Annotated in this window: 58 protein-coding genes (1 of these 58 only partly in view); 8 read left to right on the top strand and 50 right to left on the bottom strand. The window is 55.0% G+C overall.

Going from position 1 to position 56,508, the window contains the following annotated elements:
* The 27 genes from Q9451_RS31830 to Q9451_RS31700 form a co-directional block, all read right to left on the bottom strand.
* Positions 1–126 carry the beginning of a DUF87 domain-containing protein gene (locus Q9451_RS31830; RefSeq protein WP_010794192.1) on the bottom strand. It extends 1,272 nt beyond the left edge of the window, so 126 of the gene's 1,398 nt are visible here — the first part of the coding sequence; the start codon lies at positions 124–126; its stop codon lies beyond the left edge, outside the window.
* Positions 90–779, bottom strand: coding sequence for a hypothetical protein (locus Q9451_RS31825; protein ID WP_010794193.1), 690 nt, complete (start codon positions 777–779; stop codon positions 90–92). Before Q9451_RS31825 ends, Q9451_RS31830 begins: the two co-directional genes overlap by 37 nt.
* Positions 780–826: 47 nt before the next feature.
* The gene (locus Q9451_RS31820) at positions 827–1,732 is read right to left on the bottom strand and encodes a hypothetical protein (RefSeq protein WP_010794194.1); all 906 of its coding nucleotides are present in this window, start codon (positions 1,730–1,732) and stop codon (positions 827–829) included.
* Positions 1,726–2,526: a hypothetical protein gene (locus tag Q9451_RS31815; RefSeq protein WP_057382989.1), complete on the bottom strand. Its 801-nt coding sequence runs from the start codon at positions 2,524–2,526 to the stop codon at positions 1,726–1,728. The genes Q9451_RS31820 and Q9451_RS31815 overlap by 7 nt, the downstream gene beginning before the upstream one ends.
* Before the next feature lie 155 nt (positions 2,527–2,681).
* Positions 2,682–3,062, bottom strand: a complete 381-nt coding sequence (locus Q9451_RS31810) for a hypothetical protein (protein WP_057382988.1) — start codon at positions 3,060–3,062, stop codon at positions 2,682–2,684.
* A gap of 113 nt (positions 3,063–3,175) precedes the next feature.
* Complete coding sequence (locus Q9451_RS31805) at positions 3,176–3,769, bottom strand: hypothetical protein (protein WP_010792577.1); 594 nt, start codon at positions 3,767–3,769, stop codon at positions 3,176–3,178.
* Positions 3,770–3,867: 98 nt separating this feature from the next.
* Positions 3,868–4,638 (bottom strand): hypothetical protein, encoded by a 771-nt coding sequence (locus Q9451_RS31800; RefSeq protein ID WP_010794197.1) that lies wholly within the window; start codon positions 4,636–4,638, stop codon positions 3,868–3,870.
* 73 nt (positions 4,639–4,711) lie between these two features.
* Positions 4,712–5,977 (bottom strand): DUF3150 domain-containing protein, encoded by a 1,266-nt coding sequence (locus tag Q9451_RS31795; protein WP_057391477.1) that lies wholly within the window; start codon positions 5,975–5,977, stop codon positions 4,712–4,714.
* A gap of 158 nt (positions 5,978–6,135) precedes the next feature.
* Positions 6,136–6,414 carry a hypothetical protein gene (locus Q9451_RS31790; RefSeq protein WP_172688480.1) on the bottom strand — a complete coding sequence of 93 codons (279 nt, stop codon included), beginning with the start codon at positions 6,412–6,414 and terminating at the stop codon, positions 6,136–6,138.
* 116 nt (positions 6,415–6,530) lie between these two features.
* A complete protein-coding gene (locus tag Q9451_RS31785) occupies positions 6,531–8,585 on the bottom strand; it encodes a hypothetical protein (RefSeq protein ID WP_057391476.1) in 2,055 nt (684 codons plus the stop codon).
* A gap of 2 nt (positions 8,586–8,587) precedes the next feature.
* Entirely contained in the window at positions 8,588–8,803 is a 216-nt protein-coding gene (locus Q9451_RS31780) for a hypothetical protein (RefSeq protein ID WP_023111010.1), read from the bottom strand.
* A 167-nt stretch (positions 8,804–8,970) separates the two neighbouring features.
* A complete protein-coding gene (locus tag Q9451_RS31775) occupies positions 8,971–9,228 on the bottom strand; it encodes a hypothetical protein (RefSeq protein ID WP_010792583.1) in 258 nt (85 codons plus the stop codon).
* 131 nt (positions 9,229–9,359) lie between these two features.
* A complete protein-coding gene (locus tag Q9451_RS31770; RefSeq protein ID WP_057391475.1) occupies positions 9,360–10,181 on the bottom strand; it encodes a hypothetical protein in 822 nt (273 codons plus the stop codon).
* 11 nt (positions 10,182–10,192) lie between these two features.
* Positions 10,193–11,314: an AAA family ATPase gene (locus Q9451_RS31765; RefSeq protein ID WP_010792585.1), complete on the bottom strand. Its 1,122-nt coding sequence runs from the start codon at positions 11,312–11,314 to the stop codon at positions 10,193–10,195.
* 159 nt (positions 11,315–11,473) lie between these two features.
* A complete protein-coding gene (locus Q9451_RS31760) occupies positions 11,474–11,911 on the bottom strand; it encodes a hypothetical protein (protein ID WP_010792586.1) in 438 nt (145 codons plus the stop codon).
* Positions 11,912–11,991: 80 nt separating this feature from the next.
* The gene (locus Q9451_RS31755; RefSeq protein ID WP_010792587.1) at positions 11,992–12,165 is read right to left on the bottom strand and encodes a hypothetical protein; all 174 of its coding nucleotides are present in this window, start codon (positions 12,163–12,165) and stop codon (positions 11,992–11,994) included.
* A 46-nt stretch (positions 12,166–12,211) separates the two neighbouring features.
* On the bottom strand, positions 12,212–12,508 hold the full coding sequence (locus tag Q9451_RS31750; protein WP_010792588.1) for a hypothetical protein: 297 nt from the start codon (positions 12,506–12,508) through the stop codon (positions 12,212–12,214).
* A 618-nt stretch (positions 12,509–13,126) separates the two neighbouring features.
* Complete coding sequence (locus Q9451_RS31745; RefSeq protein ID WP_057391474.1) at positions 13,127–13,624, bottom strand: hypothetical protein; 498 nt, start codon at positions 13,622–13,624, stop codon at positions 13,127–13,129.
* A 62-nt stretch (positions 13,625–13,686) separates the two neighbouring features.
* Positions 13,687–14,637, bottom strand: a complete 951-nt coding sequence (locus Q9451_RS31740) for a PD-(D/E)XK nuclease family protein (protein WP_057391473.1) — start codon at positions 14,635–14,637, stop codon at positions 13,687–13,689.
* A gap of 71 nt (positions 14,638–14,708) precedes the next feature.
* Positions 14,709–14,849 (bottom strand): hypothetical protein, encoded by a 141-nt coding sequence (locus tag Q9451_RS31735; RefSeq protein WP_019439024.1) that lies wholly within the window; start codon positions 14,847–14,849, stop codon positions 14,709–14,711.
* Positions 14,850–15,318: 469 nt separating this feature from the next.
* Positions 15,319–16,557 carry a toprim domain-containing protein gene (locus Q9451_RS31730; RefSeq protein WP_020191317.1) on the bottom strand — a complete coding sequence of 413 codons (1,239 nt, stop codon included), beginning with the start codon at positions 16,555–16,557 and terminating at the stop codon, positions 15,319–15,321.
* A 343-nt stretch (positions 16,558–16,900) separates the two neighbouring features.
* On the bottom strand, positions 16,901–17,038 hold the full coding sequence (locus Q9451_RS31725; RefSeq protein ID WP_172688476.1) for a hypothetical protein: 138 nt from the start codon (positions 17,036–17,038) through the stop codon (positions 16,901–16,903).
* Between the two features lie 611 nt (positions 17,039–17,649).
* Positions 17,650–18,849 (bottom strand): ParB/RepB/Spo0J family partition protein, encoded by a 1,200-nt coding sequence (locus Q9451_RS31720; RefSeq protein ID WP_057391471.1) that lies wholly within the window; start codon positions 18,847–18,849, stop codon positions 17,650–17,652.
* Complete coding sequence (locus tag Q9451_RS31715) at positions 18,849–19,748, bottom strand: ParA family protein (protein WP_010792594.1); 900 nt, start codon at positions 19,746–19,748, stop codon at positions 18,849–18,851. Before Q9451_RS31715 ends, Q9451_RS31720 begins: the two co-directional genes overlap by 1 nt.
* 174 nt (positions 19,749–19,922) lie before the next feature.
* Positions 19,923–21,344, bottom strand: coding sequence for a hypothetical protein (locus tag Q9451_RS31710; RefSeq protein WP_223198330.1), 1,422 nt, complete (start codon positions 21,342–21,344; stop codon positions 19,923–19,925).
* Between the two features lie 140 nt (positions 21,345–21,484).
* The gene (locus Q9451_RS31705) at positions 21,485–22,345 is read right to left on the bottom strand and encodes a ParB/RepB/Spo0J family partition protein (protein WP_057391470.1); all 861 of its coding nucleotides are present in this window, start codon (positions 22,343–22,345) and stop codon (positions 21,485–21,487) included.
* Positions 22,346–22,406: 61 nt separating this feature from the next.
* Positions 22,407–23,048, bottom strand: a complete 642-nt coding sequence (locus tag Q9451_RS31700) for a hypothetical protein (protein WP_172688475.1) — start codon at positions 23,046–23,048, stop codon at positions 22,407–22,409.
* 141 nt (positions 23,049–23,189) lie between these two features.
* On the opposite strand from Q9451_RS31700, the gene Q9451_RS31695 reads away from it, so the two are divergent.
* Genes Q9451_RS31695 through Q9451_RS31670 form a run of 6 tightly spaced genes read left to right on the top strand, consistent with a single transcriptional unit; the run spans position 23,190 to position 33,560 of the window.
* The gene (locus Q9451_RS31695; RefSeq protein ID WP_010792598.1) at positions 23,190–23,576 is read left to right on the top strand and encodes a response regulator; all 387 of its coding nucleotides are present in this window, start codon (positions 23,190–23,192) and stop codon (positions 23,574–23,576) included.
* A complete protein-coding gene (locus Q9451_RS31690; protein WP_019439027.1) occupies positions 23,566–24,054 on the top strand; it encodes a chemotaxis protein CheW in 489 nt (162 codons plus the stop codon). Before Q9451_RS31695 ends, Q9451_RS31690 begins: the two co-directional genes overlap by 11 nt.
* Positions 24,055–24,065: 11 nt before the next feature.
* Positions 24,066–26,075 (top strand): methyl-accepting chemotaxis protein, encoded by a 2,010-nt coding sequence (locus Q9451_RS31685; protein WP_010794211.1) that lies wholly within the window; start codon positions 24,066–24,068, stop codon positions 26,073–26,075.
* Positions 26,072–26,863 (top strand): CheR family methyltransferase, encoded by a 792-nt coding sequence (locus Q9451_RS31680; RefSeq protein ID WP_019439029.1) that lies wholly within the window; start codon positions 26,072–26,074, stop codon positions 26,861–26,863. The genes Q9451_RS31685 and Q9451_RS31680 overlap by 4 nt, the downstream gene beginning before the upstream one ends.
* Before the next feature lie 2 nt (positions 26,864–26,865).
* Positions 26,866–32,631 carry a response regulator gene (locus Q9451_RS31675; protein WP_172688474.1) on the top strand — a complete coding sequence of 1,922 codons (5,766 nt, stop codon included), beginning with the start codon at positions 26,866–26,868 and terminating at the stop codon, positions 32,629–32,631.
* Entirely contained in the window at positions 32,628–33,560 is a 933-nt protein-coding gene (locus tag Q9451_RS31670) for a chemotaxis protein CheB (RefSeq protein ID WP_172688473.1), read from the top strand. Before Q9451_RS31675 ends, Q9451_RS31670 begins: the two co-directional genes overlap by 4 nt.
* A 45-nt stretch (positions 33,561–33,605) precedes the next feature.
* Here the strand turns inward: Q9451_RS31670 and recA are convergent, their stop codons facing one another.
* From recA to Q9451_RS31650, 4 genes are all read right to left on the bottom strand, one after another.
* Positions 33,606–34,643 (bottom strand): recombinase RecA, encoded by a 1,038-nt coding sequence (gene recA, locus Q9451_RS31665; RefSeq protein ID WP_172688472.1) that lies wholly within the window; start codon positions 34,641–34,643, stop codon positions 33,606–33,608.
* A 38-nt stretch (positions 34,644–34,681) separates the two neighbouring features.
* A complete protein-coding gene (locus Q9451_RS31660; protein WP_012805990.1) occupies positions 34,682–34,984 on the bottom strand; it encodes a hypothetical protein in 303 nt (100 codons plus the stop codon).
* Between the two features lie 62 nt (positions 34,985–35,046).
* Positions 35,047–36,039 carry a twin-arginine translocation signal domain-containing protein gene (locus Q9451_RS31655; protein WP_223290564.1) on the bottom strand — a complete coding sequence of 331 codons (993 nt, stop codon included), beginning with the start codon at positions 36,037–36,039 and terminating at the stop codon, positions 35,047–35,049.
* A gap of 53 nt (positions 36,040–36,092) precedes the next feature.
* A complete protein-coding gene (locus Q9451_RS31650; RefSeq protein ID WP_010794215.1) occupies positions 36,093–36,638 on the bottom strand; it encodes a hypothetical protein in 546 nt (181 codons plus the stop codon).
* A gap of 118 nt (positions 36,639–36,756) precedes the next feature.
* Here Q9451_RS31650 and Q9451_RS31645 point away from each other — a divergent pair, with 118 nt between their 5' ends.
* Complete coding sequence (locus Q9451_RS31645; protein ID WP_123085496.1) at positions 36,757–37,218, top strand: hypothetical protein; 462 nt, start codon at positions 36,757–36,759, stop codon at positions 37,216–37,218.
* Here Q9451_RS31645 and Q9451_RS31640 read toward each other — a convergent pair.
* The 6 genes from Q9451_RS31640 to Q9451_RS31615 all read right to left on the bottom strand — a co-directional run bounded on the left by Q9451_RS31640 (position 37,185) and on the right by Q9451_RS31615 (position 43,542).
* Positions 37,185–37,538 (bottom strand): hypothetical protein, encoded by a 354-nt coding sequence (locus Q9451_RS31640; protein WP_079743069.1) that lies wholly within the window; start codon positions 37,536–37,538, stop codon positions 37,185–37,187. The genes Q9451_RS31645 and Q9451_RS31640 overlap by 34 nt on opposite strands.
* Entirely contained in the window at positions 37,535–39,103 is a 1,569-nt protein-coding gene (locus tag Q9451_RS31635) for a sigma factor-like helix-turn-helix DNA-binding protein (RefSeq protein ID WP_057382974.1), read from the bottom strand. The genes Q9451_RS31640 and Q9451_RS31635 overlap by 4 nt, the downstream gene beginning before the upstream one ends.
* Positions 39,104–39,127: 24 nt before the next feature.
* A complete protein-coding gene (dnaN, locus tag Q9451_RS31630; protein ID WP_172688471.1) occupies positions 39,128–40,234 on the bottom strand; it encodes a DNA polymerase III subunit beta in 1,107 nt (368 codons plus the stop codon).
* A gap of 170 nt (positions 40,235–40,404) precedes the next feature.
* Entirely contained in the window at positions 40,405–41,205 is an 801-nt protein-coding gene (locus Q9451_RS31625) for a hypothetical protein (protein ID WP_057382972.1), read from the bottom strand.
* Positions 41,206–41,390: 185 nt separating this feature from the next.
* Positions 41,391–42,143: a hypothetical protein gene (locus tag Q9451_RS31620; RefSeq protein ID WP_057382971.1), complete on the bottom strand. Its 753-nt coding sequence runs from the start codon at positions 42,141–42,143 to the stop codon at positions 41,391–41,393.
* Positions 42,130–43,542, bottom strand: coding sequence for a hypothetical protein (locus Q9451_RS31615; RefSeq protein WP_172688470.1), 1,413 nt, complete (start codon positions 43,540–43,542; stop codon positions 42,130–42,132). The genes Q9451_RS31620 and Q9451_RS31615 overlap by 14 nt, the downstream gene beginning before the upstream one ends.
* A gap of 155 nt (positions 43,543–43,697) precedes the next feature.
* Here Q9451_RS31615 and Q9451_RS31610 point away from each other — a divergent pair, with 155 nt between their 5' ends.
* Positions 43,698–44,024, top strand: a complete 327-nt coding sequence (locus tag Q9451_RS31610) for a hypothetical protein (RefSeq protein ID WP_123085493.1) — start codon at positions 43,698–43,700, stop codon at positions 44,022–44,024.
* Here Q9451_RS31610 and Q9451_RS31605 read toward each other — a convergent pair.
* The 13 genes from Q9451_RS31605 to Q9451_RS31545 all read right to left on the bottom strand — a co-directional run bounded on the left by Q9451_RS31605 (position 44,011) and on the right by Q9451_RS31545 (position 56,508).
* Positions 44,011–44,832 (bottom strand): PRTRC system ThiF family protein, encoded by an 822-nt coding sequence (locus Q9451_RS31605; protein ID WP_123085492.1) that lies wholly within the window; start codon positions 44,830–44,832, stop codon positions 44,011–44,013. The genes Q9451_RS31610 and Q9451_RS31605 overlap by 14 nt on opposite strands.
* 3 nt (positions 44,833–44,835) lie before the next feature.
* Positions 44,836–45,528 (bottom strand): hypothetical protein, encoded by a 693-nt coding sequence (locus Q9451_RS31600; protein WP_172688469.1) that lies wholly within the window; start codon positions 45,526–45,528, stop codon positions 44,836–44,838.
* Between the two features lie 9 nt (positions 45,529–45,537).
* A complete protein-coding gene (locus Q9451_RS31595) occupies positions 45,538–46,914 on the bottom strand; it encodes a hypothetical protein (protein ID WP_172688468.1) in 1,377 nt (458 codons plus the stop codon).
* A gap of 105 nt (positions 46,915–47,019) precedes the next feature.
* A complete protein-coding gene (locus tag Q9451_RS31590) occupies positions 47,020–47,232 on the bottom strand; it encodes a PRTRC system protein C (RefSeq protein ID WP_010792614.1) in 213 nt (70 codons plus the stop codon).
* An 11-nt stretch (positions 47,233–47,243) separates the two neighbouring features.
* Positions 47,244–47,738: a PRTRC system protein E gene (locus Q9451_RS31585; RefSeq protein ID WP_172688467.1), complete on the bottom strand. Its 495-nt coding sequence runs from the start codon at positions 47,736–47,738 to the stop codon at positions 47,244–47,246.
* Between the two features lie 31 nt (positions 47,739–47,769).
* Positions 47,770–49,599 (bottom strand): PRTRC system ParB family protein, encoded by a 1,830-nt coding sequence (locus Q9451_RS31580; protein WP_172688466.1) that lies wholly within the window; start codon positions 49,597–49,599, stop codon positions 47,770–47,772.
* Between the two features lie 147 nt (positions 49,600–49,746).
* Complete coding sequence (locus Q9451_RS31575; protein ID WP_235375667.1) at positions 49,747–50,160, bottom strand: hypothetical protein; 414 nt, start codon at positions 50,158–50,160, stop codon at positions 49,747–49,749.
* Between the two features lie 384 nt (positions 50,161–50,544).
* Positions 50,545–51,009 (bottom strand): hypothetical protein, encoded by a 465-nt coding sequence (locus Q9451_RS31570; RefSeq protein WP_172688464.1) that lies wholly within the window; start codon positions 51,007–51,009, stop codon positions 50,545–50,547.
* 8 nt (positions 51,010–51,017) lie between these two features.
* On the bottom strand, positions 51,018–51,380 hold the full coding sequence (locus Q9451_RS31565) for a hypothetical protein (RefSeq protein ID WP_172688463.1): 363 nt from the start codon (positions 51,378–51,380) through the stop codon (positions 51,018–51,020).
* Entirely contained in the window at positions 51,377–52,012 is a 636-nt protein-coding gene (locus Q9451_RS31560) for a hypothetical protein (protein ID WP_123085160.1), read from the bottom strand. The genes Q9451_RS31565 and Q9451_RS31560 overlap by 4 nt, the downstream gene beginning before the upstream one ends.
* A 463-nt stretch (positions 52,013–52,475) precedes the next feature.
* On the bottom strand, positions 52,476–52,808 hold the full coding sequence (locus Q9451_RS31555; RefSeq protein WP_172688462.1) for a hypothetical protein: 333 nt from the start codon (positions 52,806–52,808) through the stop codon (positions 52,476–52,478).
* On the bottom strand, positions 52,805–53,203 hold the full coding sequence (locus Q9451_RS31550; RefSeq protein WP_123085157.1) for a hypothetical protein: 399 nt from the start codon (positions 53,201–53,203) through the stop codon (positions 52,805–52,807). Before Q9451_RS31550 ends, Q9451_RS31555 begins: the two co-directional genes overlap by 4 nt.
* 2,117 nt (positions 53,204–55,320) lie before the next feature.
* Positions 55,321–56,508, bottom strand: a complete 1,188-nt coding sequence (locus tag Q9451_RS31545; protein ID WP_123085154.1) for a replication protein — start codon at positions 56,506–56,508, stop codon at positions 55,321–55,323.

Below are 56,508 nucleotides of genomic sequence, written 5' to 3'. Positions count from 1 at the left end.
CTTTGCCAGCACCCAGTCCACGGTTTGGCCGCGGCTGTCGCTCCCGATCCTGATGGGATCATAGTGAGTGAGTCCTGCAATGGCCTGACTCAGCGCTGTAGGTTGGGATGGTGCAGCTTGATACATTTGATTCCCTCGAGGAATTTCAGGTCCGAGGCGATGCCCTCAGGCAGGGCAGAGTCTTGGGAAAGCCGGTGGTATGGAAACTTGCATGAGGAGCACTCGAGCTCTTCTTCCTGAAGCTTCACGGAATTGCCAGTGGTGTCGGCGATAACAGCGATGGCCTCATCTCCACCACACTCGCACTCGACGGCAAGCCCTCCTTTACTGAGCTTTACGGGACGATCGTCGAACGTACCCTTTACCTTTGCGGCAGGCGTAGCGTTCGGTGCCAGAGTGAATAGCCACTCCTGCCAGTCTTCGTCATGCAACTTCCCGATCTCTTCGCCCTTCTGCTTGACGTCTATTGCGTGCAGGATGTGTGCGAGCTCGTGAGGGATTGCTTCGTCCACCATCGTCTGCATGTCCTGCTGCAGATACAGGGGCTGAATGCGGAGTACAGCTATGCCGTGCGCCTCCCCACTGATCATCATCACATCCAAAGTGGATGAAGTTGGGTCAGTCATTGAGGGGTCGAAACGAAGGTCCAGCCAGATCCTTTCAGCTGGGAAGTCGACGTTGGTCAGCAGCCGGTTAATTTCCTTCGCAGCGAAGAGCTCGCGTGGGTATTCGGCGTTGTGCTGTTTGATGCGGGCGAAAATGGGGATTTGGGCATTCATACCCCAATAGTGGGAGTTGAGTGCCCTATTCCGCCTCTAGGACCGAGTTAGGAGTTTTTGAACATGTCAGCGATGCGGTTCCACTCCGTAAATTCCCCGGCGTTCCCGTCCTTGATCAACCGGTCCATCTGAGCGATAGGAGCAGAGTCCTGGATGAACTCGATGACATCTCTCGAGCCCTTCCAGCGTTGCATGCCAACGGCGTAGATTGCCTTTCTGCAACGCTCCAGTCTCACTGGATCAGGTTCATCCTCAGCCATACCACGATCATCGTCTTGCGTTCGCTGGGGGGCAGCTACGTTGTCCGATTTCGCATGCGAAACTGGGAAGGGATTGCTCGCCAGGTTGGTAGAGCTTGCAGGCGCTTTCAGCAGCTGGAGGATGGCCACATCAGTGAATGTTGGATAGATCAGCTTGGCGTATCCAAGGCAGTAAAATTGCAGATGGATCACATCGTCATCCGATAGCCCAACCTGGATGGTCAGCGTACCTACTGCTTCTGAGTCGAACTCTGTTGCAGTAAGCATCCGGGCGAACTGGCCGTCCTGAAGAGTGAAGCCCTGGAGTCGTTTTGGAGATGCGCTCGCACGAACTATTTCGTATTCCAACCGCGGCTGCTGGTCAGAGAGCCAACGGTATAACTCACGTACCGCGCCGAGCCCAAGGTTGAGACTGAGCTTGTCCGGGTCGTCATTTAGTAGGTACCTGCCCTTCGCTTTATGGGAGAACGTGAGACGGAGTGCTGTGTGCACACTAATCGCCTCGCCGGCGGCATTCACGTCGTTTCGGATGTAGATCGCAGCGTTGAGAGCGTTATTGCTAAACACCTGGTGCGCAGCCAGGTACTTCCCCTTGGCCGGCATCTTCGGGTTGGCGGGGGTATACACCCAGCCAGAATCTGACGGCCGCCCTTTAAGATACTGTGTGTGCTCGGCCTTGAAGTCGATCAGCATGAAGCCCCCTTTTTCATGAAACGCCGGCGGTGGAACGCGATGAGGAACAGCGCACCAGCAATCCAGACCGAATGGGCGACTCCGCAAAGCATGTAGAACAGTTCTCGAACCAAATGATGGACCCGGGTGGCGCCCGCGCTATCAATCACGATTCGTGCCTCTCCCTTGTCCAGGTAGTAGAGCACAGCTGCGACGCCATCATCCGATAGGTCGTTGAACACACCGAAACCATGTCCTTGCGGGAATGGCTTGGGGTGAGCCCTGAAAAAGGAATCAACCCCCTTCAATTGCTCCCTAAGTTCGGGTTTGAAGGCCCCATCCTCGAATGCGGTGCCCCGCCAGCAGGTCACTTTTGCTTGCTCACATTTGGGGGCGAAAGACTCTGCAGAGGCTTCAACCAGGTTGTAGTTCGTCCAAGCGAGATCCTTTGCCCAGAGAGGAAGAACACGGTTCACGAGGACGAGGTGGAAAATGGCAGTGGTGAGACAAACACTGATCAGAGCTACCAAGATCAGGGTACGGTCCATTGTTCTCCACCGAGAGCGGGAAACCCTGATCGCCAGGCCGAAGATACCCAATGCCGCGACTCCTGCGGTGATGAACTGAGGATTTGTACCTTCATTCAGCAGTAGGTCGGCCAGGTCGAATGTCAATTCCAGTTTTACGAATGTCCAGGCGAGCAAAAGCGCTCCGCAAGTGCCGGCGGCACGCAGAGTTGGTCTGATGGATAGGAAGGCTGCGAGGAATGAAACGAAGTAGATTAGGGTGTGATCGAGGTCAGCAAGATCGAGCATGGTAGGGCTTCCAAATGGGATGCCCTAGAGGTTACCGGCAAGGCCTTGGCCTTCCAGTGAAAACGGGGGGCTGAGCGCCAGGGGGCGGATTCTCAGCCCCCTTCAGCGTGACCAGGTCCACGCGCGCCCTTGGCCGCTCCGATCTGCCGCGGAAATTACCGCAACAGCCGAACGCAGGCATCGAAGTCCCACAGCGAAGTGAGTACGTCGACTTTCTGGACGCCGCCCATAAAAGCTTTGAAGAAGGAATCATCGGCAAAGAGAACCAGCACGTGGTTCCCCGGATTCGCCATCTCGTCCGCAGGACTGAAAGCGTAATAACCCATGCCAGGAAACAGCCCCTGCAGCTTCCGGTTCCAGCGCTCGATGTGATCGCGAACGAGTTCAAGCGGCATTGAGTCTGGAAACATCAACTTGGGTGCTGTGTGGCGGGCTACGTTGCCTTCCACCCCTTTGGGGAAATGGCTCTCGAGTGTGAGCCCAGAATTCCCGAAGGATTTCAGCAGGTCGTAGGCTCTGTTCGATACACCGTTCATGATTCACCTCTCGATTTCGGTAAAGGGCGGACGCCACCTCCAAACGCCCTCGTCGAGGATGCTTGGAGGTGACGTCCGCCCTCCCCTAAGGGAGAGGCGGTGTCACTTCAGGCTTAGAACATCCGCAGCACTGCGGTAACCAATCCTTCGACGGTTACTCCCACGGACCAGCCGATACCTGCCATGAACAGATACCAGCCGAGAGCGCGAGCGCTACGACTGGATGCGTCATGGTCGGTGTACATATGGAAGAATTCGCGGTCACCGAGGTTGGCTTCGCCAACAATCAGTTCCGCTTCCTCTTCCTTCTTGGAGATCCCCAGAGCCAACTTAGCGTCGTAATCGATCGCCATGGCATCCCGGGGCAAAGGACGACCTTCGTTTGCTCCCATTGCCCACAGAACCACGAAGTGGCCGTTTGCAGGGTTGAAGATCTTCACCAGCTTTTTACGGCTGACGATCCCTGTTTTCTTGTTCTCCGATTTGATGTGCTGCCAGCCCAACCGAACAATCGACTGGCCTGCATCCTCCCGAGGGAGGCTGAAGACTTTGCCGAATGTCACGCCGTTTACAGGTGGTCGTGCGGCGAAGTGCTCCTGGACCGGCCTCGGGTCAAAGACCTTCACCAGTTTCCAGACAGCACCAGCCAGTTTCAGAACAACCACATCGGCAACAGCAGTCAGCTTTGCTTTCAGAACATGAGTCATGATGTTTCTCCTCTGGGAGCCGGAGCCCAGTTCGCACACTCGAAGGTGGCTGAATGAATTTTCAGGCCCCGCCGGCGCAGGGGTCTGTTCGCAGTGAGTTACTCGTCGCAATCAAAGTCATCGTTTTCCATGTCTCGCATGAGCGAGTTGGAAACCGGTTTCTCTTCTTTTGCTTTCCGTGCCGCTGCACGCTTGTCCCGCATCTGGTCCCGTTTGGTCAGCCTGCGGATCGTTTCCCCCTTTCGGGAGTTATCGATGAAGTCGTGCTGTGTCATGACCTGCAGGAAGGCCTGCAGGCATGCATACGGATCTTCATCCTCATCCATCATGCGCAGCCGGATGGCGAGCACATGGACGGAGTTGATGATGAGCCAGCAGCAGGGGTCAGTGAACACCGGTTCAAGAGCATCCCTCGCAGAGGTCAGCACGAACTGGCGATTGAGTTCCCAGATCATCGAGCCTCGTTTTCCGAAAACTCGACTCCCCTTGAACGGCTTGCCTACTCGGCGGTACTGGTATCCGAGCTCGTCGGTTTGCCACTTGCCATCTTTGATGACCGGTGCCATTCCAAGAGCCTTCTCCAGGCGCTCGATCGTGGAATTGTCTGAACGGGTATCCGACGTCGAGAGTGCATCCGACAAATCATCATCCTCATCCAGCTCTTTCACGCCAGGCAAATAACCGGAGGAGGACCAGAGGGCCTTCCTGTCGATTACCAGCCTAGTTGGGGCCTTTCGAACTGCTTTGGGTTTCTCAACTGCGGTTGGTTGATTGATGGCTACTCCAAACAAATCCACCGGTGCATCCGCCTCCGAGGAGGGTTGAATGGGGTTGGACAGGATGGGTTCGCCAAAGAGATCGACTTGCATAGTGCGCTCCATAGGGCGCACCACTCCCCTGACGGGGTGTGGTGGCCCGTCAGGGGTGGGAGGGAGGTATTGCTTAGAGGAACAGCGCGAAGTTCTGCGACAGAGCCGGCTTGGGCTCTTCTTGCACAACAGGCGTGGACTCAACCGCGTCCGGGACCGTGGTGTCGTCCTCTTCGTCGGTAGCTTGTGCCACTACAACCGGAGTTGCCGTGGTTTGAGCTACAGCTGCTGCAGGTGCAGCAGCGCCAGCCTGAACAGTGCTCACAACCAAAGTTGCAGGCATTGACGCCGTGGCCGCCGGAGCGGTTGAAGCAGGCTGGTTCGAAGTTGCTTGCTGAGCTTGCCCAAGGTTGGCTTGAGCAGTCGCAAGAGCTTGCTGTGCGGTGTTGCTCGCAGCAGCTGTGGTTGCTACCTGGATCAGGGGTTGGCCGTTCTTCAAGCGGTCCCAAACGATGGTCTGGTCGCGCAGAGACTTCAGGCATTCCCGCAGATTTTGGAATTCACCACCAGTGAGAAAACCGTTAGCCGGCACCTTGTCCATTTCGCTTTTCAGGGCGTCATGGAGGGGACGGATAAGCGGGTGAATGAAAGCCAGGGAGTTCAGCTTCACACACATCGCTTGAGCACGACGGACAGTTCGGGGGTTAACCTTCACTTCGCCCGATTGGCTCCCGGTTGTCTTCTTGTCGAGGGTTTCCAGGATCTCCATGGACTCTTTGCAGACGTGTTGAATGACTGCTCCGAGGACACCCTCCCGCAAAGCAACAACGCTGTCGCGTTGCGCTTCATACAGGTCCGCATCGAACTCGCCATCCTCCATTGTTACCGGAGTGACGACAAACTCGAATTTGAACCGTGCGGCTACCTCTTCCCAAGTTGGTTGGCGCTTACGAAGGTGTTCGGCCAGCAGCATTACCTGGGCAGAGTCGGCACCTTTTGCAATTGCCTTCTGGCTCATCTCCAGCAGGTGCTTGTCGCACATTGCCTGATAGCCAGGTTCATCTTTAGCGAGTTGCTGAGCCCACTCCTCCTTGATCTTGTTCAGCTCACGGATCTTGATGACCGCTTCGCTGCGGCTCATCACTGCCCCAATGGAGCACATGATGGAACCGTCTTGCTTCAGGAGGGTTTCGCCGTTTTCACGGAGCCGGGCGTAGTTACGGAGAAAGTCTTTCGGGAAGATCTTCTCAGTCACCAGCTTACGGATCTCATCGTGCAACTCTTCAACCTTGATATTCAGCACGTCGAGATCGATCTGACGATCGGCCGCCATCGCGGAAACCAGCAGGTTGATTACTACTACTTTGTTGTCATTTGCAGCGCTGATTACTTGAGTCATCGGTATTTCCTCGCACCCGCCGCGCACGGGGCATTGAGATGTACACCCGGGCGCGGAGCCGGGTGGTTTGAGATCAATGACCTCGAACAACAACCCGGCAGTGAGCCGGATTGTTGGTCCAGCTCACTGAGCAAGGAAGGCCCCCGAGGGGGCCACTGTTACAGCAGACTTAGAATCGTGCCCTCTCCCAGCGGAGTGCGCTGGGAATAGCCGTACTCTGTTTTGTCCAGCACATAGCTGTAGGTTTCACGCATCCAGCTGAAGCTCAAGACGAGGGTGTTGCCCTCATCCCGGACCCGAAGATCGCGCGCGAATGTTCCTACCTCCTCGATGTAGCCCTGGAGTTCGGCTTGGGTAAGACGAACTCCTGTGGACTCGCGACGAAAGTGCAAAACGCTGTCTACTGACCGTCCGTAGACCTGAGTTTGAGTTGCCATTGAATTGCCCTCCCCCGTCGCGCACGGGGTGATCATTGAGAACACCCGGGCGCGAGCCGGATGGTTTTCCAGCTCGTTGGAGAGAGGGAGGCCGCTCCGAAGGGCGGCATCAGTGGTTACATCAGCAGCTGCTTGGCTTGCTCCAGAAGAGCTGGACCAACGTCATCTGCGGTTGCAGCAACGGCGTACGGGATACCCGCCTCTTCCAGCCAGTCCTTTCGGACCTCATTGCCGATGAGGAGGTACACCACCTTGATTCCAGCGTCGACCGCCAACGCAGTCTGTTCTGTAGCCAGGGTCGCACACGACGGAGCACCATCCGTGAGGACAAACATCAGCTTCCTCTGTGCCGGATGGCTTGCCAGGCGTTGGGCTGCTTGGAAAACCGCCTCACCAATCGGTGTGTGATTCCCGCCGGTGATGCTGTCCAGACCGCCAATGCGGTCAACCGCGTTTTGATGGGAGTCCCCGAAGGTCCTCACCACCGTGTTGAGATGGCCAGTTTTTGGAGCAAAGCCCAAGAACTCGCGTGGAGTGTCGATCCTGTGGAACACCTTCTCCATGATCAGCAGGCTCTGCTGGATGGATTTGGCAACAGTCTGCACCTCGTACTCTTTTTCATTGATAGCTTCCCCAGCAGCAATGGCCTTAGCTTTCGCCTTCGCCAACGTCGCGAGAACGCTAGGATCAACCCAGCTTGTCGAGCTGGAAAGATCTGCAAGAACAGAGACCGCTGCGGTAGGGAGTACCGTTTCCTCTTTACGTTCAAAGATACGGCTGTCTCCCATACCTGCACGGTAGAGGTGAGATTGTCCGAGCGAACCGCGGCGCGTCGAGTAGACGTCCGCTTCTTCTCGGTTTAACAGGCAGGCCTGCAGTTTCGTGGCCAGTACATTGACCTTGCGGTCTAGCGCATCAGCCAGTTCACGTGCATGTTCCTTGTCAGCAGGGCAAACAAGCATCCCTTCGACCAGGTCCTTGACCGTTCCAGCCCCCAGTGAGGGTTGGTTCTCCACATCGCTCGGTTCAACTTCGAAAGCTGGAACCGGAGCAGCATCCTGATAGTCCGGGTTGGTACCGTTCTGGATGCTAGTCGCGAGTTGCTGAATCACTTTGTCCATATCCAGGACTTCGGAATCGTCACCACCATTGCTGCTGAGCATTTGCTCGATTAACTCGGCGAGGTCGACCCCGTTTTGCCCTTGGCTGTCGCCTTGGGCATTCTCGGATTGATTATTGGCATCAGCGTCATCCTCGCCCGGCGCACCTTGGCCATCAGCCTTGGAGTCGGACTCGTCTTCAGCTTTACCGTCATCGCTACCCTGACCACCGGTGTCACCGTTGGTAGGCTCTTGATCATCTTTCTGGCTCTGGCCTTGGCCGTTGTCAGAGGTCTGATCGTCTTCCTGATTACTCTCATCATCCCCTTGCGAGGATTGCTGATCGTCCTGGTCATCCCCTTCGTCACCTTCCGAATTGTCGTCTTCAGGCTCCTCTTGGGGCTGCTCATCCTGCTGGTCACGCTGCTGCTTCAGCATTTCGATTAGCCGAAGGGTGAGATCGCCGGCGTCTTGAGTGGAACGAACGCTCGGGTACTCAGCCAGAAGGATGGTTTCCAGGTTTTCGCGCACCTGGTCGGCATGCTCACCGAAGTGGGCATCGAAGTTTTTCCGAACAGCCGCTAGAGGCTGCTGGTACTCACTCCACCGACGGCTGCGAAGGAAGCACAAGGTGTAGCTCGCAAATGCTTCTTGGGGGCTTTGGCTGCCGTCCCGGAACATGCCGCGATCGAACATGATCGCTGCTCCCTGACGGAAGAAACGCTCAGAACGTCGAGAAGACCGAGTTTGAGCGTATTCCATATACACGTCGTCGACAGCGTTCAGCAGCAGGCCCGCGAAGGCACCATGCTCCATGCTGAACTTCTGAAAAAACGGCACATCGCTATGCATGATGTGGCCGACTTCGTGGTAACCCCAACGCTTGAACAGGATCAAGTCTTCCTCTGTCAAATTCGCCGGCAGAGACGGTAGGTACGCGACCTTACCGTCGGTGCACGGTCTGACATTCGGACGAATCACAAACTTGATCTTGGAGTTTCTTGCCAGAACACGAAGGAAGGAAATCCAACCGTCCTGGAACTGTTTCGCGGTACGTTGCAGCTTACTCATGATCAGACTCCCTTCCGGATTGCGTAGGCTTTCTGGGTGTGCTCATTGGCCTTCTCTCGCAGCACACGAAGTGCTTGAGTGGGGACCTTAAAGCGGGTGTAGATCACTTGGTCTGCAACGTACGTAGCCCGTTTCAGGTACATCCGAGCGGCAACCCGGTGGTACTTGAGCAGGACTTTGTCTTTTGCTGCTTTGATTGCTTTCTGAATCAGGTTCATGGGTATTTCCTCGCACCCGCCGCGCACGGGGCATCGAGATGAACACCCGGGCGCGGAGCCGGGTGGTTTGAGATCAATGACCTCGAACAACAACCCGGCTGTGAGCCGGATTGTTGGTCCAGCTCACTGAGCGGAGTGACTGCCCCCGAAGGGGCAGTCCGCATGGATCAGCAGGTTTCCCCGCGGATCAATTTTGCTTCCAAGTCATGACGCAGGACTTGGTGGCGATGGCTTAAAAACTGATCTTTGGCCCGCACTTGGTAGGCGGGGTTTTGGATCTCGTTTGCACGCCCTTGAACCTTTTGGGCGAGGCGCGCCGCCTTACGGCGGTAATGCGCACTCATCAAACGGTGGTAGGCATGCAGCACAACGCCAATCCAGAACTTATCCAGAGCAGCATCCAGTTTCGCGATTGCGATTTTCATGGTCTTACCTCTCACCCGCCGCGCACGGGCAATGTAGAAAAAAGCCCGGGCGCGGTGCCGGGCTCGTTAGAACAAACCCGGCATGAGCCGGATTTGTCCAGCTCACAAGGAGGGAGGCCCATGGGGCCTAGTTATAGGAACAGGGACATACCGATGTTGGTGGGCACCGAAACCTTGGTCCTGGAGCCACCTAGTAGACTGGCATCTTCAAGCACCTTCAGAAGGTCAGGGAACGTCTTGTACCAGTCCATTTCTTGAACGGACTGACGTTGGAACGGTCGCTGGAAATCGAGGGTGTAGTCAGAGTCACTCGTTACCGAGAACTCGGCTCCGGCTTTGTTGAGCTCGGCAAGAAAAGCCCGTGCACAGACATCCAAAACCGACTCTTGGGTTCTAAATCGCCATAACCCCTTCCCGCTTGGCAGCAGGTTGGTGCTGTCGATAAAGCCCCTTTCCTCGAAAATTTCTCGCCCCTTCGGGGACATGGTTTCCCAGTCCCGTACCGAGGCGATGCCTTTACGAATCGAAGCCCCGTTCAAAGCGACTTCAAACTCATTGCCTACCATCCTGAAAGCTAGGGGATGACCCGCATCGATGAGCACCCGAACTACATTCTCTAAGTGGGCAAGCCCCTCATTGAACTGCTCTGCAGTGCAGCTTTTGACACGGACATAGATTCCCCGGCTTAGGAGATCAAACTCAGCGACTATCGACTGGGCTGCATCGAGTTCCACGGGGGAATGATCGATTGACTGCGACGAATAGCCGTTGCTTCGAGCGTCGGCAACCTGGGCACAAACATGCTCCCAGGCTTCCTCCGCTGTTCCGCAGAGCAACTCCTTCTTACCGGAAACACCTCGCATGACTGAACCTTCCCACACTGTTACGAGGAACGTATTCACGTCCCCACGTACAGCGATGAAACGTCCCGAATCGTTCGTCAGGTAGAACATCACCTACCTCCTTACGCTATCTGAGCCGCATTGCTAACCGCAGCTTTCGTCAGCGCATCCAGCTGGTCCGCCACCGAGGTGGTGTACTCTTCCGGAAGTACGAGGTCGCGATCGAAGGTTTCATCGAAGAGTTCGCGGGCCAGAGCCTGGTCCGCTTCTTCGAGGTTGCCGTAGATAGCGTCGACGAAGGATTCATCCAGATCATCATACAGAGCCATTTTGGTAACCCAGCGTTTGAGCTCACGGAAGGAGATGTTGTCGAACGCCTCCTCCTGCGAAAACGCAACACGGAACCGGAACGCGAACTCAACCATCAGTTGGATGTTGAGATCATCCACTCCAGTGTTCAGACCATGCAGAGCAGCCATCTCTTTCTCAGCCGACATGAAGTTGGCCTTGAAGGAGGTGAAGCGGCTACGTACTGCAGCGTTCTGTCCCTTCGTGCCGGCATAGCGGGGATCACGCGAGGACTTACCACCAGTGTTATCAGTTGCGAACAACCGGAACGACGGGTGACGAACGATGTTCATCCCACCTTCGAGGCCGAGGAGTTCCCTCGGGTCCAATTCAGGGTCAATCCCGTGGTGTTTCAGCGTCACGACCTCATCACCTTGGAGGATGTCGTTCAGACTGAGAAGCACGCCGGGATTCAGGCTGCAGATTTCGTCGATGGTGCAGCTCAGCCCATGGCGATAGGCATAACTCAGCACACCATCAACACTTTTCACACCGTCCTTCCCAAGGGTACGGAACCCTACCAGGTAACCTTCATCAACACCGGGGCCGGCATTGATTGCGATTGACGGACGGTTAAGACGACCATTGATCTGGTTGATGAGGGAGGACTTACCGGTCCCCTTCTCGCCTACCAGCATGATGGAGTCTTTCGTCGCCATGCTCAGGAGAACCCGGCGAACCAGGCTCTCATTGAACACGTAATTGCTGTCGACACTCGGCGAAAGCGGATGACGCTCTGCCGGTACCGGGATCGGTTTCTCAAAACCCTTCAGAGGGGTAGAGAAGCCGAACAGCTCGTGGACCATTACCGGCTCGAACTTCTGGCTGGTGACAGCTTGGATGTGAGCGGCTTTGATCTCTTCGACGGTGATGTTCTTCTTGGCTACGTTGTTCATTTGTATTTCCTCGCACCCGCCGCGCACGGGGCATTGAGATGTACACCCGGGCGCGGAGCCGGGTGTTGTGAGATCGGTGACCTCGAGCAAACACCCAGCACTGAGCTGGATGTTTGGTCCAGCTCACAGAGCAAGGAGAGGCCCCTAAGGGGCCCGTTATTAGACGGCTACGCGGTCGTACATGGGGATCGCATCCGAGTCGTAAAACCCGAACATGATCATCCCAGCGCACAGTCGCTCTTCTGCGAGTCCGATTCTCCGAGCCAGCTCGGGAACCGAGAGATGCAGATCGATTTGCAGGTTGTTCAGCACGGCCCAGAAGGAGCGTGCTGGCAATACCTGGACCTCAATGACCGGCAGGATGCCAACCATCACGATCTCTTCGATTTGCTCTGACTGAGGAACGTCGTAGACGGCTCCATGAACGAACCCCTTCTTCCACTCGTCGTAGGAGATGGTGTCGGGAGTTTCAGGGTTGTCAGATAAGGTCCGGCCTCGTAGCGCAGCCTGACGGCCTTGCTCCCAGCTGGTTGCCCCGAAATAGACTTCCTGGATGATCCCGAACAGTTCGTTGTCGCTGTATTGGCGTTGTTGCATTGCTAAAAGCTCCTACCCGCTGCAGACGGGAGAATTGAAGAGTTCACTCCCGCCTGCAGGTCGGGAGGGTCCGACCTGGCTTAGCCTGGTTGGTCGTCGTAGAGGCGTGCGATGTCGTCCCAGTTGCCTGGTTCTTTCGCTACCAACCAGCCCATTGCCCATGCCCTGCCCTCTTGGGACATGGATGGGTACGGATTGGATTGGTTGGAGTTGCCCGAACGATATGCTTCTTTGCCTTGTTGAAACGCCTTCATTGAATGCTCCTTCCCGAAATCCGGGTGATGACCACCCGAAACCCGATCACCGGGCCGGTTTTCCGATGTGCTTCATTTCCGCATGACAGGCCGCGAGGGCCAGATCCAGGGCAAACCTCGTAGCGAGGAAAGCCATCCCCAGAGGGGTGTGGAGAAGAATCGGTTTGAGCAATTTTCGAATTATGTTCGTTGTCCGCAGCACGTAATCGGCAATGATCACCGACCAATACATCATCGGAACAATTGCTTTTGGTGCTGGTATATCTCCCCCGCAGCCAACATACAGGGCGAACCCGACTGATAGCTTTAGGTTAGAAACGAACTTGGATTTTTTGGTTTTCATGGTATTCACCTTCTAGTTTAGTTAGTTCATGGTTTTCTCCTGTCCTAACCCCAGAGGTGATCATCCCTAAGGGGAATGTCACCCCCAGGGTATGTCCATGGAATTTATGGCGTGCTGCTTCGTGTTCCACCTACGTTGCCACCGGCACGCCGGCGCTCAACGTAGTCACAACCCCAGTAAATTGCGAATGCAAGAAACAGGATTCCGAGAGTCACACTGAAAGACATGGTCGCATCCTCGCGATGAGTAATAAGAGATTCTTTCGATCCTCTACTCACCTAGGGGCTACGTGCACGCTTCTTTGCACGACGCGATTTACGTTTTACCGTGCGCGTCGGCTTCATTTTAGGACGCTTCTTCCGTCTCTGAGCCGTTGAGTTCAACGTAATGAGTGCAGTCATCAATATGGAAACCACAAAGACTATGCGAAGTTCATTAGTAGACCATCCTACGAACAGGGAGGAGGCAGAAGCACCCATGATGGACGCGATGATCACGACCATCAGGTTTTTTATGTAGCTCATGTTGCCTCCAAAGTTACGCCGTCGCGTGTTATGTGAAACACGACCAGGGCGTCCCGCCGGAAGTGTTGAACTTCCGGCCCGAAAGGGCTGGAAATTAGCCCTCCGGTTGGAGGAATAGCGGTGGCATATCGTCAGTATCCAGAGAGAAGTCGAGCATGCCCTGCTTACGCAGTTCAACTCGGTCCTTAACTCTGGTTTCTAACTTGGCTTTGATTTCATCTCGAAGCTCATTGTGTTTCCACTTGGGCATCGAGCGGGACCACGAACCGAGGTAATGCGCACCGTGGAAGTCGCTCCGAATCCTCGGAGACAGCAACCTGTGCGTTAGTACCTGCTTATTCGAGCCCCAGACCACATTGATGCCTTCCTCCCCGTCGGAGCTCATGATGAGTTCAGAGGAGTTGGCAATAAGTTGTAAACGCTCGTGGTACGACACCCTCCCAAACTCTTCAGCTAGTAAGGCGCCTTCGGCCAAGTAATTCCGCATCAGGAAATCACCAATCTTACGACTGGCGAGATCCTCAGCTTCCTTGTCACGGCGAATTCGTACAGCACGTTGAGCGTAGCGCTCCATTCGATAAGACTCACGCATGTAGCCTCCTCGAGGGCGCACCAGCCCCGTAGGGCTGTTTTGCCCCACAGGGTTGTTTAAATTTAGATTAGGTCTGCAAGTGTCAGACCTGCTTTAACGCTATATCCCGACAAGCAACCTTCGAGGCATAGCCCCGCCATGTCACACCGTTTGGAGTGACTATCGCAGGGTGAGTCGTAGGCCATATGAGGGGCACGGAAAAACTCACCTGCGCGAAGCCGTTTGGCAACTACGCGGGCATATTCCACTGCTTCCCCAATGTCGGCCGCCGTCCGTTTTACCCAGTGGACTGGATGCCAGATGGCGTTCACAACTGATTTGGAGTCCGGTTTCGTGATGTTGGGCTTCTGCCCTGAGGCATAACCACAAAGCTTTGGCTCCCTGATTCCCAACTGCTGGCATGCTAATTTCACTGCCAGCCAGTAGTAGGTCAGCTGATACCCGTATCGGGAAAACAACTCACCCTCAGGCTGTGCAGCGGTTTTCCAGTCCAAGATCACGACGTCGCCAACATCAGCCAACATCTCCCCTTTCGGGTTGAATATAGGTTTTGTGCATTCACCGACAAAGTCGATTACTAGCGTGATGAAGGTACGCTCAGCGATTTTCAACTTGAACTGTCCTTCAATAATCAGTGGCTTGAGGCCAAGATTACGGAAGTAAGACGGAAAGCCTGCAGCTAATTGTTTACCAAGAACCTCTGCTGTTTCCCGAGACTTAGACTTGGCCATGCTTATCACCTTTCCGTCGGATAAACCTTCGAACTTGTTAATAAACTGAGTGGCCATTTCCTCCTCTGGAATGTATCCCTTGACGAACCCTTCGATCACCCAATGCAAGGCTGAGCCGAACAGTAGGTTGAGCGGGGTTGCCTCGGGTTTTACACGAGCTCGGTAGTACCCCAGCAGCCGAGTGCAAACCATGGATTTCATGATCTGCGTTGGAGACAGCGTTATGTCTACTTCATCCGGGAGTGGATTGAAGATGTAATGCGGATTCACGAACGAAGTCATGGGATCACCTTTTCTAGGCGCACACGACTACCCGAGGGCAATCTTGTCGCCCTCGTGGGTTCTTGAATGGTTTAGAAGTCTACGACTTCAGATTCTTTTTCAGGTTGGTCATCCTCTCCGCGGAAAAAACGCCCTTGCGCAATTTCCAATTGCTCACCTTCTGGCTGTTGCCACAAGGATGGAGCTTCGAGAAGTTCAACTTGGCCTGTCATGGTGTTTCCTCCTATATCCCCGCTGCACCGGGAATAAGCTCGCGAAGAGATCCCGTGCAGGGGTAAGCATTGAAGCTGGAGGGTGCCTTTGACTGGTTAGCGTGCGAACACGCATACCGAAATGGCGGGGAGATACACGTTCCTGGAACACGTCTACCTTGCAGGAGCAAAGGACATGCCTGGTATCTCGAGATTGTGGACTGATCAGACGATCGTCCAGTCTGTTCCAACAATGTCTGTGCTCATCTAACTCGAATTCGAGTATCGAGTCGCACCCCAGAAAACCTCGGTGAATTCACCAACGTAGTCTGGGTTTGCTCTTTCGGAGAAAGGCAAATGGGACAGACACTTTTTAGCCGAGCACATCCTAGTAGTCAAGATGTCCAAGGTCGAAACAAAGCTACTCTGGGTTTAGCATGCGAAAAAAAACCCCAGACCAGCAAAAGCTGGACCGGGGTTTCTTGAGCGCTCACGCACAGGCACTGAGCAAGCCATCTGCGTTGACTGGCTTGAAGCCCATGAAGATCCCACCTTCGCATGCTTTCGCACGCAGGAGGTGGAAGCGTTGCGGCAATGGCTGTCCAACGACCTTCTCAACCACGATGATATCTTCCCAATCCTGGCCCTTGGCTCCAGGAGTGTGAATCACATCGGGCAGCATGAAGGCCACCTCGAATCCTTTACGCATCAGCTCAATAAAGAGCTTCCACGCAAAGGTTTGTCCATCGCCATATTTCCCACGTGCTTCGTTGTATGGGTCGTTATCAGACCAGATAACTACCCTATCGAATTCAGCACGATCGACAAACAACGTCGCCAGAGTGGTGCAGGCATGCGCTACTCGAACAGACTCGCCTGTTGCCAGGTGGATTGCCCATCCTTTCTCTACGCCTTCGGTCACATGCAGCGTCCTGCAACCTTCGACGTTTGCTACTCGGATTGACGCTCCTTTGAAGCCAGACAACGGGGAATCAATTTTCTTCACCTTCGAGACACCTTCCAGCTTATGACCATCCGGAGTCAGGTAGATCTTGTGGAAGTTCACCACTCGACCAGTCCTGCTCCGAAACGCCGACACGATGGCCGGGAACCGACCGATGAGCTCCTTCACAACCTGACCATCTTTCTTACGGGTTTCGTAATACTCGAGGGCCGGGTGGAATTTCACGTCACCAAGGTTGCTGTTAAGCGGGATACCGCGGTGTTGAAAGTATAAACGGCCAGGAAGAGCATCCGGGTGGGTTAGCGAGATCAAGCCTTGTGCAGTCTTGATGTGCTTCGCCTTCCGCTTCTGCTCATCCTCCGGACTTATGCCAGCCCGTGAATTGACCACTACAGGAGTGACCTTACGGGTATAGCTTTTGCCGCTTGTTAGTGCATCTCTGACTTTGAACATTACGTCGGTGAAGTTGCGACCGACGCCGTCCAGGATCAGAAGCTCTACTGGGTCCCGGCCACCGTCCTGCAAGCAGGAGCAGATAGCGCGGTCTTCGTAGCCCGGCTTGTTTGAGAATCTGAAATCACTCTTCCCTCCCCCATTCCGGTGACGGTGTGGGAAAGGGCAGTCGACCAGATGTCCATGGTTCTTGAGTGCAGCATCGAACGAGCTAGTCAAACGTGGGATCACGTTAAGCCAACCGCCGTTGCTCTTCACCAGCTCCAGGACTTCCTCAGACAGTTTCGGACGATTGTCGTCTTGACGATCCATAGCTACCTCCAATTGCAAGGCAGCCACGTCCCCTTAGGGATGGCTTGCCCTAAGGGTGGGAATTGCGCGAGCGCGAGTTTTTAAAGAACCCAGCTCCCAGAATTCTGGGACTGGAATCTTCTCCAGACATCCGTGCGGAATTTCGCATGCGAAAGCTGGGGGAAAGATCACCTCCAACGCTAAGGAGGCCCCCAGCTGAAATCAAGGACATGAAGTCTACAAATGCAGAAAGGCCCGGTGCATCGCTGCGCCGGGCCTTTCGTCTCATCTGTCTAGGGCACCTCTAATACAGCCTGCAAAGGTTGTATTAGGGGTGCCCTTGACTAAGTCATAGGGCACGAGATCAGCATTCAACTCCAGCAGCTTCAAAGGAAGCACATCTGTCGTGTTGGACCTTCGTAATTGTGTTTCGCGCATCATCTCCCTGAAAAAGGAAGAGAGCAGCAGAAAGCGCAAAGGCAAAGGTGAGTGCATATTTCATGTCGTGGTCCTCAATGTGAATTGAGACGACCACTACCCTCCCGAAGGCGATGTGGATCGCCCTAGGGGTCGAGTGAGATTTGCTTAGAAAACACTCTGCGACGGAATAGCGAATGATGAGGCCAAGGGGGCACACACCAAACACCAAACCGAGCGAATGTCACCACAACGCAGCAACCAGCTCAGCAAAATTGGCGAATGGGCGTGTTCACACCAAAACGCAAAATCGCAGAGTGAAGTCCTTTACGAACTCACGCGACACTGACTTGTTAAAGAACGTGAAGCAGGTAGATCACGATGATCAAGATGCAATGCACCTGGAAGATCGCAAAACGATGAACCAAGTGAAAAGCACCAGGTTCACCTTGAAGCGAGATGATCAGAACGGCGACTGAATACAGTCACTGAACCAATCTCCCACCACAACCCTTGAATTCAAAGGCGGGGGCGGGTTGTGATCAGCTATCAGTGAGTTCACCAACAGCGGGAGATCACGAGAAAACGCCTTCACGATAGGTCGCCCTACCCCGCCATTCAAGTACGCCGTGTCCCAAAATGAAAAAGGGCACCTCAATTGCTTGAAGCGCCCTATTCCCCTACTGAAGATTTAGTTCAGCCATCGGTCTCCATCGCTGCGACGCTGACGATGTCGATCTGATCCACCTTTATCTGCTTGGGCTGTTGTGATCCGCCGATCATCAGCATGCACCATGCCTTGGAAGGATCTTCGCTGACGCGATCATTCATCAAATACCCGGACGCTACCGCACTGTCCAGTGCAACCTTGATACCGATTACCTGACGCTCCGCAGTAATCGGTATGTATCCCTTACCATTCTTCTTCGAAGAACTATTCGGCGCAGCGGCCGGCCCCTGTTCCTGTGAAGGGGTGGTTACAACTGCTGGCGTATTTGTCTCGCCCTGGCCCTGGGCTTTTGACTGCCCCTCGGGTTTAGCATGCGAAACTGGGGACTGGTCCGTCTGACCAGGAGGGTTCGCCTGAGAAGAATTACCCCCCTTCCCTACCCCATCTTGAGCTGGATGCCCGACTTTTCCAGCTTGGTGTTCAGTTTGCGGTTCTTGTGCCGGAGGAGCTTTCGTGGGCACTGTCTTGCCTTTTGCTGCTCTGACCGCATCACGTACTTGCTGCCTGCTGATGGAGCCTTCCGCATTTGCCCTTTCAATGAATGCAGTGAACGTCTCGGGCTGAAGGTTCTTCAGTTGTTTCATTTCCCGTAAGACTTCGCTGTCGCTCGTAATGCCTCCTTTGATCAGGTCAACCAGTTCCTCGGGAAGGTCTGCGAGTCCCAAATGAATGGAGATGTAGGTCTCGCTTTTCCCCATGTAGGTAGCCAAGTCCTGGTTGGACAGGGGCTCCCCAGCGGCCTTAGCTTCAGCTTTGGCTTCAGCCAAGGCTTGACCAACCTCATAGGGGTTGAGATTTTGCCGCTGCTCGTTTTCGATCAGCTGCGAGAGGATCTCCTTGGCCGGCGTGCGTTTCTTGCCGTCAACGATAGCTTTCAGCTTAAAGCCTGGGCGAAGTACCGCAGCGGCATAGCGACGACCGCCTTTCTTCAAGGGGTACTTCTGAGTTTCAGGATTCATCGGACCAACGATGATGGGGGTTTGCTGCCCTTCGTCATCGTAGCTAGCTGCCAGTTCCTCGATCTCCTTGAAGTCTTTCCTCACCTGAGGTTTGACTTCGATCTGATCTACGCTGAGGAGAATAATCTGATTCTCCTGTGCGGCCCGGCCAAGGTCCATCAGGTCATTCAGTCGAGTCAAACTCCCTAGGTCTAATGTCTTAGCCATTAGATTGCCCCCACTTTCTTAGCGCGCGATTGGCTCTTTTTCTTCACCGGCTTTTTCTTCCGAGGCACCTTCGGTGCGATCACCACAGGCGTGATTTCTACGCCTGCTCGGTGCGCCATTTCCTCCATCAGCCTGATCATTTCTACGCCGGTCTCACGCTCAGCACCATTGGTTCGCATGCTCCAAACGGGCTTGCACTGGCGCAGCGCGGTATCAATTGCCCCTCGGATCGAGAGACTGTTTTGAAGAATTTTGGGACCAACTACTTTTCGCAGGTCCTCCAACGACTCGCGGTGAGCGTTCACGCGCGTGTTGTATTTGTTGCAGATGATCCCAGTAGGAGTGATCTGAGTGCCGAACAACGGCCCGACCATATCGAACGTCTCGATTAGAGAAATCACGCCATCTACAGCGAACGCCGCCAGCTCCACAGGTACAAAGATGTGATCCGATACCACAGATGCCGCAATCATCCGCACCCCATTGGTAGGTGGGGTGTCGATTACGATGTAATCGTAATCCTCTGCCAACTTTTGGATGTGCTTGGCAAAGGGACCTACCGCCGACAAGCCAATCTGCTCTACTGAACTCAACTCATCGTCTTTGTTCAGGGCATAAATCAAGTCGGCGCCGAGTGCCGTCTGGAGGGGCTTGAGATCAGGCAGTTCTTCTTTGAAGAGATGCGCGCTGCGGAGCCCTCCATTGCGGGAATCAGGCGCGAGTCGACTGGAGAAGTTGCCTTGGCTGTCCAGGTCGATACCCAGCACGCGGTATCCCTGCTCTACCAAGTAAACCAGCCAATGGAAATCGATCGTCGTTTTGCCTACGCCGCCCTTCTGGTTAGTAACAGCATGGACGTCGGCGAGCAGTTTTCTCTTCTTGAACGGGATTGCGGCCATGTGAGGCTCCTTGTCTGCAATGGAGTCCACTCTAACCGCATTGCAGTCCTTTTCAAGTCAAAACACCTGCTTTGCAGCTTTTTTTCATGGCGGCGACCGCATTGCGAAATCTATAAACAAAAAGGGGCGAATCCCCTCGCCCCTTCTCACTGAGTTTCGCATGCTAAACCATCGTTACATCGGCACCTCTTGCGGGTGCACGGTCGCATGATTGGTATTGGTCGTGCGGTTCAAATACTCGACGCGCTTCGCTGCAGCGAGCTTGTCGTAGAAGCGCCCCATGTAAAGGTAGTACGTGCTCCCTTTGTGTACCGGTTCGAAATCCTTGATCCCGTAAGCTTCCAGGTAGCGCTGGAACTTCTGCCAGCTACCTTCATCCTTATAAACGTAGAGGACGTCGTAGATCACACGTGACTTTGGGGACACGACGATCGGTGCTGGGGACTGTACTGAAGATGTCACAGGGCCGCCGGCAAGCACCGCGCTACCAGCATCTGAGCCCCTCTGAATCACAACCGGAGAGATCTTAGGCTCGAACTTGGCCACAGTTACTACTGGTGCCTGCTTGGATGCGATAGCCAGAGGCTTCGCATCTTGTTTGACCGGCTTGTCGTCAACCTTGGCGTAGGTGGTTGGCTTTTCACCATAGGAGCCTGCGTAGACTGCTCGACCAGTGACGACCGGGGCCACGACTGTAGCCTTTTTGATTTCAGCGCCGGCCGTCAAGGCCGCTACCTCTGTCCGGGCTTTGGCGGTGATTTCAGTTTTCTCACGCGCGAGTCGTGCTTTGATTTCGGCGATTCGGCTCTCTGTTAAGCTCCCGATCTCAGGCGAAGGCTGATCCGTGATTGCTGCTGTTACCGCCACAGGTGTCTGCAGCTGACGGGAGAGATCAGCCAATCGTTCATGCTCTTTCTGAGCCGCTGCCAATTTCGTCTCAAGCTGGGAGAGTTGCCCTTTCAGCTCACTAATCTGGTTATTGATTTCAACAACCGCATTTGCTGCTCGCCGTTCAGCGTCCGCGTTAGCTACCGCCATTGCAAAGCGTTGCTTCTCAAGAGTGCGGGAGCTTTCCGCCTTTTGTTCCGCAAGCTGAGCTTTCAGTTTCGCCAGATCGGCCTGCTTGGCTGCATCAGCAGCTTTCAACTGCTCAATCTCAGCCATCGCTCGATTCTCAGCCTCGAGTAATGCGCGGTCACGGTCATTCTCAATGATGGACTGGCGTATGGCCGCCTTTGAATTCTCTTCAGCAACCCGGGCCTGTGAGGCCTGGGTTGCCGCTTGGAACTCTTCAATCCGGCTCGACTCAGTTGAGGGAGCTTTACCCGAGCCTAGATCCTGTTCGTAGGCTGTTGTAGAAAGCGACGCCTCCAAGGCCTGCTTTTGCTTTTCGAGCGAATCAATCTGATCCTTGAACTCGTTCAGGCGGCGCATGTAGAGAATCTGCGATTCGGTGTACTTCTGGCTACCGAGACCATCCTGGATACGTTGATCGTACTGGGATTGAGGCTCGATGGAAGCTAGCTCCACCGGCTCGTGGGTGGAGGTACAACCGGCTAACACTGCCGTCAGAGCGATAGCCAGCAGAGTTGGCACCGGGAATGGTCGGTTTAGCATGCGAAATTATACCTTCGGCCTCTGGCTACCCGCAGGATGGTCGGCAAGGTTCGGCAGGGCCATAACAATGGCTTCTGTCGTAATAATGGAAACGGAGTGCCCAAATTCGAGGGTAGGGGCTAACACTCGTCGACTTTGATGCCTAGCCGCTCCAGAAGCCCTGCGAATTGATCGTCACCTGTCATGAGAAAGCCCATCTGCCAATTGCCACTCGGTGTCTTCTGAATCACACAGGGATACCCCGTGTGATCGGATACCAGCCGGGTCAGACGTGCGATGTCGGCGTCTTGCTTGGGCAAGTTGACCTTTGGCTTAGGCTTGTTGAGGTGCTTGGCAACCTCATCTTCGATCCTCTTAACGCTCCACCCCAGCCTTACGGCTTTCGTCGCGACTTCACGTTGGATGCCTTTCGAGTCGAGTGAGCACAGCGGGCGAGCCTGGGTCGCCGTGAGTTTGCCGTGGATCAGGAAGTCCTTGGCAGTGATGTCCAAGCTGAGCAACCGCAGGTAGTTGGAGACGTGCGACCTGCTTTTACCCAGCTCCTTGCCTATTTGCTCGTGGGAGAGACCGGTTTCTTGTATGTCTGCATAGGCTTGAGCTTCTTCGATCGGGTTGAGTTGCACCCGGAGAACGTTCTCTACAGCAGAAATGAAACGGGCCTGGTTATCCGTGTAGTGCCCGATCCGACAATGCAGGCGGGGGATCATCTTGAGTTGCGCCGCGCGCCATCGTCGTTCGCCGGAAATGATGAAGTAGCCGCCCTGAGCCCGGGGACATAGCACCACCGGGGTTACATTCCCCCCGGCCTTGACCATGCTGTCACCTAGCTCTTCCAGCTCTGCAAGAGTGAAGTTCCGACGGGTTTGCCAGATGCCAGGCTGCATGAGATCAACATCGACGTCTCGGTGCTCAACAGGTACTAGGTTGATACCCAGGCAATGGGACTCTGTGGGGTTGATTCCGGTCTCTGATTGATACACGTGAAACCCTCGTGCGTTCGTGAAACATGATACACGAGGGATAACGGATTGGCCGCAAAAATCAACGCCCTAATGAGCTGGCCACCTGAATCGTTGCATCTTCGATTAGTCCCCAAGGCCGCCCTGCAGGACGTAAGCAGATCACCAGGCCAGGAGACTCGCCTCTGGAAGTGTAGGGTAGGGGGTGAGCAATGTGGGATGGATCATCGTCCGGCAAGAACCCATTCGAAACAAGTGCATCAATAACCGGTTTGCAGGCCGCGGTAACACTTTCTGGGTCGAGCAAGCTGCTCTCACCTGTGATGTATACCTCCTCGACCAACAGAGGATAGGTCGCAATGGCTATCCATTCCTCGAGAACAGCCTTGTAGGTGTATCGAAGGGCCTCCACTCGTTTCAGCCATGTGTTCTTCAGGCGGGTGGCCTTGGCGTCGTGGACGCGGAGCATGGTGTTGAGAGAGACCAGCTTCGCCCCGGGGAAGCAAATGGTCAGTACCCTGGATGTAGATTCCAGGCTAATCCTGTCTTTCCTCCCATCCATATTGGCGGTTTGGACTTTTTCGAGGCGCTGGACGGCCTTGCTCGGTTTTTTATCAGCAGGGGAGGGCGGGGCAGATGTTGGCTCGCTTTGGAGCTGCCTTGCAATCCGCTCCAGAAATTTGGGATCACTGGCGAATGCAGCCCGGTGGTTTGACTTACGCATAGGTCCTCCAGAAACAAGGGAGGACCATAACCGTGCATTGAGATATGACCAGTTTTTACCTGCTTGAGGTCGGTAAGGGCAGGTACGTCCAGAAGAGGGCACCTCCTGAACATTATTAGGGCATGAATCAGGAGTTGTTCCATGTCCAATATTCGATCTGTCTGCATCGTCGACGACTCCCCCGGAATGCGGAAGATGGGGGCCGGCTTTCTGCAGAAAGCTGATATCGAGGTTCACCTCGCAAAGGATGGGTACGAGGCCCTGCGTGTTATTCGCGAGGCTAGGCCTGATGCGTGCTTCATCGACATCGAAATGCCTAACCTGGACGGATTGAAGCTTGCCTCAATACTACGAGCTTCGACTCAATTCAAGCACCTACCCATCGCCATGCTTTCCAGTGCGAGTTCACCTTTCGACATACAGAAAGGGCTCTTGGCAGGCGCAGATCTCTACCTGACCAAGCCGTTCACAGGCGACAAGATCGCGAAAGCACTCATTGATATGGAAGCGATTATCGATGAGCAGTGATATCTCCAGCGGTCGTTACAAGTGCATTGGGTATCGGATCGGCGATACCTACTGCTTGAGCCCTTCATTGGCGGTAAACGCCATCACTCAGGTTCCTGTTAGTCCCACGCAAGTGCCCGGAACGAAGCCCTGGTTGCTCGGGGCAACCAAGCTGGATGGAGACATCATTCCTTTCGTGAACATAGCTCGGTTCCTCTCGATCCCTCAGACCATGTCCAGGGCAGAACACAGTAACCCAGTGGCCTTGATCGTCCGGGGCGGAGCTGATGTGGGTGACGTAGGCGTCATCGTAGATCAAGTGGTTGGGTTCATCCCTTCGGGCAACCTCACTGACGCCCCAAATGCCAATTTGAAGATCCCACCCGGGTTAGGTGCTTGCCTAGTCGGAGTCGTAACAGGCGACGCCCGGACGTGGGCTGTCATCGACATTCAGGCGCTAATTGCCGATCCCAAAATGCAAACGATTGACCTCACATGAGACAGGACCGCATGAGCAACAATTTTTCCTTCGTTCCCCTTACCGCGGTCCTGCTGATCGCAACTGGCAGCGCGGCTGCATGGACTGGATACAGCTTCCTTAAAGACACTCGGGCTGATTCCTTCTATGTGGCTGAAACCTACGAACTGAAGTCCGCCGCTATGCAAACCATCTACTTGGCAGACAAAGCAGCGGCTGATGGTGCATATGCAAGCCAGCTCGTAGAGGCGGAAAGTCAGGTAGAGCGCGCCCTGATGCATCTTCGGAATGGAGACCCAATCAAGGGTATTCCCGGCGCACCGGAATCGGTACTGCGTAGCCTGGAGTCCCTGAGTGCTTCTTGGGATGGCATTGCCCCCTCGATCGCCAAACTGATCAGTGGACAGTCTGGGACCGAAGCCTTCAGCCGAGCCGCCAAGGAGGCGAAGACGGCCGTTGTGAAAGTGATTGAGAGTGGCCGTTCGGCTGAAGCGCTGCTATCTAAGCTGAATGCTACTTCCCAGCAGAAGAGCCAGCTGGCTCAGGCCCTCACTGAGCTGGAAGCTGACGTAGCGGGAGTCACTGCTACTACAGTAGTCGATGCCACCGGGCTGCAAGGCGCAGAGGCAGGGGTTAGCAAGTATTTAGGCGCGCTCACGGCATTCGGGAATTCGTTGCCTCGTGACAAAGCAATGATGGATGAGTTGATCAAAAGCTACCGAAGCGCTCAATCCGCTCAGAGCCTGATCAGCCAGGCAAGCGGCCTTTCCTCCAACTCGGCCCAGAATCTTCCGCATGCTAAAGAAATCTGGCAGGCACGGGACAAGATCGCGTCTTCGACAGATACCTTGATCGCTTCGGTGAAGGCTTTGCCGGATGCACGAGCCATCAACCCAACTCTCGTGGCAGTCCTGGGTGCTCTAACTATCGGCCTCGCGATCCTGAGTGTCCTCTTGGTGGCTCGTGTATCTGCTTCTCGGGCTCAGGCGGTTGAAACCCGCGGCAGCACGATTGAGGGTAGTCAGCGTGAACGGTCCAAGGAGCTGAGTCTCCTTTTGACTGAAATTGAGCGAGTAGGGCGGGGAGAGTTGGACCTTACCCTGACAGATGATCGCGATTCCACCAAAGAGATCGCGAAACTGCTCAACCAGGTATTCGCGCGTTTCCATGAGATTTTCACCGAAACCAGCCAGACCGTAATGGGGCTTGCTGCGGCGACGGAACAAACCATCACCACAGCTCGCAATGTTGACCGCAATCGTGACGAGCAATTCCGGGCGATCGAGCACATCAGCTCTCTGATCGCAGACATGAATACCTTCATCAATCTGATCCAGCAGCTCATGGGTGATACCCAGCGCGTTGCCAACAGCGTGGCTAACAAAGTCCACGCCGGCAGTGAGTCTGTGAATGGTGTGCACGAAGGTATTTTGGTCCAGACCCAGCACCTGAACTCTATCCAGCATCGAAACAAGCATCTGATCGAACGGTTCCAGATGCTGGAAAGGATCAGTGAGTTCGTAAAAGAGGTTGCGACAAAGTCCGAGCTGGTTGCTTACAACGCCTACCTGGTATCGGACCAAGTCGAGGGCAATACCGAGCTGTCCCGTGCGATGGCTAAGAGCGGTGAAGCGGTCCAGGACCTCAGCACCCAGTCGAAAGCTGTGGTGAGCGAGATTGGGCAACTGCTCAAGGACATGAATGAAGCTGCTCGCGATACCCAGACCGCTGTTGACATATCACTGAGCGAAATGCAGGGCCTGCTGACCCGCTCCAATGCGGCGCTCGCTTCCCTGAAAGACATTCAGAGCATTACTGAGAGCCTCACCACGAGTGTTGACGACGTCAATCAGCGGACCAATAGCCTCATTTCTCAGTCGTCCGAGGTATCCGAGACGATGAGTTCTATTCGTCACTACGCTTCCGAAAACTCGGCTGCGAGCGAGCAGACTGCATCTGCAATGAACAACCTGAATCGCCAAGCTCAGAACCTGCACAGTGGCATTCAAGACTTCTACAGCAAGCAACGCGAACGCGCATGAATACAGTCGATGATCTGATTCTCGATGAGGGGATGGCCAACTCTTGGATGAAGATCATCGAGGAGCGCTTTGCCATCGAAATTGACGAGCACCGGCGTGTTGCCTTTGCGAGGGCCCTTACCAGTTTCGCATGCGAAACTGGTGAGACCCTCGAGAGCCTGTTCAAGCTGTTCGTGTCTGGGCGTCTGGAGGAAGCGCAGAGATTCCAAATTCTGCACCTGGCGACCAATCACGAAACTCGGTTTTTCCGATATCCCCCATCGTTATCTGCTATCCGTGACGCCTGTGCTGATATTCGTAGACCTCCCAGAGTCTTGTCAGTCGGTTGCTCAACAGGTGAAGAGCCCTACAGCATCGCATGCACATTGCTTCGCGCTGGACATGCAGCATTTCATGTGCATGGCACCGATGTGTCCCAGCCATGTATCGATAAAGCGCGGCAGGGGATCTACCGCGGGCACCCCGAGATACGACTCGATGTCGCTGCACCACAAGGCCAGCATGAGGTCCGGTTTCACGCCTGGATACGAGACATGGTCACCTTTGAGCAGCACAACATTCTTGCTGAGCGTCCGGTGAACTTCACCGCTCCTGACGTGATCATCACCCAGAACATGCTGATCTATTACCGCGTCGAAACGCGGCACCTAATACTGCAGAAGCTGGCGGCCATGTTGCCGATTGGGGGGTACTTACTGACCGGCCCCGCAGAGGACGGTAACTGGAATCCGCTGGGGTTGAAGCGACTCCCTAACCACCTTCTCAATCTCTTTGTAAGGGTTGCTTAGCAATGCCCAAGAATGTCCACGCGGCACATCTTTCCTGGATTCGGCCCCCGATCATCAAGAGCGTCGAGATCGCCAAGGCGTCTATCGACACCTACTTCAAAAAACATGCTGATCTACAGAATCCTCCTCAAGGGGCACAGGCTGAATGGTTTGCCAACCAGAAGAAGGCGATGGCCGATGCCTTCCGCAACGTCAGTGAACACGTAGAGTTGATTCACTCTGCGCTGACTGTCTGCGATAGCCCCGGAGGCTCGGCTTTATCGGTTGAAATGCGGGTAGTCTGCACCAGTGTCCAAGAAAAACTCCTCGAAGAGGAGAAGGTGGCCCCCGCAATTCTTGCCATGATGTCCGGCATGATCATGCTGCCAAACTATCTGAAGATGGTCATTGATGGAGCCCCTGATGCTCCTGGCATCCTCTCCAGGCAGATCAATGAAATCCGTGAGGTCAGGGGCGTTCCCTTGCTTGTCGAGGACAGTCTCCCCCCAAGCATGCTCTCATTCGAGTTTGTTGATCCTCCCCGCAAGATTCATAACGTTGACGATGCCCGGCAACAGGAGGTCTTCTCGACCTCATCTCGTCGCTTCCAGACAGCCTTCAGTTCCTACATTGGGACCCAGAACAAAGGCGCGCTGGCGGACATGCGCCAGGTCCTCCGAGAACTCCAGGAAGTTTCTCATAAGCCGGAAGTGGGCGACTTCTGGTGGGTTGGTGAGTGTCTACTCGAGGCACTTGCCATCGGGGGCCTTCGTAGTGGCGGTAACACCGTCTCCCAGGTCCGCATGCTGTCTGTCGCGGTTCAGAAAATCGGTCTAGGTGGTGAAGAAGCCGCCCTGGAAGTCCTGGGTATCGATCGCTTCAAGTCGTTGCTCTACGTACTGAGCCTAAGTTCAAAAAGCACGCCTAGCATCGAAGCCGCGTTGAGGGTTTTCAATGTCGGGAAGTCAGTCGACACCGACTCGCTGGCAAAGCTTCAGAGCAAGCTCGAATCTACTGAGGCTACAACCATTGCTGACGTCGTCCTGGAGCTGAAGCCTCTTCTGGATGCAGCCATGGTCTCTCTGGGGCGGGCCCTGGGGGCACGCTCTGACGACATCTTCAGTGTCCAGCTGTCTGCATATAGCGCGGCGATGCGTTCAGTAGCGAACGTGTTCTATATGGTGGGCGAGGATGAGCTTGCAGGGGTTGCCAATAAGTCCATCGCACTCGTGGCTGGCAAGGAAGGTATTTCTGCCATCGCTGCCGAGGTGGTAGACGATCTGAAGTCTTACATCCTCTACCTCGACGAGCGCATCAATCTCATCAATGAAAATGACGCGACAAAGGCACTGAACATTGAGGGTGTCGGTGCCGACGTTCTGGACACACTCGTCTCAGAATGTTTGATCGAAGTGGTGAAGACTCGTCGTTCCGTTTCGGTTCACGTAGAAAGTGGCATTGGCCAGGATGAACTGAAGGACGGACTTGCATCTCTCGTCAATACTGCTGCGGCCTTGAAGTTTTCGGGAGCAGAACAGGTTGGTGATTTGCTCGGTGCAGTCTGCTCTGGGATGGTAGGTCTCCTAGATAATGCGGAACTCACGTACAGCCCGGAGTTGGATCTGCTGGCGAAAGCCTTGGTGGCGATTGAGATGTACCTCGAAGCCATCAAATCCAAACTTGAACCTGATCCCGAAAACCTGACGAAGGCAGCTGAAGCTCTCCGCGAACTCGGGATAGATTTCACGGAGGTGGCTCCGGTAACCACCAACGAACTTTTGATTAAATTTGAGGCAGCCCAGGAAGAGGTACGCGAAGACGATGATCCGTTCCTCACCGAGCTTTTCGAGCTGAGGAGCGTCTTCGAAGATAGCTTTACGAGCCTCGACCTGCGTAGTCGTTCGTCCATTGAGCAACTCTACAAGGCTGCAGACCGCCTCTCCATGGCCGCCCGTATGCACGGTCATGAGTCGTTCGGAAAGATCGCCAGTGGTGTTGCTGCCTTCAGCAAAGGCGTAACAAACCGAGCCCTCAAAGAGGATTTCGACCATGCGGAAGAGCATGACTTGCTGCGCTCCGGCGTGGAGATGTGCCTCCGCTGCATGGATGAATACTCTCTTAGGAACAAGGTCTCCTTGTTTGTGAAAGATGTGGCCGATGCACTCATGGCTAAAGCTGATCCGGAAATGCAGTTGGCATACACGTCTCATCCAGAGATACCGGCATCGTCTACTAACGCAACTCATCAGCCTGCAGTCCAGAACAAGCTCGAGCAAGTCGTTGCCGAGCCGGATGCAGTAATACTGGCCCATGAGCAAGAACGGGAAATGCCCGAGGGCGTCGATCCGGTCCTGATCGATATCTTCCGTCAGGAGTTCACCGAGCAATACGCAGCAATGAGTGCGTATCTCAAAAGCGGGCGAAAAGACGTCAACGAAGCGTTTTGCCGTGTCGCTCATACCCTTCATGGGATTTCGTCCAGTGCGGATTGCCTCCCGCTTGCAAGTGCATTTGCAGCCCTAGAGACTCGCCTGTTCCAGTTGAGAAGTGAAGAGGCCGAACTGCTCCATGGTGATGTAGAAGCCCTCCTGGATTTCCTGGCAGATGCTGAACGTTTCCAGCAAGCTTTCCCTTGGAAGACTGAAACTCCCGCACTTCACTCCTGGCTAGAGGTTGTCCAGGCATTGGGGTGCGGGGCGGAAGAGGCTGAGTACGTTGAGGTCGCTCAGGTCACTCCAGTTTCGCATGCTAAACCGGAACCGGATGCTCCGCAGGAAGGTCATCAGCCGGAAAATTTGAACCCAGTTTCGCATGCTAAACCGGGAAACTCTGAAAGCGATGATGTACAAGAGTCCAGCACCAAGCATGCGCAGCAGCCTTCTGCCCCGCCGGCGATTGAATACAACCTGGAGATGGCTGAGTTCTATATTGAAGAAGCCGAGGAAGTTCTCCCTCAGCTTCAGCTGAACGTAGACCGCTGGATGGGCCAGATGGATGACCATGACCTGGTTACCACCATCAAGCGGCAGATGCATACTCTGAAGGGCGCTGCAGCTATGGCAGAAGCAGCTTCGATCAGAGAGATTACTCATTACATGGAAAGCCTCTTCGAGAGTCTTTCCCTGAGCATCATTCCTGCATCAGATGACTGCGCCAGGCTGGTCGAGTATGTTTTGGTCGCATTGGATCAAATGACTAGCGCGATGCGTCGCGCTGTCGGGTACGAAGTTCCCTCGGCCTTGATCCGTTGCGTTGAAGCTGCAGTCCAGCATAATCGAGTGGATCTTGGCCTTCTTGCTCAAGAGCCCTGCACAGCCGGCGAGGTCCTCCTTCAAGATATCCAGCTAGAGAATGTGGCCACACAAGATGCCAGGGCCGAAACCCTAGAAGCTTGTGAAGCACAATCTATCGCAGAGCTTGAAGAAGGAACGCCTAAGACTGAAGAGTTCGAGCAAGGCATCGTCCATCCTCAGGGTGAGGAAATCTCTTTGGCGGAGGAAGAGTCAGGACACAAAAAGACTCGTCGCAGGTCTCGAGGAAAAGGTGGTGCAAAACGACACGCGGCCCGTATGGCAGCTCACGCTCAACCCGCTCAGGAAGACAGTCTGGTGGTGTCCTCGGAGCCGGAAGACTCAGTCAAGGTCGAGAGTCCAGCTTTGCCCGCCGTCCCGGAAGCTACCCCCGAAGTGTCTGGCAAGTCAGTGCCGGCACCTGTAGCAATTCCCGAACTCGTTGAAGTCCCACCGTCAATTTCTGCCGTTACTGTCCAAGAGCAGGAAGTACACCATGAGCCAGAGCGGCAAAGCAGAACTCTTCGCGAGTCGGTCGAAGGCATAACCTCTAAATCTGCCCCAACCAAGCCTGTCAGCAGCTCGGTGATTCGCGAGATCCTGGCGAAAGCCCATGACTCCATCCACGGTGTCGGCAGCAAACGTCGAAGCGGTGGCTCGGAAAAAATCAAAGTGGATCAGCGACTACTGGACACTGCAGTCGAGCAGTCCAGCGAGCTGACCGCAGCCCGATATCGCCAACAGGCGCTGCATGCCGAGTTGATGATGATCGTAACCATCATTCGGGAGAAGCTCGAGGCGCAACAGTTGAACCACATGAAGTTCACCAGCGCCCTGCGTCTTCACACAAACCAACCCGTTCCAACCGCTTTAGCCCATCAATCAGCCGGTGATTTCCAGCTTGAGCGTTTCAATGATCTTTCAGCTCTCAATGTGACCATGGGTGCTCAACTGGCCCAGACCATCCAAGACGTCGAGGAAATGTTCGCACAGGGCAAGCTGATCAAAGACTCCTACCGTCAACAGGCGGGGCTCATCAGCAGCCTGCAACGAGATCTTCTCGATAGCCGCCTGGTACCGTTCCAAAACATTCGTCCAGCCCTGACCAATCTCATCGAGCGTGAGTCTTCAAAGCTAGGGAAGAAAGTAGACACCGTCTTCACAGGTGGCGACGTAATCGTGGATAAAGTCATGCTCGATGCTGTGCGTGATCCACTGGTCCACCTACTCAACAATGCTCTCGACCATGGTATCGAGCCTGAAGCACAGCGGATTGCTCAAGGGAAATCCGCGCATGGCAGCTTGGAGGTAAACGTCTGCCGGCGAGCTAAGAACATCGTCATCACTGTCAAGGACGATGGCAAAGGCATCGATACCACGATGATCAAGGCTAAGGCACTGGAGAAGGGCATCATCAAGCCGGATGATCAACTGACCGAATCGGATCTCCTGAGACTCATCACTCACAATGGGTTCTCTACTGCAGCAAAAGTCTCTCAGCTGTCCGGCCGCGGTGTTGGTATGGACATTGTCGCTACGACGGTAGAAAGCATGGGCGGCCGACTGGTAATTGAGAGCAAGGTCGGCTGTGGTACGACCTTCACTCTGGAAATGCCGTTCACTATCGGCTCGAACCGAGCTCTCATCTGCCGTACGGGCAGTCAATGGTTTGCGATCCCCAGCTACACCATGTACCAGATCATCCAGTGCTCCCGTGCCGATCTGGAAAAACAGAGGTTGGAGAAGGGGAAAGCGGTACTTCATCACGAAGGAAAGTCCTTCGAGGTTGTGCATCTGGCCGACCTACTTGCGATGCCTGAGATGCGTTCCACTCACGATTTAGACCAGGAGGTCCTGGTCATTCTGTGTCAGCAAGGCGAAACTGCTATTGGTATTGAGGTCGACAGCACTGATTCAATGCCCGAGATCCACATCAGGAAGTTGGACGGCATCCTTTCCAAAGTGCGCGGGATCATTGGCGAGACAGAGATGCAAGACGGTTCGCCGGTCTTCGTCATCGATGTCATGGAACTGGTGAGGCTCAACCTCAAGCGGACAGACACCGGCTTCAAGGTTCGGCAAAACCGCGTTAAGTCTGTGAAGCGAGATCTAAAACCGGTCTGCCTCGTCGTTGACGATGCTACGAGTTATCGCAAGCTGTTGCAGAAGCACTTCGAGGCTCGTGGGTATACGGTCATTACTGCCCGCGACGGTCAGGACGCAATGGACATGCTCCCTCTCGAGAGACTCCCCGAGATCGTCATGGTGGATATGGAAATGCCTCGAATGACTGGCTTGGAGCTCACAAAGGCACTGCGGGCTCGGGCTGAGTTCAATGAGGTACCAATCATCATGCTCACCACTCGCACAAATCTCGAGGACGAGGCCCTGCGAGCTGGCGTAAACGTCTATCTGAACAAGCCGTGCGACAGCATCGCGCTCGATAACGCGATTGCAGAAGTTCGCCCAGAACAAGCATTGCAAGGGTCCGCAGCATGAGAGTCGGTATCATTTCAACTAGCAACGTCCAAGTGGCTCTCATCCAAGAGGTTCTCTCGCCAGTTGTCGGAGAACTCACGGTCTATGACATGAGCCACGTGGAGAGTGGAGACCTGTCAGCGACTGGCGTTCACGCACTGATCGTCGACTTCAGCGACGAGGCGATTCTCAACTCCGAAGATGTCCTCGAAATGTTGGGTCGAGATGAGCCTGTCTGTGTGCTCAACGAACGTGAGCTGTATTCGATGAGCGCTGCAGAACGTCAGGCCTGGTGCAACAAGCTTGTCGATGAGCTTAAGCGAAGCATCCCCGACCTTGCAGAAAGCCTTGATGCGAGGAAAGCCGAGATTGAATCCCGAAACGCGAACGACACCTGGGTGATTGGCTGTAGCTCTGGCGGGCCTCAAGCTATCCGTGATTTTCTTGGCGAGTTACCAACGTTGCCAGTCAGTATTTTCTTGGTGCAGCACCTCACCGAAGCTGCATTCAACACCTATGTCCAGCGCGTACGCGAATGTACCTCGCGGTGGGAGGTGGTCGCGGCCGAGCATGGCGCCAAGCTTAAGGCCGGTACCATCTTCGTTGTCCCCCGTGACACCACAGTTGAAGTACGAAGCGGGATGATCCAACTCCGGCCGGTCAAGCCGAACACCTACAGCCCGTCGATAAACAGCGTGATCCGGTCTGTGTTCAGTTCGATCGCAGGGAAGCTTGGAGTGATCATCCTCACCGGGATGGGGGATGACGGTGCCTCGGGAATTCGTGATCTGAAAGGAAAGGCGAAGATCGTTATGGCCCAGGATGCGGAGTCCAGCCAGGCCCGTTCGATGCCTGATGCTGCAAGGGAAACCGGGGCTGTATCCTTCTCGGGTAAACCGGCCGAGCTTGCCCGACATATGTACCGGATGTACGGGATCGGGAATCACTGACCAAATAACAAAAGGCCGCCCCTATGGGCGGCCTTTTCAGTTAGCCTATGCCACCTCTTGATCGTCATCACCAGGAGAGTCGGTGATCACCGCAACACCGGTGATCTTCTGGCCGCGGATCTTCGCCTCGATCTCATCGCTGACCGCGGGATTCTCCTGCAGATACTGGCAGGCATTCGTCTTGCCTTGGCCGATCTTCTGACCTGCGTAGCTGTACCAAGCCCCCGACTTCTCGATCAAACCACCAGCCACCCCAAGATCAACAATCTCACCGAGTTTGTTGATCCCCTTCCCATAGAGGATTTGGAATTCCGCCTGGCGGAATGGTGGGGAGACTTTGTTCTTTACCACCTTCACCCGGGTTTCGTTCCCGACCTGCTCATCGCCATCTTTCACCGACCCGGTACGACGAATGTCCAGGCGCACAGAAGCGTAGAACTTCAGGGCGTTACCACCGGTGGTTGTTTCCGGGTTGCCGAACATCACGCCGATCTTCATACGGATCTGGTTGATGAAGATGACCAGGCAGTTGGCGTTCTTGATGTTGCCGGTGATCTTGCGCAGCGCCTGGGACATCAGGCGGGCCTGCAGGCCGACGTGGGCGTCGCCCATCTCGCCTTCGATCTCGGCCTTGGGCACCAGCGCCGCCACTGAGTCGACGATGATCACGTCCACCGCATTGGAGCGCACCAGCATGTCGGTGATTTCCAGAGCCTGCTCGCCTGTGTCCGGCTGCGAGACCAGCAGGTCGTCGACGTTGACGCCCAGCTTGCCGGCGTAATCGGGGTCCAGCGCGTGCTCGGCGTCAACGAATGCGCAGGTGGCGCCCTGGCGTTGAGCTTCGGCGATGACCGAGAGGGTCAGGGTGGTCTTGCCCGAGGATTCCGGGCCGTAGATCTCGACGATCCGGCCTTTCGGCAGTCCGCCGATGCCCAAGGCGATATCCAAACCCATTGAGCCGGTGGAAATCGCAGGAATGGCCTGGCGCTCGTGTTCGCCCATGCGCATTACCGCGCCCTTGCCGAACTGTTTCTCGATCTGACCCAGTGCTGCTTGAAGGGCCTTGTTACGTTGCTCATTCATGGAAGTTGCTCCGTTCTGTGGACGCAGGATGCGTGAGATCAATCTCGGCCGGTTTCAGATGTGCCAGAACCCAAGACTTGTCGAATTGCTTTGGCTTGATCACCAAGGCATTTGCCGAGTGATTGATTGAGCAGTTCAAGAGCTCCAGGGTTTGCCCGGTTGATCAGATCGCGCAAAAAGTCCTCCTGCAGATCTTCATCTGCTGGGAAAGACACTGGATCGAAATCAGCGCGAATAATCGTTGCTACGCCCAGCTTGGTCGTTACCTGGATGGTCTGTGGGTCGAGGCGTGTTGCGAACTGGCGAAGAAGGGGAGAGGTGGTGATCTGGAAGCTGTCCATAGATTGGTCCTCATGTGGCACTTGAGACCAATCTATGGATATCTGGATGTGGCAGAAGCAACTCAACCGCAGATTGTTGGCGAGCAAACCCCCATGATTTCTTCGTACTCCTTGCAGCAGACCACAGGAGTCCACCACACGAAGGCATACAGCTCCTCAAGGGAGACGGGGTATAGCCTCATGGCTGTGTCCAGGAGAGCGCTACCGGCCTTGAAACCGACGGTTGGCCAGGGTTGAGTTTGCTGCAGCTTCCCAACAGAGAGGGCCGCACTGAAGGGAAAGGTGCCGATTGTGAAGCCGCTGAGGTGGATTGCTCGGTATGCTGCAATTCCGGCAGCGATCGCCGCGTTGTCGTTATGGGAAGCCATTTGCCGGGGATAGAGACCACCCCATTGTCCTATGCAGATCTCCATTCCAGGGATGGAGAATGAGCCAGTGAGCGGATTGCAAATCACTCCCGCAATGGCTTCTGCTGCTCCAATGTCCCGACATCCTGTGTTCCAGGTTGGGTCGAACTCGGTGCTGTAGAGCAATCTCGGGAAGCAGTTCGGCAGGGCTGAATTGAACGCATTGACGCCCTTTGACACGATAGGGTTGGCCACTGCACCGCACATGTCTAAGGCAGAGGTCAGGGAAAAGTTAGTGGTGCGAGCAGCATCCACACCACAAAGCTTGCACGACTGATAGCCCATTGCGATGTCGATCGCCCAGTCCGGCAATTGCCAGATACGGACTGCCATCGATGTGTAATCGTTGTTGTCCGTGCCCACACTGAGTGGGCCACCAATGGGTTGGCCGAGTACCGTATCTCCACCACCTTTGATCACTTCCACCAACGCTACTGGCTGGTAATGAGAGACGATCAGATGGTCTGGGCAGAAATGGCAGCATGGCCCGAAAATTTTGTATTCGAGGGTGATGGGGTCGATGAAAAGAAGAGTGGCGATGCTGGCACTCATCGCGGCTGCTTCCTGAGTTTTCACCCCAAACCCAATGGCGGCTGCAGCGCTGGCTGCAGCCGACATCTTCACGAAGCGTCGACGGGAGACTTCCAATTCACTCACCTACAGAACAAGGGTTTGGTCTAATAGTGGGTTGGGAGTGCCCCTCAGTTGAGGTTCCAGCACATACCCGGGAAGCCCACACTGACCATCGGCATGCTTCCGTCAGCGTCAAACTGGTCATCGCCGTCTGGCGACATCACGTTCACCGTCGGTTCTCCGTCCTGGATGTCGACCATCACCATTACATGCTCTAGGTCGGTACCAGGTTTACGACCCGTGATGTAGACCGCTTCCCGGGATACGTAGGCTGTGAGTCGAGCTCGGAGCCTGTCAGCCCCGAATTGTCCTGCCGCAGGTGCCAGAGCAACCATGGCCCCAGAGACATTCAAGGCCATGTCATGGCGAACCTCAAATTCAAGGTTCCCTACCCGGGCCTGGCCTCTGGTGCTCCATGCTTCTCCGCGGAATTCATAGGAGCAGTAGCCAGACTCACCAAAAGTTACTGGTTGGTTGAGTCGAGCTTTGAACTGCTCCAGCGCTAGCTTTTCCACTTCCTCTGGGTGGCAGTGACTGGGCACACGCACCTTCACCGTTCCGTTGAGGTTTACCGGTACCTCGATTGTCTGAAACGCATCGTCGTTGTCACGCATAGAACTACTCCTGTGGCTGATGATGCGCATTTTGGAGATGTTCACGTGTGCCACCAGCGTGAACGAAAAAGAGGCACCCTCGAGACACTATTAGGACAAGGAAAATGAGGATAGAAACGTGGAATCTCAGATTTTGGGCGTCATCGGATCAGTGCTTCTTCTCGGTGCCATAGCCGCCCTATGGATCGGTCGACTGAATAGTGCCGCGGGGAAGGCTTCAGCTGGCGAAGAAGCGCATAGCAGTAACCACCATCTGGACGAAACACTTCCAGCAAAGCCGAAAATCAACATGGTTCCCCATGAATCTGCTACGCCGAACCAGACTTCACCTACAGAGCCTGAACGGGTGATCGAACTGGCGAAAGCGGAAGTACGTGTGGAAGAGCCCGTACTCGTCACCAGGCCGGAGGTGGATTGTGATGACGCAGCTATGAACCTCCAGCTAGCAGACCAGCTACTGATTGTCGGTGACTTCGAAGGTGTGGCCGAGTACGCCAAGCTCGTCCTTGAGATGGATACCGCATCGGTAAGGCAACGCGATCGAGCTCAGATCCTATTGAGACGAGAGATGGCTCGTTGAAATTTCATTACCGTTACTGCCGCTCGTACATGCCGATCAACTCGAAACGCAATGAATCCTTCATCATCCGTCACATCAAAGCCTGGTGAGCTGCGCCATACGCAGTTCTTCTTCGACACCTGGATCAGACTTACTCCCACGACTAGGCAGAACTGATCTTCGGCCACCGCGTAACTGTGGGCCAATCGCACATTGGATTCCGGCATTTTCAGAGTGAAGTGGACATCGCCATCATCCATCAGGTCAGCGCCGATGAAGGTGCCAAGAACTCCAAAAGCCTCGATCTCAGCACCGTACAGAGGTAGGCTCAAATTACTCATTCCAAAATCTCCAGCAGACATTCTGCGTGCTCACTTTCTCTCAGCTTTTTCAGGGCCTCACATTCGATCTGACGTACCCGCTCCTTCGAAACACCCATGATCTCGGAGAGGGTCGCAAGAGTCTGGGCTTCCGCTCCTCCAATTCCATAGCGTGCAACCACTACCTGCAGTTCCCGCTGGTTGAGAACGTCCCCGAGCACCTCAGTTATGTAGCCGGCGGCATCCTCCTCCATCACCTCCTCAACAAAGCTGTTGTTCGAGTCCGCGAGCAGATCGTGCATCCCCTCCGCCTCTGAACTGCCACTCTCCTGGAAGGTGGAGTCAATAGACATGGGCTTTCCTACACCCACGAAGTAGAGGAGATTCTCGACGTCATCCATCGAGAGTCCACAAACCTTGCTCAGGTGCTTTTTGGATGCATTCGGTTGCTCCTTCAGAGCAGCTGTAAGCTTGCTCAAGGCTCCATGTGATCCTTCAGGCAAACGGATCAGCTCCTGTTGGGTGAGGTCACGCAGGATCGTTTGACGAATCCAAGTCATGCCCAGGGTCGAAAATTTGAAGCCCATCTCCGGTGCGTACCGGTAGATGCTTCTCACGAGGCCCAGTTGAGCTGCCGAACGGACTTGCTCGAGGTCTGTGGCGAAGCGATACCCAGAGACGATCTGGTCAACCAGGCGCATATTCGCATTGGCAAAGAACCCTACGGTCTCGTGAACAACCCGCTCGGCAGAGTTGAATCCCTCCAAGGCGGCCAGCAGTTGCTCGGCCGGCATATCTGCAGTCGACGCCGCAGAAAGGATGTCCCGCTGCTTTTCAACGATCTCTTGGCGCAGCCGGCGCAACTCTCTCTGAGGATATAGTTTCAACTCGTAGCCCCCAGAGAGCATCAGACCAGGCATCAGCTTGGGTGACGTCCACTTCCCGTTGATGATTCTTGCGACCTTGGAACGAGGAAGGCGAACCTCCTCTGAGATGTACTGCACCAAGCCTTTGCAGAGGCTGGACAGGTCCTTGCACTTGGTTCGGAATTCTCCGGCCGCGCGGTTCAGGATGATGTCGTAGGGCAGGATCTCCAGAACCTTCTTCTGGATTTCGTCTCGGACAGCTGCCACGAACAGATTGTCCTCGAAGCCGGGGAGAGCGAACGCTTTCAGTTCCGCAATCAGGGTCTGGATGGTGTTCAGTTTCTTGCGAAGAATGGATGCAAACTCACTGTCAGGAATTGAGCCCGCGCGAACCCATGCTCCGTCCTGGAAGATTAGTGCGGCGGCCTTATCGACGCTATCGTTCTCGCCAATGGAGTTCCAAATGTCGGTCACCAACCCTTGCAGAATGCTGGTGTCGCTCGATATTGCTTTCAGCAGGCTGAGTTGGCCAAGAATGATGCGGTAGCCCAGGGACTGTTCCTGGCTCAGAGAAAGCAAAGCCTTGGGGCCTTCCAAAGAAGGCAGGGCCGGGAGTGAGTTAGGCAACAGGAAGCCCTTACGGGCCTCCTGGGTGGCTATGCGGCAATCGAGCTTAGTGTTGGTGCCTTCAGTCAGGCTAGAGCGGTCGGTGTGGCTCATTTCTTGCCCCTTCAGAGGTCCGCCTTAGAGGCGAACCGGCATGAGTACGAATTTCTGATGGGGGCAGTCTTTGGCCTTGATGAGCGTGCCAGAAGCAGGGCCGGAATAAAAAAGCTGCAGGTCGGTGCTGGATACAGCTTTAAAAGCTTCCTGTGCGTAGCGACTGTTGAACCCAACATCGAAAGGGGCCGCGTCGAAGTCACACGGCAGCAGGTCTTCGGCTTCTGAAAGGGCATCATTCGATACAGAGACGACCTCGACCCTTTGTTGGCCAAACTTGAGGCGGACTGCCTGGGACTTAGCATCTGAGAGGAGACTGACACGAGCAACAGCGCTCGTGATCGCATCACGGTTCAAGTTGATCAGTTGACCAGTCTCTGCACGCTCAATGAGAGCGCAGTAGTTAGGAAAGGCCCCGTCGACAAGGCGGGAGGTCATGGTCCCATTGACTGCGGTAAAACTGACCAGATTGCCAGAGTGGGTGATGGTGACGTAGCCGTGGCTGGCAAAGCTGGCAACGTCCTCAAGGCAGGCGACAGGCAGAATGAACTTCATGGATGAGCTTTTCTCGATCTGGAGTTCTACCATGCCCATTCTGTGTCCGTCGGTGCCCACGAGCGTCAGCTTCCCTTCCGAGGCCTCGAACAGCAGCCCGTTCAGGTACTGACGCACATCGTTCCGGGCAACGCAAAATGCGATACCACGGATGCCGTCCCTCAAGGAATGCGACTCGATAGTCAGTGCCGTTTGGACCTGGCCATCGGAATGCAAAGCCTTGGGGAAAGAGGACGCAGGTAGGGTGGCGATGCTGAATCGTGAACGTCCACAGGTGACAGTGGCTTTCTCCTCGCCCACGGATACAGTCACATCACGATCTACGGGAAGAGAGGAAACGATCTGTTCGAGTTTGGATGCCGAGATGCAGACGGAGCCAGCTTCACGAACGATCAGGCTTGGGTCCTGCAGGTGAAGGCTCATCTGCTGGTGGCCATTATTCGCCGTTACATTGAGGTGGCCATCCTGAACATCGATCAGGAAATTGCCGTTGATATCGCCGGCCTTCTTAGATGCGACGCGACCGCACTGTTTGAAAATGGCAGCTAAAGGTGCAGCCTGGACAGTGAACTTCATGGGAGTCTCCTTCTGAAAGATGCTCCCATTTACGGCGATGCGCGGCTGTGCCAGAACCTGTACAGCATGTCCTTTCTGGCTGAAAAACGCCCATACGTGTAGAGGCCAGCTACGGACTGGAATACAGAGAGTTATCCGCCGAGTTATGCACAATTCCTGGGGAAAAAGGTCTAGTGTGAATCGCGGAGGAAGTCAGCTAACCGGCTTGCGACCTCGGTGCGATTGGCTTTGAAACTTGCCTTTTGGGTGAAGCGAGATGCGTCGACCAGCATAGAAGTGACCATCGCCCGATTCCCGGTGTTTCGGTAGTACCGCGCCACCACAAGATAAGCCCGCAAACGAGCCGAATCAGAGCTGAATTGGTAGAAGTCATCGGGTATGGGGCGGTACCCATCGATGACCTGGCCGACAAGATTGAACAGCTTCAGGTTGTCCGCAGACCTCACCCCTGGAATCCCATCAGCGGCCCTGACCAGGAAATCCCGAGCATCGAGTTTTAACCCCTGCGCCAGGTAGGTGATTGCCATTTCTGTAGCTGGTTCAACCCCTGTCTCTGGGTCTTTGGCGAAAAAAGCAAGAAGGTGGTTCTGGAGAGCCGAGGATCGCTCCAGATCGCCCTGAGCGAGTAACACCTGCAGGCGAAGAAGCAAGGCATCCATGTAAGCTCGCTCATCGTCTTTGCTTAATACATCCAGGGCTTGACCAAGGGCTTTGTCATCCTTGGCCTCGGAAGAGATCTGCACGATCAGCGAAAGGGCATAGGTACGGGCGTCCTTCCCATCGATCTGTTGGGCGGCGGATAGTGCATTCCGAAATCGGCCCTGCTGAGCTTCTTGGACTGCTGCGGAGGCTTCTTCCCAGTAGAACCCTTTGGCAGTGCAGGAAAACGCCTCTACTGAGGACTGAAGCGATTTCAGAGCCTCTGGGAATTGAGCTCCTGCAATTCGAACCGCAGCAGCTGCTCTCCACATAGCGTCATCACGAACCGCTCCGCTAGGAGCTTTCTGTAGGTGGGCCGAAATCAGGTCCGTGAGACATACCTTGTCAGCAGTTTTGTAACAGTACGCAGCGGGCCTATCCGTCACCCAACGAGGTTGTTCAACCGCGCACCCTCCCATGAGAATGGGGAACAGTATGACTCCCAGATTCCACACCTTCACGCTGGCAGCTCGAGCTGGTGGGCAACAAGACCAGTTTCGCATGCTAAATCGTATGCTGCTTGAGCAAAGGAAGCTTGGCCATTGGTGCCCAGAAGAAAGACATGGGTGGCCTGGCTGATCGCGTTCTTCGCAAACTCTCCAGCGCTTTGAACCCGAGGAAGAAACCGCAGCGGAATGTAGCGTCGTGCCGCATAAGCAGCGGATCGCATGGATACCCCGCCATCAGCCGAGACGATGACTTCGTCAGGCTGCCGGACGTTGAAGATGTGATCGAGGACCTCATCAAAAGCCGAACTCCTCAAGGCATTAGGCGAATCGTCCCCGGCGAGCAAGACTTTTCGCAATGGATCGCCAGAATGAAGCCGCTCGTATATCTCTTGAATCGCCTCATTGACCAGGCCCACAGGGCACACACATCCTGGATGTGTTATGAGCGGTACCATTGCATCTTTGTGCTGTACCAGTTGCATCCAGAGCCCTGCGCGGACCATTGGTGCTTTGATCTCATCCCAGTCCGGTCGGCGGACACCTTGGGTGATTCCTGCTGTTTCGAGGATGAAGTCATCGCGGTCCTCGATACTCAGAATGTATCGACGGTAGCCCTCGTCCAAACCGCGGAATTTCTCTGCCTCAATGAAGTGCATGAGGGAGAGATAGGTCTCCACCTGCCGTCCTTCGCTGCACATATAACCTTGAAACGGTCTGTGCTCGTATGGGTCGAAGACTGGCGGTGTTTCAAAATCCATCATTGATCATCCCCTTCAAACGATGAAGTCGTTCCCGAAAGCCTTGGACACCTGCTGCCGTCGGGTACTGCTGACACATATCCTCCGCTCGTTCCATGAGCTGTTCCAGCCGAAACGAACCGCTGAAATCTCCCCGGACTCTCTGATCCACATGCCGCAGCCATACTCCTCGGTCGCTAGGCGATAAGGCATCAGGCAGGTATCTACCAAGCATCCGGTTACCGAGATCCCGAAGTCGGCGGTCAGTGCCAGTTAAGAGGAGGTCCTGCCAGGATTTGAACCCCGAAGAATGCAGCTGGCGCATTAGGTCGAGGTCAGATGAAGGGAAATCACCCGCCCACATTCGGTGGTCAACGTCTGCGGGCTGAGCGTTTAGCTGCAGCACCGGTTCATCCCGCAATCTGCCCACCAGGTGTTTCGCTGATGTCAGGCGCTGGATGTTCGCCTTCACTGCGGAGACATTGATGCCCAGGCGCTTAGCATCATCCGGTTGAATTGCGCTCAGCGGGGCCACGAAGGGGATTCGGGACATACTGATGTGGAAAAGCGGCGCGGAGCGGTCCCCTTTGTTTGCCCTAGACAAATGCTGTAGTGACTCCGTGGAGTCTGAGCATAAGCTTGAAAGGTCAGCCTCTAAGTCCACCATGCAAATCAGGTCGGGATAACTCACGTCAGCTGCTACTGGCATAGCGAGGATTGCTCCACGATTATCGGGGAGCGTGGGATGTACCATCACCACAGGCTTCACACTCCGCAGGTCCCAGACTTCCCCCCCATCAAGGCCCAAGAGTGCCTTGATCTGGGACGGTGAGCTGACTGTGACGGCGTGGCGGAGAAGCTTTGGGCTCGATTCCGAGATTTTGGAAAGAACCTCTTTGACCCGAAGTGCCCGGTTCTCACTGCCGAATCCCGCATCCCACATGAGAAACTGGTAGAGGCCGCCAGCTCCACCAGTAAGCGTCTCAACATTCCAAGGGCATTCTCCTGGTCGGATCAGGAGGATTGCTCGAAGTAGGACATCCAGATCGAGGAAGTGGGCAGTATCAGGTACGCCCAGGCAGGGGTACGGGAGCAGATTCCGGTAAAACGAAGCTCGAATGAATGGATCGTGCCTTGTCGTTGATCCAAAGGCTATATGGAGAGTGTTCGGTCGGGTGAATTCCGCGAAGACCCTTCTGGCCCACTCTACTTCGCTGCAACCCTGGTCGAACGCCAGTAGGGCCAGGTCACTATTCATCACAACATCAGGATCGAGGAAAACGTCGTCTCGGAGCTTGATATGGGTAGTTGAGAGGTCTACCGATCCTCGGGCTGGATAGACTGCGGAGTCAAAGCGAATAACCTGGCCCTCGGTTGGAGAGCGCCCGGCAGTGACTGTGTCGTAGAAGTGTATGGTTGGCATGAGTTCTTCACCTGGTTCGCCCTAATAGTGGGGGCCAGGTGCCCCTGAACAGCTGCCATGGTTCAACATCGAGTAGTAGGTTCCGACCAGGGCCTTCGCTGGAATGCTGGAATCTGCTCGATATACTCGGGAGGAGTCAGTTAAAGAGGTGGCACGTGTTGAATGGTGGCGGTTCCATTGCCCTGGTTTGCCTGGATGGCCGAGTGCATATTGCCTCGGTGCAGGCGGATGTGCTTGCGGTGAATTCAGTTGCAATCTGCGGGGATGAACTGGCAGGTTCCCCTGAGATTGCCTATGTGGACATTGGCGACCTGCCCCACCTTCACACGTTCACAATCTGCCCTCGCTGTACTACGGCGTATTTGCGCTCAGGATATCGGGAGCGGGTACTTGCCGCGCTTCCGGATCAGCCTGCCGACGTATCACCACAGGCTGCGCTGGAGGCCATGTATGTCTCCCACAACCAGCTCACACTTTTCTGAGTTTCGATACCTTCCCTTTCTTGCCTGTTGCCTTCGGCTGTTTCGGCGCAGGAGGAGGGAAGGGGTAACTCATCTGCTCTCCTGTGCCCAAGTTCAACACAAGCCAATGCTTGGACGTTTCACCAGTACGCAGTAGCTCCCACACGATGCCCATCCCTGCCGTGGTCACCGCACGGTTCACAAGGCAGTCCTGAGTACGAATGGACTCGGCTGCTGAGCAAGATTTGGTGTGGTCATCTTCCAACGAGGGTATTTCCGGGTAGGCGTCGAGGACATTCGGGAATCGGTCGCGCATGACTTTGTTGATACCACCGAAAACCACCTGACCATGACGGTGTCCATTCCCGAGGTCGAGCCACATGCAGTTATGTTTGACCGCTTCGCAGGCGCCGATGGCCACTCGGGCCGAGGGTAGGTCTACTGCTGAAATGATGAGATCAGCATTGCCAATAGCGTCATCAGTTGCGCGAGAGGGGAAGCGATAGGGGAGTCCCTCCCATTTCATCCCCAGCAGCAGGTTGTATCGATTGGCCAGACTGATTGCTTTGTACTGGCCGAGGTCGCAAGGCCAGAAACGCTGACGTACAAGATTCGGTTCGCGTACAACGGAGTCGTCGATGATGGTGACATGCAGGCCATGCTTGTGCCCGAGCGAAATCATGGCGTGATGGAACTGGGCGAGGCAATCCACTACTTCGCTGCCGTTCCCACCAGCCCCGATGACGACAATTCGTGGCGCGCTCGACAGCCATGAGTCTGGAGTCTTGAAGCTGATGGTTTCCGGGATCAAATTCTGAACGGCTCCCATGACTCAACCCTCCCCATTGATTGCTGCTTTGAGGGTCAGAGGCTTGCCTTTGACTTCCGTGAGCTTGAGGCAACGGTCAGGGAACTTCTTCGCTTGCTTGGCTGAAAGGTCACGGTAGAACTGCACCAACTCGTTGAAGTCCTTGATACCCTTGAGGGGGATAACCCCTCCGCCGTGGGTATTCGTGCTCTCCAAGACAAAACGCTGCCAGATGGGAATGTTCTCGATCAGGATTTCTCGCGGCAGATTGACGTTACCTGAGCAGAATGTGCCGTTGTTATAGGTGTTGCCCAGCGGAGCGAAGTGCAGTTCAGTTTCCGGCGTCGGACGGCTCTTGCCTTTGTAGGCATAGCAGCGCAGTACACCGCCAGCCAAGTAAATGAGGCCGGGGATTGGTGCTTTGATAATCTCGCCACGGAACGGGATTTCCAGCACCTGGGGCGCGGTGTACCACACCAATTTGTTGCGGCCCCGCACCAGCAGGTTCTCAGGCAGGAACTCGATGCTGGGTTCTTCTTCCCGAAGGAGGTCGATCAACACCTCTTTGTCCAGGCTCGAAAAGGCTCGGCCAGCACCAAGGGTGAAGGTTTTCCCACCCTCCAGAGGCAAGACCTCATGGCTGGTGATATCAAGTCGATGGGTTTCGACGTGGCGATGGATGAGCATGGCGCGGCATTCGACTTTTTCACTGAGCATGATCGTTCCTTAGAGAGCTTGGGTAAGGCGGCTGAGCAGCGATACGCACTGCTTGGTTTTGTCCAGTATCGTCACGGTCTGCTGTGCCAGAAGCTCTCCATCCAGTGGAAGCGCCAAATGCAGATCGCCCACACCGTTTACCCGGTCATCGAAGCCATTGCAGGCTTCATCTTCGAGCGTGCTGTACTCACCATGAATCGTCACAACCAGCGTCTCGAACACACCTACCCCTTCCTCGGCTGAGCCCTGGAGGTCGTGCTCACTGATTGCTTGGCTGCCCTCTACTGCGTACCGATGGCAAAGCTCAAATGCGTCCTTGATCACTTCCAGAACAGGCTTGAACAGGCTGCCAGCGTTGATGGAGTCCTGAACCTGTCCCATCAACTCTTGAATTTCGACTGGGTGGTTGGAGTCCTCCCCATGCGTCAAGGTGAAATGGGTGCGTCGAGTCAGGTTGTCCATTTCTTTCAGCTGATACGCGACCCCCTCGATGAAGTCTTCATCGCGGTCGTCACCCTCGATCCCCATTGCCCATGCCTCAAAGGGGAATTGTTCCTCTGGTGTCTCCAGCAAATAGGCGGTCAACTCTTCAGGGGAAGAGTTCTGAATGCGTTCTTTGATCGCACCATATGCATCCGCCAACCCATGATTGTCGTAGCTGTAAACGCCCATGAAGCTGGAAGGCGTGTGGAAATGAACAAGGTAAGTGGACATGGCGTCCAGTGCTTTGAACAGGAAGACTGCTACCTCACGGAATTCCTCGCAATCCTCTGATGGCAAGGTCAACTCGTACCGGTTGAAATACTTGGCGCTGATGATGAACTTCGCCCCCTGAACGCCGAGGTAGAGCCAATCCTTTACATCCGGGCAATCGGCTGTAGCCAGATCAACAAGGCTTTGTTCCACCTTCTGTATGAGGTGGTAGGCGCAGTTGGGGCCTAGGGCGACCAAGTCCTCTACCGACTCAGGAGTGAAGAGTCCTGCTTCGATGCACGCCAGCGTGGTTTGCGCTGCGGGTTGGAGTTCGTACGCCGGGGTTTCAATGAGCTTGGTGCGTCGCTTGATTCCAGGAATTAGCCCGACCTTTGAGAACCCAATTCGGGATTCAATGGCCTCGATCACCTCATTGGTGACTAGGTGCAAGCCATAGTCGTTTGGATAGGCGTTGAGCCAATCCAACTCCTTGTCACCGATCAGGCCGCCATCGTGAGCATCAAGACAGAAGGCAGCATGACTCTTGCGGTCTACAAGGTGGCTGTATTCGCCAAATGCGTGGCTATGGGCCTCCCGCATGGCCGTGGTGACCTGCGGGAGAGCCAGAGGGCTCAGCGCGGAACTTGGGAATTGATAGTTCCGGGGGAAGCTGGAGAGTTCAAGAGCGCCCATAGCCGCCTCAACTGTTCGTTGGATAGATCGTGGTCGGAGTTGGTCGGGACGGAGCGGGCGGAGGAATCTCCGTCCGCCCACGCCTTGAGGGTGGAGAGGGCGTCCTTAACCCTTGTCTCCGAAGCTGGCTTCACGGAATTCGTAGACATAGCGGTCGCCCTCAGAAATAGGTTCAACAATCTTGGCGCCTACCAGTCGTGGGAACTGGCGGCTGTAGTGTTTCAGCACGTCGCTCGGCTCCATGCTCGGATCGGGATCGTCCAAGTCGCGCCCGGCATAACGGAAAACACGGTCCAGGGTGACGATTGCGATGCTCATAGTGTCGCTCCTCAGAAACGTTCAGCGAGATTTGCGAAGGGGGCGGGAGTTGCCGCCTGGGCTGGAGCCGGGGTGGTGGAGGCCTTGGTTGCCGGCTCAGAGCCACTCTCCAGTTCAGAATCGTCGCTGTCGTCCTCTGCTGGAACGCTGTTCCCTTTCGCGGTTGTGGGTGCGCTAGGAGCAGGCTTCGCTGCTTGCACTGCCGCCTCGCTCAGCTTGCGGATTTCGTCCAAGGCGGACATGCCGTGGTTCACTACCTCCGCATGACTGCGGACACGCTCGAATAGCGCGGCTTCCACTTCATCCGGGGTGCCCGACAGCATCATCGGCTTGGCGATGGCTGCGCGCAGTTTGATCTCGGTTTCGGAAGCGTTTGCAGGTGTGGGGCCGATGTTTGCACTCAGCACCACTTTCACACGGCCTCCTTCGAGGCCGGAGACGTCGATGTTGATGCGCTTGGTGCTGTCGGTCAGCGCTTGGCTGATAGCGGTAAAGAAGGTGGTCATTAGGGGCTCCTTGGTTTCGATGAGGTTATTGTTAGGCCGAGCGACGTGTGCCAGAACCGGCCTGAACAGAAATCTCAAATGCTTCGGGGAGATACCCGGCCCAAGAGAATTCTTTGAATTCCAGTACCGCTTTGATCAGGGCATCTGTTTTCTCGGTCGAGAGCTTGCCGAAAGCCTTGTCGCCGTGAACCTCGTTGTACTTCGCTTCGAATCCTGACCGCTTGCAGTCCGCGATGATTCCCGCTTTCACCAGAGATTTGAGGTAGTTCTCGCTCATTTGGAAATGCTCAACCGGCTGCATTCCTTCATGCTTGATGTAGGCAATCGACTGACTACCCGGAAGCGACTTCTCGAAAGAGTCGGCGCTATCGTTACGGAAGGTGGTGCAGGACGCGAGATTGGTCAGCAGTTCCAGTAGTTCAGATTCCTCCAGCTTGGCCAGTTCTACCTCCACATTGCAGCGGCTGCTGTCCAGCATGGCGTCAGGCATGCCCAGCTTCTTCTTGATCCGGTTAGCCAGCTCGTGAGGCAAGCTGCTGCGCATCTCCAGGTACATACTGACGACGGCGATGGCCAAGGCGAGCCTGCGATTGCCTTGAACTGCCTTGGAACCCATCTGGCCATAGAGGTTGAATGCCTCACGGCGGATAGACTTCTTCAACGCCTGCGGTTGTGCAGGCTTGTCCTTGCTTTTGGCCGCAGCAGGTATCGATGCCTGAGTGTTGGTCGAGGCAGTTTTGGACAGAGGTTCAGTCGCGCTATTGTTTGGCTCATGGGCGTTCTCCTGCCCAGCCGCTTCTGCGAGTGTGGCCTTGTAGGTTTCTCGCATGTCCTTGTTGCAGTTACGGTCGAAGCAGTAGCCCCCCGCAACGGTCCCTTCGTGACCCGCTGTGGTACTCACTACGGCCCCATAGTTGGAGCAGGACAGGCAGGCTGTGATCTGGCTATCACCAACGCCATTCGGCCCTTTCGCTTCAAGTTGGACATAGCCGTCCTTTGGCAGTGTCAGGTCGGTATGCACTACCCCGAACTCGTCGCGGGCCTCGATGAGTTTGACTTCAATCAGTTGGCTAGTTTTCTGGTTCCAGCAGGTGGCGTTCTGGCATTTGGCACCGGCTACTGAGGTGTCGAACAGGTCCGCGTAAGCAGCCGAATTGTGGCGGCACGACGCGCAGTCCTTGGTGTCGAAGCGAGCGGACGAGATATCGCGGGCAATCGTAAAGAGCCGGTCCTGGGTGTCTTTAACCGTCAGATTCTGATCGATGATCTTGGCCAGGATGGGTGCCTGCTCGCTTTCCACCAGACGGCACAGCAATTCAGCGTGGCCGATCTTGATTTGACCTTGTAGCAGAGCATCGCGGACTTCCGGGCAGGCTCGGGAAAGCATGATCCGACTATCGAGGCGGGTACGGGACCAGCCGAGCAGCTTCATCACCTCCGTGTGATCGTTGCCGCAGTCAGCCAGTACAACAACGGCATGCTGTGCTTCTTCAATCGGGGTTAAATCCGCACGTTGCATGTTCTCGATGGCCGCGATGATCCGTGCTTGAGCCTCAGTGAGGTCACGGATGATCGCTGGGATTGTCAGGAGTTCCAGATCGACGGAAGCCTGCCAGCGGGTGTTGCCTGCGACTACCTCATAGTCGAACTCGGGTTCATCAACCGGGCGGATGATGATCGGTTGCTGCACCCCATGCTGACGTATGCTCTCCTTTATCTGAGAATAGAGAGCGGTGTTCCGGCCCTTACGGGGATCGACTGTAGGGTTGCGGCGAACGCGGGCAACAGCTACATGCTGCATATCGGCCTGTTCTGCGGAGGCTGCGTCTTGGGTGGGGATGTGCTGAATCACGGCGGTCATGGTGAGTGCCTCTGTGTGTTTGCGATGGGCAAACTTTCAGGGGTATCGGTGTGTGGCAGAACCGGGCCGCAATTATTTTCCGCAAGGCAGGGCCTAGCGGTTTGGGCCTTGATGTCCCCACTTCCAAACCGATATGGAGGGTTGAACTTATCGGCGGCTGGATGGATTCCGTTGCATGAACTCGGGAAGGATGACGCCTGAGAACGCTTCCTCATCGAGGAGTGGGAAATCGTCTATTCGCTTCCGGATGTGCTGGCCCCAACGATTAATAGCGGCCATCTGCTTTGGAGTGAGCATCCAGAAGCGGTGGAGATGCACTTGCATCTGCTCCAGGAACTCGCGTCGATCCTTGCTCGTGTGCTGAACTGCCTCCACAAGCCAGTGGTTGAGGCCAATGCAGCGTTTGACGTTGATTGGGCTCAGGACCGATTTGTTGGCCGCCGCGTTACGCATGGCGCCGCCGATCTGCTTGCGGAGATCATCTTCGATCTCTCCGCTTTGTTTGTACTCGACGTGAGCCAGCTTCAACACCTTCGATACAGCGAACTTGAAGCCGTTCATTGCTTCACATCGGAGGCGAACGTATTGCACTACCTCGTCTATGGGCGGGAGAGGAGGACGTTGTGGCCTAGACGTTGGTGATGTTCCAGCCCCTATCTCTGGAGTTGGAGATGCCTTTGATGGGGCCGATTCGTTGTGCAGCGCTGGTTCCTCAGCCACAACCAGTAGGGCCAGGCGAGATACATCAAGCAGCCGCTCTTCCGGCTGTCCCAGATGCTTCTTAGCGCAGCTGGGGCCAGCGAATGCTTCGGTACCGTCTTCATCGGTGATAACGATGCCCTTTTCACTGTGCAATGGCCGACGACAAAACGTGCAAATGGCCAGGGGAGGGAGGAAGTCTCTACGCAAATAGCTCCAAGTCATCTCGATTCCCTCCCGTTCAGGTCACCGCTGCATTTTGAGCAGGACGGTCCATTTGCCGTCTATGACCATTGGCTTGGTCTTGTTGGGCTGCAACCGAACAGTGTCAGACAAGGCGGTGTTCGTCAGCTTGACCTCCTGATTGGTCCCGCACTTGAGTTTTGCGCCGTCATTGATGGCGCTGAGAGAGGAAACCATCCCCAACACCTCGATCGGCTGTTCAGTTCCTTCGATCGGAAGCGAACGCAGCTTCAGCACAAGCCCCGTCTTGTATTCACCATCACGGCAGATTTCGCGCTTCGTCGCCGGGTCGACAAATGCGGCGTGGTAACGATGAGAATCACGGATGTCCAGTTCGTGAGCTTGGCCGTCGAACGGCACAATGAACACCTCCGGCTCATTGGAACCCACGATGACAGAAACTTGAGCCTGGCTTGCCTCGGCATTGCCAGCAATTACAAGAAGCAAGGGGAGAAGTCGCTTGATCACGGAGGTCCTCACAGTTTTTCAGCAAAGGTGCGGGTGATGAGACGCCAGGCCGCTTGTTCCATGAACGAGTCATGGTCCAGCTGGTCTTTGGGGGTCGCTTTCAGGTCTTCGGCTGAGACCTCCAATACTTCCACCTGGGCAGGCCCCCAGCTGGTAATTGGTGCCAACCCATAGCCGTCCTTCAGGATGTTGTAGAGGAATTCTTCCTTGCCTAGCGGGTACTCGATGCGGATGAAGCTTGGGTGCAAACTTTCGTAATAGCCCAGGATGTACTCCAGAAGCTCTTTGGCAGTCAGTTTGCTGAACGGGCAAGCCAGTGCTTTGCCCTGAAATCGCAGAACCGACTTTGTCGCCGCGGTGAGCTGGGTCATAGGGCCTCCGCAGACACGGTCACCCGAATCGGATCAACTGTCCCGAAGTCATACCGAACGACCTCACCACTCTCGCCGGCAAACCGAATATTCAAGCGATCCAACCGGATCACTGGATTGGTGCTGCTGTTCAGGTCAGCCTGCGGTACGTACATCCGATCCACCCCGAGGCAGAAGCTGATCGTGTTGTCCGAGATCTGAGGGCTTGCAGCACGGATGAAGAATCCTTCGGGGTAATGGAAAAGTTCGCCTGTTTTCACCAGCCCATTTGTGTCGACACCCAGCAGCCAAGACCGCTCCTTCTGAAAGTCTTTCATGACTACCTGATGCCCATTGTTCGAAGGCAGAACGAAGTCCAGGTCCTGACCGTGGCTCGAATCCGAGCCGCTATGGAGATTCACTTTCAGCCGGAAGCCAGTCATTTGCTTCAGCCCGGTCGGTTGATACGGCTCCCCATCCCGCCAAAATTTGGGGCACTGATCCGAAGGACCATCAGTACGCTCGATAACCTGGACAGTCCCGGAGTGAGACTTCGATTCGTAACTGTAGGAGGTCTCTTGCAACTCCTTGTTAGCGCAACCCGACAAGGCTACGGCCAGAGCAGCGAGAGGAACGAGCGTGATGATTCGCATAGTGGTCCTTTTCGAGTGCCAGGGCGAAATTGCCCGCTCCTGGATTGTTGGTTTCCGAAACCAGAACGATTTTAACGATCCAGCATATGGATTCACGCCAAAACGCGGGCTAGAAATCCAGGCTTGCTAATTGGCTTGAATGCGGCTGACGGGCTGTCAGAGTCGGAGTTTTCCGTAGAGGAGGGGACATGAGCACTCCGCAAGAAATGGCCTGGCTTACGACGATTTCTGTGCCCACGGTGCAAGCTGGTGAGAGGTATGTGCGTCTTACAGGACTCCCCGATAACCGTAGGAAGGAGGCCTGGAAGACGATTACGAGTAACCATCCTGGTTTAGCGTATCTCCTTCGGTCATCTGAGCTAAAGGATGTCGTCGCGTTCTTCGACGCAGACATTTACGTCGATGCGGATGTGGTGCCTGCTTTGCCGTCGGAGCCACTCAAAGGGCGAAAGCAGGCCTTACCCTAAAACGGTCTTGCCAACTCATCCTTGAGCGCGTTGAAGCGAGCTCGACGTTCTTCAGGGGTCAGTAAAGCCTCCTCCCCAACTTCATCGGGTATGAGATTTCCTGTATCGAGTTGAGCTGTAGGCGCGGGAACGTCAGGGAGTGACACCTCTGGAGGGCTCTCCCCGAATTGCTTCATCAGCAACTGTATCGCGGCTTGTAAGTCCTTCTGACCTTCGAGACTTCTGCAACCTGCGAGTTGATGACAGAGGTTGTCGATGGATTGCCTGATTTCATCTGGCGACGGCAGCTCACTCTGCAGCCATTGCTGAGCTTGACCTAGAGCGTTCATTGGGCCGACACCTGGCTCGGCCGGGCAAGCATTGCTCGGATGTTCTGAATTGCCTTGGCTTTCTCCTCCATGGTCAAAGGTGGAGTTGGTTGAACGTCAGGACAAAGCGGCGACAGATCTAACACCGAGGACGTTTTAACGGCCGCTTTGTCGGTTTGGGCCGCCTGGGGTGCTTCCGGTGTTTGGTACAGATCGAACATTTCACCGCCAGCGTCCACGTACCCTTCAATCAGTGCCTCGAGAGCTGTTCGACCGTCCTGCGGGTCGATCGACTTATCCTTCTGGGTCTTCTTGACCAGCCTCAAATGTGCGTCCTGAATTTCCTCGAGAGTCCGTGGAGCAGAAAGCCAGGTCTTTGCCCGGCTGGTGAGGGAGTTCTGGCTGTTGTTGGGCATGTGGTTCACCTCCTGAATTGGTAGGTGGATTCCCTCATGATGCTGCTTGTGCCAGAACCCTCAAGACAAAGGAAATATAAGGAAAAAGGAAGAATATAGGAGAGGCTCACAAATCCCTTTAAAAACAAGGATTTGAGCGGAGAATCGTGAGGCAAACCTGCCTAGAATCATGAGCCAATCCTCACTATGCCTGGCCGGCCTCAAGAGAATCGTGGACCAAACCTTCACTGTATAGAATCGAATCGTGGAGCAGACCTGACTATGCCGTCCCGAAACGTGGAGGAAACCTGAGTAGCCGAGCGGCTTTATCGACCCTAGCCCTGTAGATAAGTACCCCATAAAACCCCTGAGTGGAGCAAACCTCAGTACAACCGTGGAGTGAACCTGACTACTGGATAAACCGGTTAGGACGGATTGGCCCGGTTGAGCAGATCAGGAATCGATCGCTGGAGCAGCGGGGATCGTGGAGTAAACCTCAGTATCTTTCGGTGGACCCCAACGCTGGGGAATCTATGCGGTTGGGTACTGCATACGTGATGCTGCCGAGAAAGAAGGGGAATCGTGGGAGAAACCTGAGTAGTAGGAGCCTTCATGTGCGCAGGGATTGAGTTACATGCCCGGGACTGGATCGTGGGGAAAGCCTCGGTGTACGCCGGGGGCGGGCTGCGGGCCGGTGCAGAATCATGGACGGAACCTTCGTGTGCTCCGTTAGCTTGGCCGCGGGTCCAAGTCCAGATCGTGGGCGAAGCCTCGGTGCTGGTGGCGGCCGGGATGCAGCTCCAGGCCCTGATCGTGGACGAAGCCTCGGTGTAAACCGGGGGCGGGTTGAGGGCCGGGGCCAGAATCAGGAGGGGAGCCTTCGTGCGCGCCGTTGGCCAGGCCGCGGGTCCAGATCATGGGCGAAGCCTCGGTGTAAGCCGGGGGTGGGTTGAGGGCCGGGGCCAGAATCAGGGGGGGAGCCTTCGTGCGCGCCGTTGGCCAGGCCGCGGGTCCAGATCATGAGCGAAGCCTCGGTGTACGCCGGGAGCTGGGGCAGGCCGGGGGCCAGAATCATGGATGGAGCCTTCGTGTGCGACCTTGGCCTGGCGCGGGTCCAGGCCAATATCGTGGGGTGAACCTCAGTGTGCGCCGGGGCTGGCCCGCGATGCTGACCAAACATCAATCGTGGACTAAACCTCAGTGCTCGATGAGCCTGGAAGTGATAGTGGATCAAAACCAGGAATGGGGGAATAGAAGAGAAATCATGCTCCAAACCTCAGTAGCGATGCACTGAGGTTTGGCTACCAACTAATGTGGCCAGCCTTTCGACCTGACTCAGAGCCCATTGACCAGTCGGTAATGTGTCTGAGACCGGCAAGAGTCGAACCGGGAGCCATAACAACCGGTCTGACTGCCCCTATCCCAATGTTGACTAGGTGAAGTACCGAGCCCAATCGCTCGAGCAGTTTGCGTATGCCTCGGGTACCGATCCTGCGTCGTGAATTTCTCCAATCCGTTTCTGATAACGCGCGGTCATTGCACATGCTCAGGATTGCATATCGGGCCTGCTCCAAGACCATCTTGGCCTCAGGGACCTCGAGGCACATTTCATACACTGCAACCCGACCAGCAGTGTCGAGACAAAGCCAGCCCGCTTCATTGAACAGCCGCTCTGAGGTACAGATCGGATGAGTTGGCGTCATTTCCGTATGGTTCCACTTCCCTTCCATGTAGTTGAAAGTTGGTGTTGCGTAGAGGGCGGATGGCCATTCACTGTCCACGCGGCCATATACGTAGCCAGGTCCGGTGTACTGGACAACCTCGTAATAGTCCTGAATACGTTCCAGCACGAGGGCTGTCGCCCTACGGACATGGTCTGCAGTGATCACATCCACCAACCCAAACTGAGCGCGAATCTTCTTGCGGTTTAAGGGAGCTAGCGCTCCACATTCGCGAGCACTGGCAATTGTTTGTGCGGGGGATGGCTCGGCCGACATCTACTTACCTCCTGAGTGATAGGCAGATTGTCTATGAGAAGAAATGGTGCCAGAAGGTCCTAGGGGAGATACGTGGACTAAACCTGAGTAGTGGAAGGTTCGGTGGAGGTGCCGGCAGGTGGGCTGCCGGCAGACCGCAGGTCAGCGCGCCCGCTTTGCCATCAGCTGAATTTCTCGGCGAGCTTCAGCTTGATGCCCTTTGATGATAGTGGAAACAAACTCGTTAGTCGGCCAGAGTTTGTAAGTATAGTCTTTTGCCCCTTTCCCCTTTGACTTCGCAATTTTGGTGTGTTCGTAACGCTGGATAGCCTTTTCTTTAACTAACTGCTCCAACGCAATGTTCATCGCGCGAAAGTCTTCCGGCATTCGGTTCGAAAGACCTCGAGCTGTGTTAGATAAGAAATCTACGAGTGAAAAAGTAAACGGATGGCTTGGAGATGCGTTTCGCCATTTGAAGGAAAGCATCTTGTATAGGACACGAGCAATGCCATTCGTAAGTCCCATGGATGTGGTGTATTGATAAAGCCGGTAATCACCATTTGCTATGCTTCTTGAAATAAGCGGGTGAAGAACAGCTTTGCAAAGCACTGAACTTTCAGGGTCGTCATCCGGAGAGGGCTGCACGTATGCGGAGCTTCTTTTATTTCTACTACGAATAGCCAGGAAAGGAAGGTAGGTCGATTTAATGTCAATCACCTCGCCATCCGCCGTCCGAGTCTGGATAGTAAGAGGAGCTTCGCTGAGGATTTCTAAGGCTTCCCGGAGCTCTGCGTACGTATAAGTATGCTTCTGCGACTGAAGCTCTTTATGTAGTTCATAAAGAGTAAATTGAACAGAGCACTCAGCCTCGTTAAATTTGGCGTTGCCTTGTGTTGAAAATTTGCGAAGTGCTTCTTCAACGAACTCCTCACGAGCGCCGGGGAAAACACCAACATCTTCGACTTGCTTAGACAGCTTGCCATCCACCTTGAGCCGCTTCTGCATTGGAACAGCTTTAAGAATTACACGAAACGGCTCCCCGTTAATCGTACCTTCCTTAACAATAGTCATTTCGGCGACTGAGCGAACAGTCTTCCCAGACCATGCGAACCGTGGAAGCGCATCATAAATGCTAACCAGATTGCCCAGATCGTTATCATCGAGAGTGATCTGGTATGCCGAGAACAAGGGCAGCGTTGATGGTGCCGCAGGCTCCTGGATTCTTTTTCCAGTAGCTTTGCTTCTGATGCTATTCAAACGGGCTACGACTCCCGTTTCTTTCCTCGAGAGGGATTGCGAATTACAATCGAGGCCTGTGAGCAAGTCGTTCTGTGATTCGATTACATCCAT

The sequence above is a fragment of the Pseudomonas sp. NY8896 genome (assembly GCF_039634505.1).
This window is presented reverse-complemented; position numbering and strand designations above follow the sequence as displayed.

What these genes read in the sequence shown, in the direction of transcription:
- Q9451_RS31825 (WP_010794193.1), bottom strand. Translation starts at nt 779, where the DNA reads ATGAATGCCCAAATCCCCATTTTCGCCCGCATCAAACAGCACAACGCC.
- Q9451_RS31820 (WP_010794194.1), bottom strand. Translation starts at nt 1,732, where the DNA reads ATGCTGATCGACTTCAAGGCCGAGCACACACAGTATCTTAAAGGGCGG.
- Q9451_RS31815 (WP_057382989.1), bottom strand. Translation starts at nt 2,526, where the DNA reads ATGCTCGATCTTGCTGACCTCGATCACACCCTAATCTACTTCGTTTCA.
- Q9451_RS31810 (WP_057382988.1), bottom strand. Translation starts at nt 3,062, where the DNA reads ATGAACGGTGTATCGAACAGAGCCTACGACCTGCTGAAATCCTTCGGG.
- Q9451_RS31805 (WP_010792577.1), bottom strand. Translation starts at nt 3,769, where the DNA reads ATGACTCATGTTCTGAAAGCAAAGCTGACTGCTGTTGCCGATGTGGTT.
- Q9451_RS31800 (WP_010794197.1), bottom strand. Translation starts at nt 4,638, where the DNA reads ATGCAAGTCGATCTCTTTGGCGAACCCATCCTGTCCAACCCCATTCAA.
- Q9451_RS31795 (WP_057391477.1), bottom strand. Translation starts at nt 5,977, where the DNA reads ATGACTCAAGTAATCAGCGCTGCAAATGACAACAAAGTAGTAGTAATC.
- Q9451_RS31790 (WP_172688480.1), bottom strand. Translation starts at nt 6,414, where the DNA reads ATGGCAACTCAAACTCAGGTCTACGGACGGTCAGTAGACAGCGTTTTG.
- Q9451_RS31785 (WP_057391476.1), bottom strand. Translation starts at nt 8,585, where the DNA reads ATGAGTAAGCTGCAACGTACCGCGAAACAGTTCCAGGACGGTTGGATT.
- Q9451_RS31780 (WP_023111010.1), bottom strand. Translation starts at nt 8,803, where the DNA reads ATGAACCTGATTCAGAAAGCAATCAAAGCAGCAAAAGACAAAGTCCTG.
- Q9451_RS31775 (WP_010792583.1), bottom strand. Translation starts at nt 9,228, where the DNA reads ATGAAAATCGCAATCGCGAAACTGGATGCTGCTCTGGATAAGTTCTGG.
- Q9451_RS31770 (WP_057391475.1), bottom strand. Translation starts at nt 10,181, where the DNA reads ATGTTCTACCTGACGAACGATTCGGGACGTTTCATCGCTGTACGTGGG.
- Q9451_RS31765 (WP_010792585.1), bottom strand. Translation starts at nt 11,314, where the DNA reads ATGAACAACGTAGCCAAGAAGAACATCACCGTCGAAGAGATCAAAGCC.
- Q9451_RS31760 (WP_010792586.1), bottom strand. Translation starts at nt 11,911, where the DNA reads ATGCAACAACGCCAATACAGCGACAACGAACTGTTCGGGATCATCCAG.
- Q9451_RS31755 (WP_010792587.1), bottom strand. Translation starts at nt 12,165, where the DNA reads ATGAAGGCGTTTCAACAAGGCAAAGAAGCATATCGTTCGGGCAACTCC.
- Q9451_RS31750 (WP_010792588.1), bottom strand. Translation starts at nt 12,508, where the DNA reads ATGAAAACCAAAAAATCCAAGTTCGTTTCTAACCTAAAGCTATCAGTC.
- Q9451_RS31745 (WP_057391474.1), bottom strand. Translation starts at nt 13,624, where the DNA reads ATGCGTGAGTCTTATCGAATGGAGCGCTACGCTCAACGTGCTGTACGA.
- Q9451_RS31740 (WP_057391473.1), bottom strand. Translation starts at nt 14,637, where the DNA reads ATGACTTCGTTCGTGAATCCGCATTACATCTTCAATCCACTCCCGGAT.
- Q9451_RS31735 (WP_019439024.1), bottom strand. Translation starts at nt 14,849, where the DNA reads ATGACAGGCCAAGTTGAACTTCTCGAAGCTCCATCCTTGTGGCAACAG.
- Q9451_RS31730 (WP_020191317.1), bottom strand. Translation starts at nt 16,557, where the DNA reads ATGGATCGTCAAGACGACAATCGTCCGAAACTGTCTGAGGAAGTCCTG.
- Q9451_RS31725 (WP_172688476.1), bottom strand. Translation starts at nt 17,038, where the DNA reads ATGAAATATGCACTCACCTTTGCCTTTGCGCTTTCTGCTGCTCTCTTC.
- Q9451_RS31720 (WP_057391471.1), bottom strand. Translation starts at nt 18,849, where the DNA reads ATGGCTAAGACATTAGACCTAGGGAGTTTGACTCGACTGAATGACCTG.
- Q9451_RS31715 (WP_010792594.1), bottom strand. Translation starts at nt 19,748, where the DNA reads ATGGCCGCAATCCCGTTCAAGAAGAGAAAACTGCTCGCCGACGTCCAT.
- Q9451_RS31700 (WP_172688475.1), bottom strand. Translation starts at nt 23,048, where the DNA reads ATGCGTAAGTCAAACCACCGGGCTGCATTCGCCAGTGATCCCAAATTT.
- Q9451_RS31695 (WP_010792598.1), top strand. Translation starts at nt 23,190, where the DNA reads ATGTCCAATATTCGATCTGTCTGCATCGTCGACGACTCCCCCGGAATG.
- Q9451_RS31690 (WP_019439027.1), top strand. Translation starts at nt 23,566, where the DNA reads ATGAGCAGTGATATCTCCAGCGGTCGTTACAAGTGCATTGGGTATCGG.
- Q9451_RS31685 (WP_010794211.1), top strand. Translation starts at nt 24,066, where the DNA reads ATGAGCAACAATTTTTCCTTCGTTCCCCTTACCGCGGTCCTGCTGATC.
- Q9451_RS31680 (WP_019439029.1), top strand. Translation starts at nt 26,072, where the DNA reads ATGAATACAGTCGATGATCTGATTCTCGATGAGGGGATGGCCAACTCT.
- Q9451_RS31675 (WP_172688474.1), top strand. Translation starts at nt 26,866, where the DNA reads ATGCCCAAGAATGTCCACGCGGCACATCTTTCCTGGATTCGGCCCCCG.
- Q9451_RS31670 (WP_172688473.1), top strand. Translation starts at nt 32,628, where the DNA reads ATGAGAGTCGGTATCATTTCAACTAGCAACGTCCAAGTGGCTCTCATC.
- recA (WP_172688472.1), bottom strand. Translation starts at nt 34,643, where the DNA reads ATGAATGAGCAACGTAACAAGGCCCTTCAAGCAGCACTGGGTCAGATC.
- Q9451_RS31660 (WP_012805990.1), bottom strand. Translation starts at nt 34,984, where the DNA reads ATGGACAGCTTCCAGATCACCACCTCTCCCCTTCTTCGCCAGTTCGCA.
- Q9451_RS31650 (WP_010794215.1), bottom strand. Translation starts at nt 36,638, where the DNA reads ATGCGTGACAACGACGATGCGTTTCAGACAATCGAGGTACCGGTAAAC.
- Q9451_RS31640 (WP_079743069.1), bottom strand. Translation starts at nt 37,538, where the DNA reads ATGAGTAATTTGAGCCTACCTCTGTACGGTGCTGAGATCGAGGCTTTT.
- Q9451_RS31635 (WP_057382974.1), bottom strand. Translation starts at nt 39,103, where the DNA reads ATGAGCCACACCGACCGCTCTAGCCTGACTGAAGGCACCAACACTAAG.
- dnaN (WP_172688471.1), bottom strand. Translation starts at nt 40,234, where the DNA reads ATGAAGTTCACTGTCCAGGCTGCACCTTTAGCTGCCATTTTCAAACAG.
- Q9451_RS31625 (WP_057382972.1), bottom strand. Translation starts at nt 41,205, where the DNA reads ATGTGGAGAGCAGCTGCTGCGGTTCGAATTGCAGGAGCTCAATTCCCA.
- Q9451_RS31620 (WP_057382971.1), bottom strand. Translation starts at nt 42,143, where the DNA reads ATGATGGATTTTGAAACACCGCCAGTCTTCGACCCATACGAGCACAGA.
- Q9451_RS31615 (WP_172688470.1), bottom strand. Translation starts at nt 43,542, where the DNA reads ATGCCAACCATACACTTCTACGACACAGTCACTGCCGGGCGCTCTCCA.
- Q9451_RS31605 (WP_123085492.1), bottom strand. Translation starts at nt 44,832, where the DNA reads ATGGGAGCCGTTCAGAATTTGATCCCGGAAACCATCAGCTTCAAGACT.
- Q9451_RS31600 (WP_172688469.1), bottom strand. Translation starts at nt 45,528, where the DNA reads ATGCTCAGTGAAAAAGTCGAATGCCGCGCCATGCTCATCCATCGCCAC.
- Q9451_RS31595 (WP_172688468.1), bottom strand. Translation starts at nt 46,914, where the DNA reads ATGGGCGCTCTTGAACTCTCCAGCTTCCCCCGGAACTATCAATTCCCA.
- Q9451_RS31590 (WP_010792614.1), bottom strand. Translation starts at nt 47,232, where the DNA reads ATGAGCATCGCAATCGTCACCCTGGACCGTGTTTTCCGTTATGCCGGG.
- Q9451_RS31585 (WP_172688467.1), bottom strand. Translation starts at nt 47,738, where the DNA reads ATGACCACCTTCTTTACCGCTATCAGCCAAGCGCTGACCGACAGCACC.
- Q9451_RS31580 (WP_172688466.1), bottom strand. Translation starts at nt 49,599, where the DNA reads ATGACCGCCGTGATTCAGCACATCCCCACCCAAGACGCAGCCTCCGCA.
- Q9451_RS31575 (WP_235375667.1), bottom strand. Translation starts at nt 50,160, where the DNA reads ATGAACGGCTTCAAGTTCGCTGTATCGAAGGTGTTGAAGCTGGCTCAC.
- Q9451_RS31565 (WP_172688463.1), bottom strand. Translation starts at nt 51,380, where the DNA reads ATGACCCAGCTCACCGCGGCGACAAAGTCGGTTCTGCGATTTCAGGGC.
- Q9451_RS31560 (WP_123085160.1), bottom strand. Translation starts at nt 52,012, where the DNA reads ATGCGAATCATCACGCTCGTTCCTCTCGCTGCTCTGGCCGTAGCCTTG.
- Q9451_RS31555 (WP_172688462.1), bottom strand. Translation starts at nt 52,808, where the DNA reads ATGAACGCTCTAGGTCAAGCTCAGCAATGGCTGCAGAGTGAGCTGCCG.
- Q9451_RS31550 (WP_123085157.1), bottom strand. Translation starts at nt 53,203, where the DNA reads ATGCCCAACAACAGCCAGAACTCCCTCACCAGCCGGGCAAAGACCTGG.
- Q9451_RS31545 (WP_123085154.1), bottom strand. Translation starts at nt 56,508, where the DNA reads ATGGATGTAATCGAATCACAGAACGACTTGCTCACAGGCCTCGATTGT.